General features: G+C 58.1%; 39 protein-coding genes and 2 pseudogenes. 21 read left to right on the forward strand and 20 right to left on the reverse strand.

Annotated features, from left to right (window positions below; genetic code table 11):
• Positions 1-211 precede the first annotated feature (211 nt).
• The 4 genes from benA to KGB21_RS26555 all read left to right on the forward strand — a co-directional run bounded on the left by benA (position 212) and on the right by KGB21_RS26555 (position 3,993).
• Entirely contained in the window at positions 212-1,576 is a 1,365-nt protein-coding gene (benA, locus tag KGB21_RS26540; RefSeq protein WP_223507199.1) for a benzoate 1,2-dioxygenase large subunit, read from the forward strand.
• Complete coding sequence (gene benB, locus KGB21_RS26545; RefSeq protein ID WP_034150966.1) at positions 1,573-2,061, forward strand: benzoate 1,2-dioxygenase small subunit; 489 nt, start codon at positions 1,573-1,575, stop codon at positions 2,059-2,061. The genes benA and benB overlap by 4 nt, the downstream gene beginning before the upstream one ends.
• A gap of 10 nt (positions 2,062-2,071) precedes the next feature.
• Entirely contained in the window at positions 2,072-3,085 is a 1,014-nt protein-coding gene (gene benC, locus KGB21_RS26550) for a benzoate 1,2-dioxygenase electron transfer component BenC (RefSeq protein WP_223507200.1), read from the forward strand.
• Positions 3,086-3,219: 134 nt separating this feature from the next.
• On the forward strand, positions 3,220-3,993 hold the full coding sequence (locus KGB21_RS26555; RefSeq protein WP_223507201.1) for a 1,6-dihydroxycyclohexa-2,4-diene-1-carboxylate dehydrogenase: 774 nt from the start codon (positions 3,220-3,222) through the stop codon (positions 3,991-3,993).
• Positions 3,994-4,004: 11 nt separating this feature from the next.
• Here KGB21_RS26555 and KGB21_RS26560 read toward each other — a convergent pair whose 3' ends face one another.
• The gene (locus KGB21_RS26560) at positions 4,005-4,367 is read right to left on the reverse strand and encodes an NUDIX hydrolase (RefSeq protein ID WP_223507202.1); all 363 of its coding nucleotides are present in this window, start codon (positions 4,365-4,367) and stop codon (positions 4,005-4,007) included.
• Positions 4,368-4,585: 218 nt separating this feature from the next.
• Between KGB21_RS26560 and KGB21_RS26565 the strand changes: the two genes are divergently transcribed.
• A complete protein-coding gene (locus tag KGB21_RS26565; RefSeq protein WP_223507203.1) occupies positions 4,586-4,777 on the forward strand; it encodes an SPOR domain-containing protein in 192 nt (63 codons plus the stop codon).
• Between the two features lie 118 nt (positions 4,778-4,895).
• Here KGB21_RS26565 and osmE read toward each other — a convergent pair whose 3' ends face one another.
• Both osmE and KGB21_RS26575 read right to left on the reverse strand, forming a co-directional pair.
• The gene (gene osmE, locus KGB21_RS26570; protein ID WP_223507204.1) at positions 4,896-5,246 is read right to left on the reverse strand and encodes an osmotically-inducible lipoprotein OsmE; all 351 of its coding nucleotides are present in this window, start codon (positions 5,244-5,246) and stop codon (positions 4,896-4,898) included.
• Between the two features lie 11 nt (positions 5,247-5,257).
• Positions 5,258-5,497 (reverse strand): hypothetical protein, encoded by a 240-nt coding sequence (locus KGB21_RS26575; RefSeq protein ID WP_223507205.1) that lies wholly within the window; start codon positions 5,495-5,497, stop codon positions 5,258-5,260.
• 166 nt (positions 5,498-5,663) lie between these two features.
• Between KGB21_RS26575 and KGB21_RS26580 the strand changes: the two genes are divergently transcribed.
• Both KGB21_RS26580 and KGB21_RS26585 read left to right on the forward strand, forming a co-directional pair.
• A complete protein-coding gene (locus tag KGB21_RS26580) occupies positions 5,664-5,882 on the forward strand; it encodes a hypothetical protein (RefSeq protein WP_223507206.1) in 219 nt (72 codons plus the stop codon).
• Between the two features lie 65 nt (positions 5,883-5,947).
• Positions 5,948-6,292 carry a hypothetical protein gene (locus KGB21_RS26585; protein ID WP_223507207.1) on the forward strand — a complete coding sequence of 115 codons (345 nt, stop codon included), beginning with the start codon at positions 5,948-5,950 and terminating at the stop codon, positions 6,290-6,292.
• A gap of 3 nt (positions 6,293-6,295) precedes the next feature.
• Here the strand turns inward: KGB21_RS26585 and KGB21_RS26590 are convergent, their stop codons facing one another.
• Entirely contained in the window at positions 6,296-6,865 is a 570-nt protein-coding gene (locus tag KGB21_RS26590) for an RrF2 family transcriptional regulator (RefSeq protein ID WP_034150973.1), read from the reverse strand.
• A 277-nt stretch (positions 6,866-7,142) separates the two neighbouring features.
• Here KGB21_RS26590 and KGB21_RS26595 point away from each other — a divergent pair, with 277 nt between their 5' ends.
• From KGB21_RS26595 to KGB21_RS26610, 4 genes are all read left to right on the forward strand, one after another.
• Positions 7,143-8,345, forward strand: a complete 1,203-nt coding sequence (locus KGB21_RS26595) for an NAD(P)/FAD-dependent oxidoreductase (protein ID WP_223507208.1) — start codon at positions 7,143-7,145, stop codon at positions 8,343-8,345.
• 272 nt (positions 8,346-8,617) lie between these two features.
• On the forward strand, positions 8,618-9,907 hold the full coding sequence (locus tag KGB21_RS26600; protein WP_223507209.1) for an NAD(P)/FAD-dependent oxidoreductase: 1,290 nt from the start codon (positions 8,618-8,620) through the stop codon (positions 9,905-9,907).
• Positions 9,908-9,933: 26 nt separating this feature from the next.
• The gene (locus KGB21_RS26605) at positions 9,934-10,488 is read left to right on the forward strand and encodes a helix-turn-helix domain-containing protein (RefSeq protein WP_034150976.1); all 555 of its coding nucleotides are present in this window, start codon (positions 9,934-9,936) and stop codon (positions 10,486-10,488) included.
• A gap of 23 nt (positions 10,489-10,511) precedes the next feature.
• Complete coding sequence (locus tag KGB21_RS26610; protein ID WP_223507210.1) at positions 10,512-11,858, forward strand: glutamine synthetase family protein; 1,347 nt, start codon at positions 10,512-10,514, stop codon at positions 11,856-11,858.
• A 229-nt stretch (positions 11,859-12,087) separates the two neighbouring features.
• Here the strand turns inward: KGB21_RS26610 and tssA are convergent, their stop codons facing one another.
• The 16 genes from tssA to KGB21_RS26690 all read right to left on the reverse strand — a co-directional run bounded on the left by tssA (position 12,088) and on the right by KGB21_RS26690 (position 33,810).
• Entirely contained in the window at positions 12,088-13,185 is a 1,098-nt protein-coding gene (tssA, locus tag KGB21_RS26615) for a type VI secretion system protein TssA (protein WP_034150978.1), read from the reverse strand.
• A gap of 94 nt (positions 13,186-13,279) precedes the next feature.
• Positions 13,280-13,798 (reverse strand): Hcp family type VI secretion system effector, encoded by a 519-nt coding sequence (locus KGB21_RS26620; protein WP_034150979.1) that lies wholly within the window; start codon positions 13,796-13,798, stop codon positions 13,280-13,282.
• A gap of 164 nt (positions 13,799-13,962) precedes the next feature.
• Positions 13,963-16,443, reverse strand: coding sequence for a type VI secretion system membrane subunit TssM (gene tssM / locus KGB21_RS26625; protein WP_223507211.1), 2,481 nt, complete (start codon positions 16,441-16,443; stop codon positions 13,963-13,965).
• The gene (tagF, locus tag KGB21_RS26630; RefSeq protein ID WP_223507212.1) at positions 16,440-17,366 is read right to left on the reverse strand and encodes a type VI secretion system-associated protein TagF; all 927 of its coding nucleotides are present in this window, start codon (positions 17,364-17,366) and stop codon (positions 16,440-16,442) included. The genes tssM and tagF overlap by 4 nt, the downstream gene beginning before the upstream one ends.
• Before the next feature lie 31 nt (positions 17,367-17,397).
• A complete protein-coding gene (locus KGB21_RS26635) occupies positions 17,398-21,276 on the reverse strand; it encodes a type VI secretion protein IcmF/TssM N-terminal domain-containing protein (RefSeq protein ID WP_223507213.1) in 3,879 nt (1,292 codons plus the stop codon).
• A 30-nt stretch (positions 21,277-21,306) separates the two neighbouring features.
• Entirely contained in the window at positions 21,307-22,020 is a 714-nt protein-coding gene (gene icmH / locus KGB21_RS26640; protein WP_034150983.1) for a type IVB secretion system protein IcmH/DotU, read from the reverse strand.
• Positions 22,017-23,360, reverse strand: a complete 1,344-nt coding sequence (gene tssK, locus KGB21_RS26645) for a type VI secretion system baseplate subunit TssK (RefSeq protein ID WP_223507214.1) — start codon at positions 23,358-23,360, stop codon at positions 22,017-22,019. Before tssK ends, icmH begins: the two co-directional genes overlap by 4 nt.
• Entirely contained in the window at positions 23,357-24,112 is a 756-nt protein-coding gene (gene tssJ, locus KGB21_RS26650) for a type VI secretion system lipoprotein TssJ (protein WP_223507215.1), read from the reverse strand. The genes tssK and tssJ overlap by 4 nt, the downstream gene beginning before the upstream one ends.
• A 23-nt stretch (positions 24,113-24,135) precedes the next feature.
• Positions 24,136-26,739 carry a type VI secretion system ATPase TssH gene (gene tssH / locus KGB21_RS26655; RefSeq protein WP_223507216.1) on the reverse strand — a complete coding sequence of 868 codons (2,604 nt, stop codon included), beginning with the start codon at positions 26,737-26,739 and terminating at the stop codon, positions 24,136-24,138.
• A complete protein-coding gene (gene tssG, locus KGB21_RS26660) occupies positions 26,736-27,806 on the reverse strand; it encodes a type VI secretion system baseplate subunit TssG (RefSeq protein WP_034150986.1) in 1,071 nt (356 codons plus the stop codon). The genes tssH and tssG overlap by 4 nt, the downstream gene beginning before the upstream one ends.
• Complete coding sequence (gene tssF / locus KGB21_RS26665; protein ID WP_034150987.1) at positions 27,770-29,602, reverse strand: type VI secretion system baseplate subunit TssF; 1,833 nt, start codon at positions 29,600-29,602, stop codon at positions 27,770-27,772. The genes tssG and tssF overlap by 37 nt, the downstream gene beginning before the upstream one ends.
• Positions 29,602-30,084 (reverse strand): type VI secretion system baseplate subunit TssE, encoded by a 483-nt coding sequence (gene tssE, locus KGB21_RS26670; protein WP_034150988.1) that lies wholly within the window; start codon positions 30,082-30,084, stop codon positions 29,602-29,604. Before tssE ends, tssF begins: the two co-directional genes overlap by 1 nt.
• Before the next feature lie 25 nt (positions 30,085-30,109).
• Positions 30,110-31,612, reverse strand: coding sequence for a type VI secretion system contractile sheath large subunit (gene tssC / locus KGB21_RS26675; protein WP_223507217.1), 1,503 nt, complete (start codon positions 31,610-31,612; stop codon positions 30,110-30,112).
• Between the two features lie 10 nt (positions 31,613-31,622).
• Positions 31,623-32,156, reverse strand: a complete 534-nt coding sequence (gene tssB / locus KGB21_RS26680) for a type VI secretion system contractile sheath small subunit (RefSeq protein ID WP_034150990.1) — start codon at positions 32,154-32,156, stop codon at positions 31,623-31,625.
• Positions 32,157-32,224: 68 nt separating this feature from the next.
• Positions 32,225-32,977: a hypothetical protein gene (locus KGB21_RS26685; protein ID WP_223507218.1), complete on the reverse strand. Its 753-nt coding sequence runs from the start codon at positions 32,975-32,977 to the stop codon at positions 32,225-32,227.
• A 515-nt stretch (positions 32,978-33,492) separates the two neighbouring features.
• Positions 33,493-33,810: a hypothetical protein gene (locus KGB21_RS26690; protein WP_223507219.1), complete on the reverse strand. Its 318-nt coding sequence runs from the start codon at positions 33,808-33,810 to the stop codon at positions 33,493-33,495.
• Positions 33,811-34,260: 450 nt separating this feature from the next.
• Here KGB21_RS26690 and KGB21_RS26695 point away from each other — a divergent pair, with 450 nt between their 5' ends.
• The 10 genes and pseudogenes from KGB21_RS26695 (at position 34,261) to KGB21_RS26735 (ending at position 46,830) form a co-directional block, all read left to right on the forward strand.
• Positions 34,261-35,271 carry a hypothetical protein gene (locus tag KGB21_RS26695; protein WP_223507220.1) on the forward strand — a complete coding sequence of 337 codons (1,011 nt, stop codon included), beginning with the start codon at positions 34,261-34,263 and terminating at the stop codon, positions 35,269-35,271.
• Between the two features lie 9 nt (positions 35,272-35,280).
• On the forward strand, positions 35,281-36,009 hold the full coding sequence (locus KGB21_RS26700) for a hypothetical protein (RefSeq protein WP_223507221.1): 729 nt from the start codon (positions 35,281-35,283) through the stop codon (positions 36,007-36,009).
• Between the two features lie 55 nt (positions 36,010-36,064).
• A complete protein-coding gene (gene tssI / locus KGB21_RS26705; RefSeq protein WP_223507222.1) occupies positions 36,065-37,918 on the forward strand; it encodes a type VI secretion system tip protein TssI/VgrG in 1,854 nt (617 codons plus the stop codon).
• Between the two features lie 12 nt (positions 37,919-37,930).
• Positions 37,931-38,512, forward strand: coding sequence for a hypothetical protein (locus tag KGB21_RS26710; RefSeq protein WP_034150994.1), 582 nt, complete (start codon positions 37,931-37,933; stop codon positions 38,510-38,512).
• Between the two features lie 35 nt (positions 38,513-38,547).
• Positions 38,548-39,015, forward strand: coding sequence for a DcrB-related protein (locus KGB21_RS26715; RefSeq protein ID WP_034150995.1), 468 nt, complete (start codon positions 38,548-38,550; stop codon positions 39,013-39,015).
• 5 nt (positions 39,016-39,020) lie between these two features.
• Positions 39,021-43,247 (forward strand): RHS repeat-associated core domain-containing protein, encoded by a 4,227-nt coding sequence (locus KGB21_RS26720; RefSeq protein WP_223507223.1) that lies wholly within the window; start codon positions 39,021-39,023, stop codon positions 43,245-43,247.
• Positions 43,248-43,254: 7 nt separating this feature from the next.
• Positions 43,255-43,866, forward strand: a complete 612-nt coding sequence (locus KGB21_RS26725) for a DUF1963 domain-containing protein (RefSeq protein WP_223507224.1) — start codon at positions 43,255-43,257, stop codon at positions 43,864-43,866.
• 375 nt (positions 43,867-44,241) lie between these two features.
• A pseudogene (locus KGB21_RS26730) lies at positions 44,242-45,975 on the forward strand (RHS repeat-associated core domain-containing protein); the annotation flags it as partial.
• Between the two features lie 96 nt (positions 45,976-46,071).
• Positions 46,072-46,356 (forward strand): annotated as a pseudogene (locus KGB21_RS29705) (HNH/ENDO VII family nuclease); the annotation flags it as partial.
• Between the two features lie 3 nt (positions 46,357-46,359).
• Positions 46,360-46,830, forward strand: coding sequence for an SMI1/KNR4 family protein (locus tag KGB21_RS26735; protein WP_223507225.1), 471 nt, complete (start codon positions 46,360-46,362; stop codon positions 46,828-46,830).
• The last annotated feature ends 65 nt before the right edge of the window (positions 46,831-46,895 follow it).

The following is a 46,895-nucleotide window of genomic DNA, read 5'->3' on the forward strand; positions in this document are numbered from 1 at the left end:
CTGCCGAAGGCTGCGATCGTTTGATCTTGATCTTAAAAAACAAGATCAAAAGATCGCAGCCTTCGGCAGCTCCTACAGGGGTGCGTATTTCATCACGCAGTCGCGTGACCCCTGCACAAAACGGATACAGGTCTGCACCCCGCGGATAGTCCACCCCATTGCCCCGTCCTAGCATGACCCTGCCTGAACAATAACAATGGAGGCGGCGGCCATGACCCTGCGACCCGAATATTTGCATTCCCTGCTTGAAGACGATCCCGAACAAGGCGTCTATCGCTGCAAGCGCGAGATGTTCACCGACCCCCGGTTGTTCGATCTGGAGATGGAACACATCTTCGAAGGCAACTGGTTGTACCTGGCGCACGAAAGCCAGATCCCCAACATCAACGATTTCTACACCACGACCATGGGGCGCCAGTCGATTTTCATCGCGCGCAACAAGGACGGTGTGCTCAACGCCTTCATCAACGCCTGCAGTCATCGCGGCGCGACCCTGTGCCGGCACAAGTCCGGCAACAAAAGCTCCTACACCTGCCCGTTCCACGGCTGGACCTTCAACAACTCCGGCAAGCTGCTCAAAGTCAAAGACCCGGCCAATGCCGGCTACCCGGCGAGCTTCAATTGCGAAGGCTCCCACGACCTGACCAAGGTGGCGCGTTTCGAGTCTTATCGCGGTTTCCTGTTTGGCAGCCTCAAGGCCGATGTACTGCCACTGGTGGAGCACCTGGGCGAGTCGGCGAAGATCATCGACATGATCGTCGACCAGTCCGCCGATGGCCTGGAAGTGCTGCGCGGTTCCTCCAGCTACATCTACGAAGGCAACTGGAAACTCACCGCCGAAAACGGCGCGGACGGCTATCACGTCAGCTCCGTGCACTGGAACTACGCGGCCACCCAGAATCAGCGCAAACAGCGCGAAGCCGGTGAAGAAAACCCGACCATGAGCGCCGGCAGTTGGGCCAAGCAGGGCGGTGGTTTCTATTCCTTCGACAAGGGCCACATGCTGCTCTGGACCCGTTGGGCCAATCCCGAGGACCGTCCGCTGTACGAGCGTCGCGATGAGCTCGCGCAAGACTTCGGCAAGGCGCGCGCTGACTGGATGATCGAGAATTCGCGCAACCTGTGCCTGTACCCGAACGTGTACCTGATGGACCAGTTCAGCTCGCAGATTCGTATCGCCCGGCCGATCTCGGTCAACCGTACGGAAATCACCATTTACTGCATCGCGCCGAAGGGCGAGAGCGACCACGCCCGGTCGAGCCGGATTCGTCAGTACGAAGACTTCTTCAACGTCAGCGGCATGGCCACGCCGGACGATCTGGAAGAGTTCCGCTCATGCCAGACCAGCTACCAGGGCAGCGTCACCACGTGGAACGACATGTCCCGTGGCGCCGAGCACTGGATCGAAGGTGCCGATGACGCGGCGAAGGAAATCGATCTGCATCCGCTGCTCAGCGGCGTGCGTACCGAAGATGAAGGTTTGTTCGTGCTGCAACACAAGTATTGGCAGCAGACCATGCTCAAAGCCCTGGCGGCCGAGCAGTCGAAACTGATCGCCGTGGAGGACGTGCAATGACCATTTCCTATGAAGCGGTGCGCGATTTCCTCTATCGCGAAGCACGCTACCTCGACGACCGCCAGTGGGACGACTGGCTGGAAATGTATGCCGCCGACGCGACGTACTGGATGCCGTCCTGGGACGACAACGATGAACTGACCGAAGACCCGCAGCGGGAAATCTCGCTGATCTGGTACGGCAACCGCACCGGGCTTGAGGACCGCGTCTTCCGCATCAAGACCGAGCGCTCCAGCGCCAGCGTGCCGGACACCCGCACGTCCCACAACATCAGCAACATCGAGTTGCTCGAGCAGGCCGACGGTTTGTGCAAGGTGCGCTTTAACTGGCACACCCTGAGCTTTCGCTACAAGACCGTCGACAGCTATTTCGGCAGCAGTTTCTACACCCTCGATGTGCGCGGTGAAAACCCGCTGATCAAGGCCAAGAAAGTGATCCTGAAGAACGACTACGTTCGCCAGGTCATCGATGTTTACCATTTGTGAGGCGGCCGTCATGACCCATTCCATTGCGTTCAATTTTGAAGACGGCGTCACCCGGTTCATCGACGCCAATGTCGGCGAAACCGTGGCCGATGCCGCGTATCGCCAAGGCATCAACATTCCGCTGGACTGCCGCGACGGCGCCTGCGGCACCTGCAAGTGTTTCGCCGAAGCCGGTCGTTATGACTTGGGCGAGGAGTACATCGAAGACGCCCTCAGCGCCGAAGAAGCCGAACAGGGTTTTGTCCTGACGTGCCAGATGCGCGCGCAGAGCGATTGCGTGGTGCGGGTGCCGACTTCTTCCGAGGTGTGTCGCACGCGTCAGGCCAGCTACGACGCGACCATCAGCGCCGTGCGGCAGTTGTCCGACAGCACTATCGCGCTGTCGATCAAAGGCGAGGCGCTGAGCAAACTGGCTTTTCTGCCGGGGCAGTACGTGAACCTGGGGATTCCCGGCAGCGAGCAGACTCGCGCCTATTCGTTCAGCTCTTTACAGCGTGACGGCGAAGTCAGTTTTCTGATTCGCAACGTGCCCGGCGGCTTGATGAGCAGCTTCCTCACCGGCATGGCCAAGGCCGGCGACCGCATGAGCCTGGCCGGGCCTTTGGGCAGTTTCTACCTGCGTGATATCCGTCGACCGTTGTTGCTGCTGGCCGGTGGCACGGGACTGGCGCCATTCACGGCAATGCTGGAGAAAATCGCCGAGCAGGGCAGCGAACATCCGCTGCATTTGATCTACGGCGTGACCCACGATTTCGATCTGGTTGAACTCGATCGTCTGGAGGCCTTGGCCGCGCGCATTCCGAACTTCAGCTACAGCGCTTGCGTGGCCAGTCCTGACAGTCAGCACCCGCTCAAGGGCTACGTGACCCAGCACATCGAGCCGAAGCATTTGAACGATGGCGACGTCGACGTCTACCTGTGTGGCCCGCCGCCGATGGTCGAGGCGGTCAGCCAGTTCATCCGCGAGCAAGGCATTGCCCCGGCGAATTTCTACTACGAAAAATTTGCCGCCAGCGCGGCCTGACCCTTATACGCGGTCCTCTGTAGGAGCTGCCGAAGGCTGCGATCTTTTGATCTTGTTTTTTGAAAATCAAAGTCAAAAGATCGCAGCCTTCGGCAGCTCCTACAGGTGGCCGCGGTGTGAGTACGAGGATGACCATGAACAGATTTCACGAAAAAGTCGCGCTGATTACCGGAGCAGCCCAAGGCATCGGGCGGCGCGTTGCCGAGCGCATGGCGGCGGAAGGGGCGAAGCTGATCCTGGTTGATCGCTCCGAACTGGTATTCGAGGTCCAGCAGCAATTGGGGCAGGGCAGTCAGGTCCTGGCGCTGACCGCCGACCTTGAGCAATACGAAGAATGCAGCCGGGTGATGCAAACCGCGGTCGAGCGCTTTGGTCGTCTTGATGTGCTGATCAACAACGTCGGCGGCACGATCTGGACCAAACCGTTTGAGCATTACGAAGCGTCGCAGATCGAGGCCGAAGTCCGCCGTTCGCTGTTCCCGACCTTGTGGTGTTGCCATGCCGCGTTGCCGTTCATGCTGGAGCAGGGCAGCGGTGCGATCGTCAACGTCTCCTCTATCGCCACCCGCAGCATCAACCGCGTGCCGTACGGCGCGGCGAAGGGCGGGGTCAACGCGTTGACGGCGTGCCTGGCGTTTGAAACCGCCGGGCGCGGCGTGCGAGTCAATGCCACGGCGCCCGGTGGTACCGAAGCGCCGCCGCGGGTGATTCCACGCAACAGCGCCGAGCAGAGCGCGCAGGATAAAGTCTGGTATCAGCAGATCGTCGACCAGACCCTCGACAGCAGCTTAATGAAACGCTACGGCACGCTGGATGAGCAGGCGGGCGCGATTCTGTTTCTGGCCAGTGACGAAGCTTCGTACATCACCGGGATGGTTATGCCGGTGGGTGGTGGCGATCAGGGCTGAATATCGATGAATTACAAGCGACGCTGAAACGCTCTGGCGATCCTGAGCGTGGCGTCGCTGGTACTCAGGTTTTGCACGGCATCGAGTGGAAACCAGATGCAGTCGAAGATTTCGTTTTGTGGTCGGACTGCATCCAGATTCACGACTGACGCCTCGTAGACGTGATGGCGAGTCCCGCCCGTTTCCAGTTCCATCAGGTAGAGCATGTCGTCGGCAATGAGTCCGGTTTCTTCCTGGAGCTCGCGGATGGCAGCCTCCGCCGCCGTTTCACCGAGCTCGATCTTTCCGCCGGGCAATGCCCAGCGGCACCTTGGCTTACGCACCAGGAGAATATGGCGGTCTTGTTCGCAAATAACGGTTGCGCGTACTTTCATCGGTGACTTGATTACCGGTTGTCATTAAACAGTCATAAAAATGCAATATTTGCGCCGCACTCATTTTGCCAGTCTTCGGAAGTTGGAGGGCTGGAAGAGTGTAAAAATGCATTTAAGTGGCGAAATCACGAGACGACGTCTGGTCGGCAACTTGCTGGCAGGTGGGTGTAAGGTAGGCGCGTTGACTCTGGATATCACTGCCTAAATGGAGGGTGACTATGAGCGTTCCGATGTTGAACAGGATGCACATGAATGGTTACGACGTACTCAGCGTGAACAACGGCCCATGGCGTGTCTGCACCAAAGGTGACCGACTCGGGTCATTTGGCAGTCGAGAAGAAGCACTGGCTTTTGCAGCGTCTCTTCCCGGCTACAACTCGCGCTCGAGCGGGCAAACACGCAGCCAGTAACAATATCTGTGGCGAGGGAGCTTGCTCCCGCTGGGTCGCGAAGCGGCCCCCTCTTTAACTAATAAAGAAGGGGACTGCTGCGCAGTCCAGCGGGAGCAAGCTCCCTCGCCACAAATTTTTAGTATCCGCCGCCACCCGCGCGGGATGGCTCCCGGGCTTTATGTTGCGCGTAACTCCATTCAGCGCAGGTCATGAAGCTTTTGTGGTCGACCTTGCCCTGGTGATCGAAGCTGACGCTGTAGGGTTGCTGATGGCCGGGCTGGGTCAGCGTGTAATCGAAACAGGTGCCGGGTTCGGCGCTGCGATCCGTGATCGATAACGGTGGCCCGCCGATGTGCTGGACTTGCTCCTTGCTCATGCCAGTCTCGACCTTGGCCACCAGCGGTTGGTCCCGGAAAACTTGCGAGTCAGTGCTACAGCCTGCCACCGCTGTCATTACGATGATCAGTGTCGAGAGAGGCCGATTCATTGCAACGCCCGCTAGTGAGCCTTGTTTCGGGTGATGGTTTTGGCCTTGATTTCCTCGGCGTAGCCCGCCAGCCGCTGTTCATCACCCTGGAACAATTCGCAGAGCCTTTTGGCGGCTTCCGCATCGACGTCGTTCCCGGCCAGGCGCAATTGCTCTGCAATGCGCAAAAGTTCTACCGCGGACCATCGCAGATCCGACGCTACGCCTTGCAGATCGCGCCGAAGTTGTTGTTCCGATTCGTTAAGCCACATGACGACCTCCTGAATGTCTGCGCTAATCAATTTTAGACCCGTTCTGCGGCGGGGCGTTGAGTTCGTCTGATCGTGCACTGCGTCCTTTGGTCGGGAAGTTTCGTCAATCGACCAAATCCGCTGCCGTACTGATGAATCGATTTTTCGCCAGGGCGGGATACTTCAAATGACGGCTACCGATGACTTCAGGGCGCAGGCTCATGACTTGAACGCTGATCTGGATGCGGCTACCAGTGAAATGATGAAACTGATCTGCGCGCATCAGCTCAGCGGTCCGGATTGGGGTCGGGTCATGCAATGGCAGCATGAGGCTTATGAGCGATGGACGGCGTATCTGAATACGCGGTCCTATCCCGGCCCGGGCGATAACAACACTCACCGCTGATGCATCCATTGGAAGTCAGAGCGGCAGCCAGCTACATTTCACGTTTTCAGGATTAAGGGCGCTTCATGCAGAGTCGGATGTTGTTGGGCGGAGTAGGGCTTTTGGCGTTGCTGGCGGGTTGTTCATTGCCCGCGTCAGTGGTGCCAGGCGAGCCGAATGTCAACAAGTACAGCGAAAAGCCACCCAAGGAACTGGCTGAGTGCGTGTTTCCCGCATGGAAGCAGGAGATATCCAACACGACTCAAACGTCGATTTCCAACGGCTACAGAATTACCGCGCCGAGCATCATTACCTCTGACGAGATTCTGGATATCGTAAAGTCGAAGGACGGCAGCCGGGTATCGCTGTATCAGGGGCCGCCCTGGGCGAAATCCGCAGCATTGCGCAAGTCGGTGCGAGACTGCCTGTAGGTTTCAGTCGGAAATCTCGCTCAACGGGATGAGTTGATCATCGCTTGATTGCGCGCTCGCGGTGCCTTTCTTTTCCCTGCGATCATTCAACCAGTTGTCGACCTGAGCATTGAATTGCGCCGGTGCTTTGCGTCCGACCTTGCGGGCGATGTCCAGAATAGTCTGCTGGGCGAGGGCCTCTTCCATGCGTTTCTGCGCAGTCAGCATGGCCGCATGGATCGAGCAGTGTCCCTCCAGCGCCCAAGCAGGCGCCTCACCTTCAAACAACGCGCAACGCCCACGAATGTCCCGGCATTCGAAAATGGACTTGCGCCCGTCGATTGCGTTGACGACATCCAGCAGCGTGACTTCGTCAGCCGGTCGGGCCAGCTTGAACCCTCCGCGCACGCCCTCAGTGGCGACCACCAGTTTGGCCTTGGCCAGTTTGGTGAAGATTTTCGCCAGATAGTCCAGCGGCACGCCTTGCAGCTCAGCCAGGTCACGCACGCTCGCTTCACGCGAATCGCCGCAATTGCCCACCAGGTAAATCAGGCAGTGGAGGCCGTACTCGACGCCTGCGCTGTAAAGTGCCATTTCTATCTCCGACTAATGTTGTCGCAAATGTTATCAGCTGACTGTGAGTTAGGCAACGCATGTGGCTGTCCCGTTCATACCGGTTTACATCCAGTCGAAATGCGCTAATCAGCGGGTTGATGGAGACTATCAAAACCATCGATGGCAACCATCGCAAAATACAGGTTGCGAGTTTTAACTCGGATCAATAGAGTCGCCGTTGTCAGGTCGGCAGCAGAATTCTTCATCAGCGTTGACCCATAACAAAATTCACCACTGGTTATCCCCGGAGATAAAAATGAAACAGCACATTCTGGTTATCGGCGCAGGTTTCGGTGGCATGTGGACAGCGTTGAGTGCGACGCGCCTGTTCGACATTCACGATCACAACGGCGTTGAAGTGACTGTTCTGGCGCCTCAGGCGGAACTGCGTGTCCGTCCGCGTTTCTACGAGCCGAATGCCCACCAACTGGCCGCGCCGCTTGGGGATCTGTTCGATGCAGTGGGTGTGAAGTTCATCAAGGGCGCTGCCGAGACCATCGACGTTGAGCGCAAGACCGTCGGTTACATCGATGCTTCGGGTGCCAAACAAGTATGCAGCTACGACAAACTCGTTCTGGCCACCGGCAGCCGCGTCGCACTCCCGGCCACTCCCGGTGTGGCTGAGCATGCCTTTGACGTCGACCAGATCGAACAAGCCGTTCGCCTGGAAAACCACCTGAAGAACCTGGTCAACCAGCCAGAAAGCGCAGCCCGTAATACGGTGGTGGTCGCCGGCGGTGGTTTCACCGGTATCGAAACCGCGACTGAAATGCCAACCCGTCTGCGCGCCATCCTGGGTGATCGTGCGGACATCAATGTGATCATCGTTGATCGCGGCGACAAAATCGGCGGGTCAATGGGCCCTCAGATCGCCGAGAAGATTGTTGAAGCCAGTATCGAAACCGGCGTGAAATGGCACCTGCAGGCATCGGTTGTCGGTGTTGATGAAAACGGTGTGACCCTGTCCGACGGCCAGCGCATCGATGCAAAGACCGTGGTCTGGACCACCGGTGTGCGCGCCAGCTCGCTGACCGAGCAGATCCCCGCCGAACGCGATCACCTTGGCCGCCTGCACGTCGACGCTCATCTGAAAGTGATTGGCCAGGAAGACATCTTCGCCACTGGCGACGTTGCCTACGCCGCTTGCGATGACATCGGTAACCACGCGCTGATGACCTGCCAGCACGCCATCTCGTTGGGCCGTCATGCCGGCAACAACGTGGCCGCGCAGATTCTGGGAGTGGAACCGACGCCGTACAGCCAGCCGAAATACGTGACCTGCCTGGATCTTGGTGCCTGGGGTGCGGTTTACACCGAAGGGTGGGATCGCCAGGTCAAACTGATTGGACAGGAAGGCAAGTCGCTCAAGACCCAGATCAACACCGTCTGGATTTACCCGCCAGCGGCGGATCGTGTAGCAGCATTGGCAGCAGCGGATCCGATGATTCCGGTTGCTTGAGTGGTTGATCGCGCTGTCTGATTAATTGAGTCCCACCCAGGGTTTCCTGGGTGGGATTTTTTTTGGCTTGTACCCAGTCCTTGTAGGAGCCCGGCTTGCTGGCGATGGCGTTGGGTCAGGCGCTGCGATGTCGACTGAACGGCCGTCATCGCCAGCAAGCCGGCTCCTACAGGGAAATGCCCAATCCCAAGAACGCATCAAATCATTGCCTGCATGAAATTCATCGTGTATTTTTTCATGAAAATAAAACTATAAAATTTCATGAGTCCCGTATGTTTCAGCAATCCACTCAGCATGTCGCCAGCTATTACGCCCACACCTGCGCCGATCGCCTCGTCAAAAGGGCGGCATTGGACGGGGAGCAGGACACCGAAGTATTGATCATCGGCGCCGGTTTCAGCGGTTTGCACACGGCATTGCGCCTGGCGCTCGCCGGCAAGCGCGTGACGTTGCTGGAAGCCAGTCGGGTGGCCTGGGCCGCTTCCGGGCGCAATGGCGGTCAAGCAATTCTTGGCTGGTCCTGCGACATGCCGCCGTTGGAGGCGGCGCTGGGTTATGAACGCGCGCGGCGTCTGTGGGACGGCATGCGCTGGGCAGCGCGGGAGCTGCGAGAATTGCCGGCACGCCATGGTTTCGATTGCGACTACCGGGCCGGCCACCTCTGGACGTCGGTGATGCCGCGTCGGGTCAGCCTGTTGACGGAATGGCAACACGAGGCCAGCCACAAATGGGGGCACGATGGATTGCAATTCATCGAGCGCGAGCAACTGCCGGATTGGGTCGCCAGCGATCGCTATCAGGCCGGGTTGTTCGATCCTGAAGGCGGGCACTTGAACCCGCTGAAACTGGCGTTGGGCCTGGCCGCCGCGATTGAGCGGGCCGGCGGGGGGATTCACGAACAAAGCAAAGCGCTGGATTATCGCGAGGACGGTGACGGGTATGTGGTAACCACTGAACACGGTCGCATTCGCGCGGACGTGTTGGTGCTGGCGTGCAACGCTTATCTGGATCGTCTCGACCCTCAATTATCGAGTTGCGTGTTGCCCGTCGGCACCTATCAAGTGGCCACCGCGCCACTTTCGGCAGCGCAGGCGAAAGCGCTGCTGCCGAGCAACGCGTGCGTCACCGACAACCAGTTTGTGCTCGATTATTTCCGCCGCACCCCCGACAACCGGTTGCTGTTTGGCGGTGGCTGCACTTACCTGGGCGGCATGCCGAAAGATATCGCGGGCGCCACCCGGCCATGCCTGGAGCGAGTGTTCCCGCAACTCAAAGGGATCGAGCTGGAGTTCGCCTGGGGTGGTCATATCGACCTGACCCTCAAGCGTACGCCGGACATCGGTCGGCGCGGCGACTTGTACTGGCTGCAGGGCTACTCCGGGCACGGCGTACTGCCGACCCTGGCCGGGGCGCGGGCGGTTTCCGATGCGATAATGGGCCGGCCGGATGAGTTGGCGTTGTACCAGGGTTTGAACAACGGCAGTTTTCCCGGTGGCAAGTACATGGCAGCGCCGCTGGAAGCGATCGGCAAGGCCTGGTACCGACTGCGCGACAGCATTTGAAAGCGGTAATTTCTGGAAGCCTTTCGATGGACATGCAAGAAGAGATTTCGGCGCTGGCGATCCTGATCCAGGACCTGCGCAAACACAAAAAATACACCCTCAAGGATCTGGCGGACAAAATCGGTCGTTCCGTGGGTTTTCTGTCCCAGGTCGAGCGCGGCTTGTCCCGGCCGACGGTGGCGGACTTGACCGCCATCAGCGAAACCCTGGGCGTGCCGACCACCTATTTCTACAGCTTGCCCAAACCGATGGCCCTGCCGTGGGTGACCCGGCCGGACGAGCGTCGCACGTTGTATTACGCCGACGGCATCACCGACATTCTGGTCTCGCCAAAAATGCGCGCGTCCTTCTCGATGCTGGAAAGCCAACTCGAACCCGGTGCCAGCAGCGGCGACCGGCACATGAAAGACAGCTCGGAGCAGGGCGGCTACGTCCTGGAAGGGGAATTGACGCTGTGGCTGGATAACGACGAGCCAGTGACGTTACACGCTGGCGACAGTTTTCAGTTGGCCAGTCACGCCCATTGCCGCTACGGCAATCTCTCGGACCGACTCACCCGGGTCCTTTGGGTTTACACCTGATAAAAACAACAAGGAACAAAATGATGGATGCTGTGTGCTCTGATCTGCTGGCTGAAGTGCGTACGTTTCGTCACCGCCACCCTGATGTGCGTTACGTCGACCTGATTTCCCTGGACATCCCGGGGCATTTCTACGGCAAGCGCTACCCGGTCGAGATGCTCGAAAAAGTGGCCGCCGGCAGCGTGCTCAAACTGCCGCAAAACTGCGTATTGCTCGGCACTCAGGGCGGACTGTTCAAGATCGGCGACTACTGCTTCAACGACGGCGACCCGGATGCGCAACGGCGCCTGGTGCCCGGCACACTGAAGTTGGTCAGCTGGGAAAAACAACCGCTGGGGCAGATGCTGATCACCTCCGACGGCACGGAAAAACCGATCGTTTTCGAACCTCGCGAAGTGTTGGCGCAGGTACTGGAGCGACTCAAACGCAAAGGCATTTCCCCGGTGGTGGCGTTCGAGCTGGAGTTCTATCTGTTCGATCGTCAATTGCGCGATGGCTTGCCGCAGTTCGCTCGCGATCCGTTGACCGACGATGCTGATGATCAGCCGAACATGCACATTGAACGACTGTCACGATTTGCTCCGGTACTCGATGACATGGTCGAGACCGCGCGAGCACAAGGCATCGACGCCACGGTGATTACCGCCGAGCTGGGCCCGGGCCAGTTCGAAATCAATTTCGGTCATCTCGACGACGGTTTGCGCGCGGCCGACTGGGCGGCGCTGTTTTGCCGTAGCACTCGCGGCGTGGCGCTCAAGCACGGTTATCGCGCCAGTTTCATGTCCAAGCCGTATTTGCAGCATCCCGGCAGCGGCATGCATGTGCACGTAAGTCTGTATGACGAGGCGGGCAACAACCTGCTGGCCGCGAACGGACAACGAGCGCTACGCCATGCCGTCGCCGGGTGCCTGGACGTGTTGCCGCACTGCATGCCGATTTTTGCCCCGAATCACAACGCACTTCGGCGATTGAGCGCCACGGTGAACGTCGCGTCGCGCGCCAGTTGGGGCTTTGAGGATCGCGATGCGTGTTTGCGAGTGCCCGAGTCGGATGCAAAAAACCTGCGGATCGAACATCGCCTGGCCGGTGCCGATGCCAACCCGTATCTGGTATTGGCGGCGATTCTGGTGGGGTTGGAGCACGGACTGGAAAGCCGTCGCGAGCCGATTGCGCCGCTTAATGAGGACCGCAGCAGCGGCATCGATTTCCCGCTGGAGATGCTGGAGGCGGTGCAAACCATGCAAGGCAAGGCGCAATTGCGTGAAGGTTTGGGCGCTGAGTTTGTCGACGTGTATTGCGAAAACAAGCGTCAGGACCACTTGGCATTCATGCACGATATCAGTGCACGGGAGTATCGCTGGTTCCTGTAGTTAAAGAAGATTCGAGGTTAACCCTAAAAAATATCTGGATATTTAATGGCTTAGAAGCTTTAGTAACTGGCTGGTTAAATAAAATATCTTGTTACAGCGCGAAACATTGCGTAATATCCGCGCCGCGTTCACCACCACGGTTTATGCATTTTTAAGTCCCGGGCGTCCATCAGCTGCCCGGGATTTTTTTTGCCCGCATTTTTTGCGTCCTGCGACCTTCTGGGTCGGATCAGGACTTCGCTTCCTTGGTCCCCAGCACGTCACGGATGTTGTCCACCACATTGCTGTCCTTGATTACATCGTTGAGCCAACCTTCGAGCGGCATGTTGCCCCATTTGATCGCGCGTTCGATCAGGTAAGGGACGGGGCTCTGGGGCTCGGTCTGCTTGAAGAACTGCGCGATTCCCGCCAGCAGGGTGAACGCCTCGTCGCGGGTCTGGGGCGTGGTGCGCAACGGCGTGACGGGGATGTCCTGCTGGGTCTGGGTCATTGCAGCACCTGTGGGTTGTGCGCCAGCGCTTTCGGAGACGGTCGGGGTAGGCGCGACCGGGGTCGGATTCAGTTCGATACCGCGATCCTTGAGCAGTTTCTCGGCCAGTTGGCCGGCACGGGACAACACGTCATGGAGCCCGGCAAAACTCGGCGCGTCATGGCCGAACAGCCGGTCAGCGGTGCTCTGCAATTGCTGGCAGGCGCTCAGGCTGGCGGCAATTTCGCCGGCTTTGCGGCGCAGGTGATCCGAGTCGGTCAGCACCACCGAGCGCTGGAACACCTCGGCGTTGATCTTGCCTTCGTCGAGGGCGGCGCGCATGGCCTGAGGGCTTTGCAGGGCCAGGTTTTCGACATGCCTGGATTCGTCATAACGAAGCAAACCGTATTGCTGGCCCTGGGTGATGGGCAGACCGCCCACCACATCGGCGAGGGTGGTCTTCATCCACGCCAGACGGGCAGCGCGCTCGTCGACGCCGTCTTCGAGGGATGGAAACAGATCGGCCCAGAAGTTATCCAGAATGCGTTCGGCCAGCGTCAGGCCAAAGGTGATACCGCTGAAATGGTACTGGTGCGCCAGCCCTTCGCTGAGCCAGGCGACAAGCATCAGGTCCTTGCTCTGTCGAGCCAGGCCTTGGGCAGCCAGGGTGATGGTCAGATCCCAGTCAGAGGACTTCAGATCCGTTTGCCAGTCACCCTGGGTCAAATAATCGGGGTCTGCTCGCCGCGCTTCTTTCACCTGATCGAACAAGGCGGAAAAGCTCAAGTCTTCGCCGCTCCCCTCATTGATGGGCGCGGTCAGTTCGGCCAGCGAAAGGTCGTTGAGAAATTCAGACATAGGAAACTCTGATCAAAATAAAAGAACACCGTGCCTGCCTGGCAGGCACGGTGCTGAAAACGAGCCGCCGGGGCGGCCCGTCATTGCCACGGTCTTATGCGAAAACCTTGTTGGCAGTGCGATCCCAACCACCGGTGACGTTGCCGCCGCCCTGGCCATCGGCACGGCTCTGCTGGGTGTAGGTGGTTTTGATGCGGGCAAAGTTGAAGCTGATTTCTTCGATCGGCAGGTCGCCAACCGATTTGTCTTCACCGTTCTGGCTGCCACCGGCGACCGCTTTGACCGAAGACACCACGACTTCTTCCAGGTTGATGGTCAGGTAGGTCACCTTGTCACCACCAGCGCGGTTCACATTCAGTTGGATCTTGGCGATGTGCGTGCCTTTGCAGCAGGCTTCGAACAGCTTGGCAGAAGCCTTGTCCACGGCTTTGCGGATGCTGAAGTCGCTCAGCGCCACACGCTCCGACGAAGCACCGCCCGACGAACTGGCAGTCGCGGAAGTGGCCTGGGTTGCGCCGTACTCGTAGCCCAACACTTCGATCCAATCCTTGTGTTTGTCGTCCAGTACTTCACCTGGAATGCCGTCGATCTGGATGTATGCGTCAAATGCCATTTCTAATTTCTCCTTACCTTCATTTAAAGGGATGTCACCTGCAACCAGATCACAACCCTTCGTTTTAACCTCTTTGAAACAATCAAGAGAGGTGTGTTACGGCAGCCTCGGTCAACGTCGAGATGACCCAGGCACCGGTTTTTCTTGCAACAGGCGCGGCATCCTCAGTTGAGTGCGCGCACTTCGATTTCTACCCGCCGGTTAGGTTCCAGGCAGTGAATCAGCTGAGCCCTTGGCTGCTGCATATCGCACTTGACCAAAGGCTTGTTGCTGCCTTCGCCGACCGCTTCTACCAGCTCGCCGGGAACACCTTTGCCCACCAGATAAGTCTTGATGGTTTGTGCCCGTAGTTTGGAAACCTGCAGGTTGCCCTGTGGATCGCCGAGTTGATCGGCGTGCCCGGCGATGATGATTTTTCCAATGTTGGGCGTGCTGAGCAGCTTGCCGGCAATCGCACTCAGCTGGCCTTGACCTTCATTCTTCAGACTCTGGAAGTCGGCACGGCCAAAGGCGAACAGGGTGTCCGACTCCAGCGTGATGGTTTCGATCGAGCGCAACGACTGCGTGAGCAAACTGTTGATGTAGTTGCGCGAGCTGGAGATCAGGAACGCGTTGTCGAGGATCCGCGGCACGTCCGGCTCGTGAATCTGATCGCTGTAGAAATTGATCTGCCGGCTGGCGAACTCATAGTCCTGATGGGTTGCGGCGACGGCGGCGCTGCCGACGTGGCGGGCAATCGCCGGATACCAGTAATCCGGGATTTTCGCTTTCAGGAACGCCGGGTCGGCCTTTTCCCGTTGCGCACGCGACAACATGACGTAGGTGTCCAGCGTCGCCTTGCCGAACGCGGCAATGGATTGCGCGCGGTTGTCGTTCGGCAATGCCTTGGGCTCGACGCTGTCCACGCCTGTCACCGGCATCAACTCTTTGGCATTGCGCTGATAGACCTTGAGCGTGGTCAGCAGATACAGCGAGCGGGTCAGGTTGTCGGCCGTGGGTTTGAGCATCACGGTTTCCAGCCGATCGAAATACTGGCTGCGCACCATTGGCTCGATCTTATGGCCCTGGTAGAGCCCGAGGCGCATGCGCAGTGGCACGCCTTCGTCGTGGTGCCGGGCGTAGTAATGCGCGGTCCAGAAGCGCAGACGATCGAGGGTTTGCCAATCGGTGTATTGGCCGGAGGTCGAGCGATCGTCGGCAGCGGCCTGGGTCAGCTCTGCCGAGAGGGTTTGCAGGGTGTTGCGATTGTTGATGTACGACCAGCTCAACAGACTGCACAGCAGCACCGCGACCAGGCCTGCACCGCCGATCCATGCCGCTTTGCGCCGACGTTCGCGATGGTTGGTGGTGTACAGCGCCACCAGGTGCTGGTCGGGAATGATGACTTTGCGGAACAGACTGTTGATGAACAATGGGCGCGGTTGCGCGTGACCGTTGGCGATCTCCCGATCACCTTCCAGGGAAAAACGCTCTGTCACCTGCCGTGCGTGTCCACCCAAATCCGGCTGGTCTGCGTCCAGCGCACTGGTGAAATAGAAGCCGCGCAGCAGTTCTGCATTTTGATACGGATTGGCCCGCAGCAGCGCATCGACGAACAGTTGCAGCCGTGGTTTGAGCGCCGCCAGTTCCAGCGGGAACCGATACACCGCTGAATCCTGTCGGGTGATCTGGATGTCCTGGGTCACCAACTGCTGGCTTGCTACCTGTTGCCAGTAGCCGACCAACTCGTCCATCGCCGCACCGAAGCGCTGCCCCCAATCGGCCTGCTCGTAGCCTTTGTGGGAAAAGGTCTTGCCCATGACGTCGCCGCGCGCGGTTTCATCCAGCTGGCGATAGAAGGGGGCGAAACCCGGGACCAGGTCGCACTTGGTGAACACCAGGTAGACCGGCAGTCGCACTTCCAGCAGGGCATGGGTTTCCTGAATGCGTTCGCGCAGGCGCTTGGCGATACGCTCCTGATCTTCCAGCGAGGATTGCAGAATGTCGTGAATGCTGACGGTGACGATCAGGCCATTGAGTGGCCGGCGCTGGCGATGCTGGCGCAGCAATTGAAGGAAGGCCCGCCATTTGCCGGCCTCTTCCTGGTTGTTCATGTAGCGGCCGGCGGTGTCCAGCAGGACCGCTTCGGAGCTGAAAAACCAGTCGCAGTTTCGCGTGCCACCCAGGCCCGCGACCCGCACACCTTCGCGCTCGGCGTAGGGGAAGTTGAGACCCGACTGGTAGAGCATGGTGCTTTTACCGGCCGCGGGTTGCCCGACTACCAGGTACCAGGGCAGGGCATACAGCGCGTCCTTGGCGTTGCTGCCTCGGGGCTTGTTGCTGTGCAAGCGTTCGATGCTTTGCAGCAGGCGCTCGCGCAGCAGGCTGACCTCTTCGCGATCGGCCGGGCTCGCGTTCAACACAGCTTGATCGGCATCTTCGCGCAGCAATCCTTCGAGGTTGTGATGCCGGGACACGCCTCGATAAAGCAGCAAAACGTAGCCGGCCGACAGCACCAGGAACACGCCAATGCCGCTCAGCAGGCTGTTGAGCGAACTGAAATCAAACGCCCGCCCGATGCCCCACACCACGAAGATCGTGAGGAAAAAGCACACCCCGAGAATGTAGGGTTGATAGCGCAAGAAGTAATACTTGATCTTGTTCATACGGACTTCGAATCCAGGGCATCGACAAAACGGTCGATAACGTCACCCAGAGGGCGGTCGATTTCGGGAAAGGCGTGTGTGCGGTGGTGCTCGTCGAAGGCATCGAAAGAAGCCAGCACGTCGTAGCTTTGCGAACGCTCACTGATCCCCGTCAGCACGCGGTAGGCATCGCAGGTCTGGCGTGAGGCAAAACAGATCAGCCTCGGGCGCATGAAGTCATCGGCCAACAGGTTGACCTGTGGCACCGAGCGTTCAGGCGTCATGTGCGTCAGCCAGGTGACCCACAAATCGGCGGTCGGATTCTTCAGGCCTCTTTCTGCCGGCAAGGGCAGGGCGATGCCGATCGGCGTTGGGTGAGACAGGTGCCGTCTGAGGGCCTGGAGTCGGGTAAGCACGGCGTTGGTGACGAACTCCGGGTAGGCACCTTCGAGCGCGGTACTGATGTCGCGCAGATTGAAATTCACCAGAAACTTGTCATGCACGCGCCGGAACAACTCGAAGTCCTGGCCTTGTAATGGGCGCAGGGCCTTGATGCGTTCGAACAGCACCGAAGTGCTTTCGCCATGGACGGCCATGTGCAGCAGAGGCCTGATCTGCCCGCTGAACAGTTCGCCGAGGGTGAACGGATTGACCAGAGGCTCGGCCTCACTGGCCTTGAGCGTCTGGAAAATGAAAAACGGATAGCGTCGGCCACTCGAATCTTTCGAGCTGATCAGCCCGCCCAGCAGCCAGTTGCCGCTGCGCGCGCGGTAGCTGAAAAAGCACACCGGCAATGCGTCGAACAGTTCGCGCCAGTCTTCACGGTGCTGCAAGGCGGCGAGCGCGCCTTGCAGCCAGCCGTCGAATTCGCAGACGTCGTCGCCTGCACCTTGCAGGCTGACGAAGTCCGGGCTCGCGGGCACTTTTCCGAAGCAGCCGATCATTGGCCGGATCCCTGATTCAAGAGGCGGCGGATCACAGCGGACGACCTTCTTTGGCGTTGAGCGCGCTCAAGGCCTTGACGTTGGCCAGGTCCGTCAGCTTGACGCCGCCGTAGTTGCGCACGGCGAGGCTGACCGGACCGCTGCTGGTGTTCCAGCTGAAACGTTGCTGAATACCGTCCAGATCGCTGACCCGCGCGCTGTCGTTCATGCGCAGCAGGCCCCAACGGCCCGGGTAGTCGAACACCGTGACACGCTCGCCGGTCAGGGTGACCACATCCAGGCGTGCGCCCGGCGTGGTGGTCGTGCCCGGCCACGAGAAGCGGCTCCAGCTGGTCTTGCCGTTACGGTAGTGCTGCACCTGGCCATCGAGGGTGAAGATGATGTCGGTCAGGCTGGCGGAAGGTTCGAGCATGATCTCGAAGCCGTTGTCGCGGTCCGACAGGCTGGCAATCACCTGGCCCAACGAGCTGGCCTTGTCGATGCTGTTGACCATGTTCGGGTTGACCAGCGGCGTGGCCTTGCTGTCGCTGCTCATGCCCAGGCCTTCGCCACCGGACAGGTTGCCGATTTCGTTACGCTTGAAGTTCGGCAGCAGCCCGGATTCCGGGTCGACGAAACGCTGCAAGTCCTTGACCGACGCTTCGTTGCGGCTGCCTGGCGCGATCGGATAACGGTGCGCCATGACCTGTTCCCACGGCTTGGCAATCTGCTGTGCCCAGGCCTTGGCAATCTGTTGGCCGGCAGGGTCACGCAAGGTTTCCCAGGCAAACTGGATCGGCAGGCTGAACAGGCCCTGCAACGCAGTAGACAGGCCACCCTGGCTGGTGTCGACGGTGGTCTCGACATAGTTGCGCACGCTGGTCACTTCGCTCGGCAGCCCTTCAAGGGTTTCGCTGATCAGCTGCTTACTGCTTTTACCGACGTCCTGTGAGCGCTGAATGTTGTTCATCCGCACCTTGAGTTTGCGCAAGGCCGCCAGGTAGCGGTCCATGATCGTACTGTCGGCGCCTTCGGCGTTTTGCACGGCGAACACCCGCGATACCGGCTCGAAGCGCTTCGCCAGGCTGCCGTCGTCAACCGCCGGCAATGGTGAAATCAGCGAGCTTGGCGATGCATTCTTGCCATCAAAAATACCGGTGACGCTGCTCCAGAATCCGTCATCGGGCTTGATGCCCGCTTGCAGGGTTTCGCGGGGGGCAGGGACATCCCACTGGGTGTTGTCATTGACCGCCGCCAGGAGGATTTTCACCGGCGAGTTCTGCACGTCGCTAAGCAGCGACAGTTGTTGGGTCGCATTGGCCATGTCAGTGAAATGGCGAACGCCGACGCTGTCGATCAGGGTGTACCAGGCCTGTGTGTAGTCGCGCTTGTAGCGCGTCATGAACTCACGGATGAAATTGGCCTTCTGCACAATGCTGTCGGCGCCTTCGCCGTCGAGTACCCAGTCCGATTCATTTTGCAGGTTGCCCGACACCAGTTTGATCAGCTCCGGCTTGACGAATTGCTCCCAGCCCTGACGAGTGAAAATCGCTGGAACCGCTTCTGTGCCGTACAGCAACTGACGGCCCGGCAAGGGCACCAGATCGCTCAAGCCAACCGCCGGAAACTGGCGACTCGACTCCAGTTGCAGGCGCAGGTATTCGCGGTCCACCAGCGAGCTGGAAATCATGAACGACTTCAGGCTGTTGCGGGTTTCACTGATCAGCTGTTCGTTGCGCGACAAGGTCGGCGCCTGACCACTCTTGAGCAATTGCACATACACCGGCGCATTGTCCTGGATCACTGCGCTGCTGACTGCGTTGTCGGTGCTGGCGATATTGGCCCAGGCCACCGGCAACGCAGCGCTCACGAACTCTGGATCCGGATGGGTCGAAGGTTGGGTCAGCATCAGATAGAGCTTGAGTGCGTTGTACGACTCAATAATTGAAGCGACCTGGCGCTCATCGAGTCGGCCCAACATTTCTTCGGACAGCGAAAGCCCGCCGGTGGTCGCCGACAGTTCAGCGGCATCGCTCGCGGTGGCCGGGTTGCGCAGCGCTGTCAGTGCTTCGCCACGAACCTTGTTTACCGCGCCCCTGGCAGCCCCGTTCAGGCGACCGGCAACATCACCGGTGCTGCGCGGCAGGTTATTCAGGCGGGTCGGCAGTTTCTGCCCCTGCAAACGGGCTTTGGCGGAGCCGGCCTTGGCCGTCGCAGGCGCAAAGTTGTTCTGCGGGTCCATGGTTTTGGCGAACTCATTGAACGCGCGCATCTGCAATTGCAGTTGCAGGGTGATCGGCTCCAGCGCCTGAGTGCGCAGTTGCTGCAAGTAGGCGGTCTGTGCGACGCGATAAACATCGTCACCCCGGTACAAGCCGGCGCCGAGTTGCAGCGGCACGCCTTTGGCGCGGTGCTTCTCGATGGCAGTGAGTTGCTCGCGCAGCAGTTCCAGGCCGTGACCCGAGGCGAGTAACCGCGCACTGTCCGGCGATTGTTGCAGTTCGGTCAGCTGCTCGCGCAGTGTCGCCAGCCACTGGCGGTTGTTCTGGAACGACAGGGCTTGCCAACCAATGAACGCCACACCCGCCAGCAGAGCCAGACCCAGCAGGGCAGGGCTGGCGGACTTGTTCTTGCCGAAACGCGACTGGTAGAGGGTCAAGTCGCGATCGGGGAAAATCACCCGACGGAACGTGTCGGTGATGAAGTAGCTGCGGTCGCTGATTTTCTTGCCGCTGCCTTGTGCCTGATTGTCGTGCTCGGGAGCGGGCTGCAAGGCGAACGATTCGGCCAGGTCATCTTCATACACCTGGCTCAGTTGCTGATCGGTCTGCAAGGCGCTGGTGAAATACAGTCCGCGCAATAGAAGTGGCGCGCCGCTGCGACGGGTCTCGGCGAAGTGTTGGAGAAACTGTTCCAGCACGCCCGACAACTCGGCGAAATAGTTCGGGAAGTTCAGCAATGCACTGTTGGCATCGGCACCCAATGCAATCATCTGCGCGTCGACGTGACGACGGATGTGGCCGTGCAGGTTGGCCAGCTTGGCGTCCAGCACGGGACGCAGGCCCTGATTACGGATCTCGGACAAACCGAAGGTCATGCCCAGCGGTTGCTGGCGCTCGTTCAGGTCCAGGCCTTCGAACGCCTGGCTGAAGCCCGGCAGTTGGTCGGTCTTGCTCAGCATCAGGTAAATCGGCGGGTTGGCCTCCAGGCAATCGTTGTATTCCTCTATGCGCGAGACCAGTTGCGCGGCGAGTTCATTACGCTCGGCAGCGCTGCAGGCCAGCAGTTCCGGCAGGCTGACCACCAACACCAGGCCATTGACCGCGGCCTTGCTGCGCTGCTTTTTCAGCATGCGCAGGAAGGCGGCGAATTCGCTGGCCGACGGGTCGTCGCGCAGGTAACGGCCGGCCGTGTCGATCATCACGGCCTCGGGGCTGAAATACCAATCGCAATGCTGGGTACCGCTTTCGGTGTCGTTGGCGCTGCTGGCAATGTTTGCGGACAGCCCTGAGCGGGTCAGCAACGAGGTCTTGCCCGCGGCCGACATGCCGATGACTAGATACCACGGCAAATCGTAAAGTGCCGACGAACCGCCGCCACCGGCCGAGCGATCGGCGCGCAGCATGGCGATGGCGTGCTTGAGCCGCTCACGCAGCACTTGCTGGTCGCGGAACTCACCGGCGCCATTGAGCGAGCGATCAACTTCGATCTGTACCAGGTTTTCAAGGTTGTGTTCAGCCCGGATACGCTTGTACTGACGCAGCACAATGATCAGCAGGTAGAAGGCGCTGACGATCGCCATCGTCTCCAGTGCATAACCGCGCAGCCAACTCACGCGCGGGGCCGCGAACCAACTGACCGCCAGGCTTGCCAGCCACAGGACGGGGATGAGGAACCAAAAGCTTTTCAACAAACGCAATAATGTTTTCATGTCTTCCTGACTCGGTTACCTGACCTGTATTCAGGCACTGAACAGCTGGCTGATTTGTTCGGACAACGCGGCTACGTCCTTGCCCAGCAACCAGTCCAGCGTCAGGTAAACACCCACGCAGACCAGCGCAATCAGCGCGAGATAGAGCCAGAGGGGGACTTCATGGCGCAGCATCTGCGAGACCTGGTCTGGCAGTGCCCAGTCGGGCGAGAGTGCCTTGGGTGTCTTGCGAAAACGCGCGATGTCCTGGCCCAGGGTATTGGCCAGGTAACGCAGCTGGTCTTTTTGCCCAAGGCTGAATTTGCCTTCGAAACCCAACGCCAGGCACAGGTGGTAAACCTCAAGTACATCGAGGTTCTGTTTCACATCGCCACGCAACGAATCGATCTTTTCGAAAAAGCCTTCGCCGGCCAGGTGCACGCCGAAATAGCGGAACTGCAAGGGCTGCAATTCAAAGTGGCGGCGCAACTCGTTGTCCCCGGAGCGCAACACGCTTTCATCGAGGAACGCACACAGGGCGTACTGGGTGTCCTTCACCTGTTCCACACTGTAATTGGCGCTGCGGGCATCGCTTTCCAGTGCCTTGAAGAAGGTGTCGACGCTTGCTTCAAAGGCGCTGACCGAGGTCACTTGGCGGCCCTTGCGCACGATCAGCGCCATGCTGATGAAATCCTGCACCAGGTCTTTGAGCGTCGGTTTTTCACGGGCAGCCGCAACGGCGCCTTGCAGTACGGCTTCGGTCATTTGAGTACCGCCATCAGTTCAAGCTTGAGGTTGGTGAACGCGCTGGGCGCATAGAAAGAAATGGCCTGGGCACTCATCATTCGTTCGTAGACCCGGCCGTGGGGCTCGATGGAGAAGTAGTGATTGTCCAGTCGCACCGGAATCGCATTGGGCAGGCGGGTCGAGTGATTGAGCGTGACGCCCGGCATGGCGCTGTTGACCACCACTTCGATGTCCTCCGGCGAGCCGACCTTGAACGCCCGCGGCACCAGCTCCAGCAGGCTTGCGCCCGGCATGTCGGCGTGCACGGAGATGTAGAAATCCGCCTCTGCCAGCCGTGGATCGTGCAGCTGTCCTTGCCAGTACGAAGGTTTGGTTTGCGTCAGGTTGATCACCACGCACTGGTTCGGCACCACGTTGTCGAGCAGCACGCGAATCATTTCGTCGAGCTTGACCAGCGAGGCCGCCGGGTCGTGGTGGTCGTACTCGGGAATATCGTTGAGTTGGGTGTCCAGCGAAAACGTCAGCAGCCCGCTGGCAAGTTCTGCCAGGAACAGATACAAACGCTCGGGGTGCAAACGCGGGTGCGCGAGCAGGTGCGCCAGGCTCGGATGGGCACGGTTCACCGTGTTCAACAGCCAGAACAGGGTCACGTCGCTCGAACCGAACTCGGCGATCTGATCCGCACGCTCGCGACGACGGCCGGACAGCGCCTTGCTTTTCGATTGCAAGGCACCGAGCAAACGCTTGCCCAGCCCGATCAGGGTGTCATGGGTGCCCAGGTGCAGCGTTGGGTGCACGAAATGCCCGTCGAGGTTGAAACCGCCGATGTTGTTGCGCGACAGCCGCGCAATCGGGCACCAGGTGTAGCCATCCAGATTGTCGCCGTCGATCAGCATCACCACGTTCAGACGCAGGCTGGTGATTTCGTTTTCCAGGTCGCCTTCGTTGAGGTCCGGCAAGGTGTCGAACTGCTTGCGAAAACGTCGCCCGGTCTTTTGCTCCTGGCCGTCTTCGACGTAATTCAGGCCGAAGGGCTCAGGCAATTTCAGCGCGGCGTAGACCTTCAGGTCGTTGCCTTTGAGCAGGTCCTTCAAGTCACGGGCTGCCGGAAGCGGATCGTGCTGCGGCGCGTCGAACAGGCTACCGTCGGGAAACACCAGTTTCAGTCGCTTGAGTTGCAGGGAACCGGTGGCGAGGGCTTCCTCGTCCACTTCCAGCAACTGCACGCCCCAGTGAAAGGGTGTGTTGCGCAGCGTCGCCTGCGCCAGCTGATGCTGGTGGAACTCATCCTGATACTGGAAATGTTGTGGCAAAAGGAACATGCCTTCGGACCACATCACCCGGCTTTGTTTACTCATTGAGCGCCTTCCAAAAATGAATTCAATTTCGAGTCCAGCGCTTTTTGCGCGGAGCCGGCGGCTTGGTCCTGAGCCTTTTCAATCACGACGTCCTGAACCCGTAGGATCAGCGTTGGCTGGGCCGGTTGCTCGGGCAGGGCGGAGGCTTTGGCGAGCTGCTCTTCGGTCTTGGGTTTGTTCAGCACGTCGACGCCGCTGACGGCGGACACCGTGTTGTTGTCCACCAGCACCCGCAGGCCATCGGATGAGAACCAGATGCCGTCCTTGCGCAGGGAGTTGGCGTCAAACGCGACCTTCCAGCGGCTGTTCTCGTCAGTGCGGAAAAAAGCCGCGACGCCGACATAACCTGCGGCCTTGTTCAGCGGCCATTTGTCGACCTGGCCCATGCCCGGCAACAAGGTGATTTCGCGGTTTTCGATCAAGGTATTGCCGAGGGCCTTTTGCGGGTCGTCCCACAGCGAGTCGGCATCCACCGATGCAAAGCGCTCCAGTGATGTCAGCTGGTACACGCGAAGCACCACGGAAAGCGGTTTGCCGGACGCGTCGGGATTGAGCTGGTTGCCGCCGTCGGACGTCAGGATGACCTTCTCGTTATCCTCGAACAGCATGTCGCCGGCCCAGGTATTGTCGACCCGCTTGCCGACTCGGTCGGTGACGCCACAGGCGCTCAGTACCGCCATCATCGCCACCGCCGTCAGGCATTTGGCCAACGCCGTTTTTTCGGGACGCTTCCCTGAATATCTCTTGTCCATGACCACTACCTGTAAATGCCCGCTCAGATCAGGCGATAGGCGAAATCGCCATCGCTGCCCAACTCGATGCTCAAACTCTGGATCGGTTTGTCCTGCGCCATGCGCTCCAGCACCCGTTGCGCCAGTTCCGGCATCAGGGTCTTGGACAAAATGTTGTCGATGTTGCGGGCGCCGCTGTCGACCTCGGTGCAGCGCGAGGCGATGGCTTTGACCAGCGCCTCGTCATAGCTGAGGACGGCCTGATGGTTGCGCTCGAAACGCTGGCGAATGCGCTCCAGCTTGAGCGCGACGATGCGCTCCAGGATCGCGTCCTTGACCGGGTAGTACGGGACGATGGTCAGGCGGCCGAGGAAGGCTGGCTTGAACACCTGATTCAGCTCGTCACGCAGGCCTTCGACGATGTCTTCCGGTGTCGGTTGCGGCTGTGCATTCAGGCACCACTGCATGATGCGGTCGGTACCGGTGTTGGACGTGAGGATGATCACGGTATTGCGGAAGTTGATCTCGCGACCTTCGCCGTCATCGAGCACGCCTTTGTCGAACACCTGGAAAAACAGTTCGAGCACGTCCGGGTGGGCCTTTTCCACCTCATCGAGCAGCACCACGCTGTACGGCTTGCGTCGCACGGCTTCGGTCAACACGCCGCCCTCGCCATAACCGACGTAACCCGGTGGCGAGCCCTTGAGGCTGGAGACCGTGTGGGCTTCCTGGTACTCGGACATGTTGATGGTGATGACGTTGCGTTCGCCGCCGTACAGGGTGTCGGCCAGCGCCAGTGCGGTTTCGGTCTTGCCGACGCCACTTGGGCCAAGCAACAGGAACACGCCGATCGGTTTGTTCGGGTCTTCCATGCGCGCGCGGGAAATCTTGATGCGCTTGCCGATTTCGTGCAGCGCGTGGTCCTGGCCGAGCACGCGTTCACCCAGCAGTGCAGGCAGGCGCTGCACGGTTTCGATTTCGTCACGCAGCATCTTGCCTAGGGGAATGCCGGTCCATCCGGAGATCACTTCACCGATGGTGCCGCCATCGACCAGGGCATGCACCAGCGGTTGCTCGCCCTGGACGCTGGCCAGTTCGGCGCGTACGGCGGCAATCTCGATCGCATCGGGTGATTGATTTTCCGGGTGGCTGAGGGCACCCAGTTGCTCCACCAGTTGCAACTCGCGTTGCCATTGTTGCTCGAGGGCGTCGCGGGTTTGCTGTTCGCTCAGCAACTCGGCGTTGAGGGTGGTCAGGCGTCGGGCATGGTCGCTGCCTTTGGCGGCTTCCTGCTGCAGTACCGAGATTTCCGCCTGCAAGTTGTCGATCTGACGCTTGCAATCTTCCAGCGGCCCCGGCTGCGCCGATTGCCCCAAGGCAACCCGGGCGCAAGCGGTGTCCAGCACGCTGACGGCTTTGTCCGGCAACTGGCGCCCAGTGATGTAGCGATTGGACAGGCGCACGGCCTGCACCAGCGCTTCGTCCATCACCGTGACTTTGTGGTGTTCCTGCATCTTGGCCAGCAGGCCACGCAGCATGTGGATCGCCTTGTCTTCGTCCGGCTCTTCGACCTTCACCACCTGGAAACGGCGGGCCAGGGCGGCATCCTTCTCGAAGTACTTCTTGTACTCGGCCCAGGTGGTCGCCGCGATGGTGCGCAGTTCGCCGCGAGCCAAGGCTGGCTTGAGCAGGTTGGCGGCATCGTTCTGCCCGGCCTGGCCGCCCGAACCGATCAGGGTGTGCGCTTCGTCGATAAACAGGATGATCGGGTGCAGGCTGCGTTTGGTTTCTTCGATGACTGACTTGAGGCGGTTTTCGAACTCGCCTTTCACCCCGGCACCGGCCTGCAACAAGCCCAGGTCCAGGGTGTGGATGGCCACGCCTTTGAGCACTGACGGCACGTCACCTTGAATGATGCGCAGCGCCAGGCCTTCGACCACGGCGGTTTTGCCGACGCCGGCTTCACCGGTGAGGATCGGGTTGTTCTGGCGGCGGCGGGTGAGGATGTCGACCATCTGCCGCACCTCGAACTCGCGACCGAGCACCGGGTCGATCCGGCCTTCGCGCGCGCTTTGCGTGAGGTTGATGGTGTATTGATCGAGGGCCGGGGTTTTGCCGTTGCCTTTCACCGGGTTGGCGCTGGCGCCGCCGGAAGTGTCCAGCGGCTTGGCCTGTTTCGACTCGGCACTGCCTTCTACCAACGCGTTGAGGTTAACGCGCAAATCGTCAGCGTTGATCTTCTCCAGCTCGGCCGCACCCGCGATCACCACCCGACGCAGTTCGTCGTCATCGAGCAAGGCCTGCAGCAGATGACCGGTACGGATCTGCGCCTGGCCGAACTCGATGGAGGCCAGCACCCACGCCTGCTCGATCATGCGGGTCAGGTGCGGGGACAGCGCCGGGGTGCGGGTATTGCCTTTCTTGAAGGTCCCCAGTGCCGTCACCAATTGCGCCTGCAAGCGATCAGGCACCACGTCGTAATGGCGCAGGATGGCCGGCAGGTCGTTGTCGTTGCTGTCGAGCAACTGCAACAACAGGTGCTCGACTTCGACATCGTAGTGGTGTTCCGACAGACAAAGCGCCGCGGCGCTTTCGGTGGCGGTGCGGCTGGTGTCGTTCAGCTTGGCGAACAGGGACTTCAGGTTCACAGGGAGACCCCATCAAAAGGAATGTGGAAGAGCGCGCAACGGGTGGGTTCCACGTCGACGCCTGGTCGTTTGAGCCAACCGAGCCGGCCCAGCGAAACGTTGCCCTGGCGACCGAGGCGGGCGACGGGTACGGCTTGGGGTTTGAGCTTGGGCGCCAGCTGGAAGTCGAGCTCGGCACCGACATAGAAACGCACCAGTTCCAGCAGTTTCTGGTAGTCGTCGGCGCCCGGTTGCAGGCGTTGATAGTCGGCCAGCTCCAGTGGGCCCGTTTCGATGCGCACGCAGGATTGGTAATCCCAGACCCGGTTGCCGGCGACGGCGCTTTGCCCGAGCACGGCGTTCTTGCGACCCAGTTGCGTGCATTGGCTGGCATCGAGTTTCAGCCAGCGCCCGGCAAACGGCTTGACCTTGAACGGCAGCGAAAAATAGAAGCTGAGCATCACTTCCAGGTTCAACGCGTTGCGTGGCTTCTGGGCGAACAGGCCGGAGAAATAGCTGAACAATTCGCGGCGCAGGGGCGAGCCTTGTTTGTCGAATTTCTGCTTTTGCGCCTCGGGGCCGAAACCCACCAGGTTGAGCAGGTAACGGTCGAAATCCGAGCTGCCGTTGCGCTCGTACTCGATGTAAAACTTGTACTTTTGCCAGGCCTCGTAGAACAGCGTGGTCATGCGGTGCGAAAAGATGTCGAGGAAGGCGTGCGCCGCGTCATCCCGGTACTGGATGTGTCGCTCGATCAACAGCTCGGTGTACGGGCGCGGCAAGACACCTGACGGCCCCACCAGACCCATGAACGTGACTTGCACCTCGGACAGCGGCAGGCCGGCCACGGACACCTTGCCTTCGCGCTCGAACTGCAAGTCGCTGACTTCACTGGCCGGGAAGTTGAGCGACAGCTGCGAGCGAAAACGCAGAGGGTCTTCGTGCGGTCGGGTTTCCAGGTCCATGCGCCCGGTTCTGCTGTAATGCAGGCGAAGCAAGCGCACCAATTGGAAAAACTCGAATCGGTGCGGCTCAGCCCGTGCCTGGTCAATCAGACCAGAGGTTGATCGCCGGTTCGCGGTGGCCATTGGACGACTCTCTTTTCGCGCTGCAAGGTGCGAAGGGTTAATTGGGTAAAGCTGTTCATGGAGCAGTACTGACCAAAGAAGTGATCGAGCACCATGCCGAACAAAAACACACCGCTGCCGGTGTATTGGCTTTCATCGAAATTGAGGGTGATGCCGACGCCGCGCACGAAGTTCGGCCGCGGGTGACCGATGCGTGCAACCACCGGTTCGCTGCTCACCGAGACGATGCCGTTGATCTGTTTGCGGATGGCCGACACATTGCGGTAGTTGTAGAGCGACAACAGCTCCAGCAGCACTTCGCGACCACGGGAGACCAGCGACATGTGGTTCAGCGACAGGTGCGAAATCAGCCGCCAGATCACCCCGTTGCCCAACGGCACGCGGGCGGTGGCGGTGGGTTTGCGCAGGCAGCGGATATCCTTGATCACCGAGTTGCCGGGAATATTGAAATCGCCGCGCTCGCCCCCGAACGGCAGCATCAGCGGCAAGTCACGGTTGCTGCAGGTCAGGCGGATGCTCAACGTATCGTTGTTGGCCTCCAGCAAACCCAGTTCGCGATCCACCACCCGGATAAACACGTTCGAGCCATCGCGCTGGCCGGTTTGCACCGCACGGCGCCGGGCAATCCAGAAACTTTGGCCGGGGCCTTGATCGCCCCGGGGTTCGAAAAACGGATGGCAAGTGCCGACCTGATCGATACCACCGACCTTGCGCACGCGCCGCACGCGATCAATCGACACCACTTCCGCCGAACTTTGCAGGCGCACATCCGGCGTCACTGCGTATTCGTGCTGGGCGTGAGTCAACTTGACCGGCTCGGCCTGCTGGCGGAACAGGTTGATGATCGGCGTGCAATTTAGTTTGAAGTTATTGCGCCCGATATTCTGTGTCAGGCGCGCCAGGCGATCGCTGAGGTCGTAGTCGGAAAAGTAGAAATTGACCTCGACTTTCTCGATCTCCTTGCCCGCCAGAATGCGCGCGAAACCGGACAGGTCAAAGAACATGAACTTGTCGGGGAAGGTGAAGTATTCGTGCAGCAAGCGGTAACCGAGGAAAGAACGTTCCGAGTAGTCCACCAGGCCTTCGTCCAGGCTGTAACCGACGGCTTTCAATGCGCCGGCGGGCAAGGCGACCTCGCGGGTGCGTCCCTGATCTTCGAAGGTCAACGTGGCCTTGGCCAGGTTGTTGAACAGCAGTTCGTACAGTTGCAGCATCAACGTGCTTTCGCCGTCGAGGAAAAACCGCAGGCTGTCGAGCTCCATCTTGCCGAACATCACATCGGACGTCGCCGCCAGGCCGATGCGCAAGCGCGCGACCAGGTCAGCGCTGTGGCCGTTGAATGCCGAGCGTTCCATCTCGATGAACGACGCCTGTTGCACCGCCACCGGCCACAGTTCGACCGGGTAGCAGGTGCGGAATTTACACACCACGCCATCAATCGGATTGGCACTGAGCTCGGTATGCCGGGGGACGCGGAAGGCTTCGGTGACTTTTTCCTGCTTGCCCAGGTTGAACTCGACGATCGACATCGACGGGGTAGGGCGCAGGTAATGCGGGTACAGCACTTCGAGAAACGACTCGACGATTTCCGGCAACTCGTCGTCGAGTTTTTTGTGCACCCGCGCAGAGAGGAACGAGAACGCTTCGATCAAGCGCTCGGTATGCGGGTCTTCGCAGTTATCGCCCTCGATGAGCAACCGCGAAGCAATTTTCGGATACTGGCTCGCAAACTCCTGGCCCAAAAAGCGCAGGTGCGACAGTTCCTTTTCGTAATAGGGCAGCAGATCGTCGAGCATCAGTTGAGGTTCTGCACTTTGTATTCCTGGGTGTTGACCTGCAGCACGGCGTCGAAGGACACCTGCCGGGTGACGTCTTGCAGACGCAAGACCGCATCCACGCGAAAGGTCAGCATGCGTTGGCCGGTCTGTTGCGCGAGCAGTTGGACTTTGACGCTGCGAAAGCGTCGGTCGCCGACCGTAATTGCCTTCTCCAGTTGCCGCTGGATCAACAGGCGATCCTTCGGATCAAGCACGCTGCGGCTGGTGAAATCCGGCATGCCGTAGTCGAGGATGCTACCGCTCAGGTTGACGAAACCGTCCAGCTCGTTGGCGACCAGGGACTGGCGAGTGTTGACCAGGATTTCCAGGTCGCGAACGATGCTGGCCTTGTAATCGGCCAGCGAACACAAGCGTTGCGATGACGCTTCGATGGATTGATGCGGACGATCGTCCAGCAATCGGTCCAGCAGCGATGGCAACAGCTTGTGTTGACTGGTCATGGTGCCTTCCTGGCAAAGTGTTCGATCAGCCGCGGGTCGATTGCGGCAATTCAGCGACCAGGCGCAACGACGCGGTCAGTTCGTCCAATTGATAGTGCGGGCGCAAGTACGTCACGGCCTTGTAGACGCCTGGCTTGCCCGGCACTTCGAACACCTCGGCACGCGCCTCGCGCAACGGGAACTTGGCCTTGGCTTCCTGGCTCGCGGTGTCGTCCAGCAGCACGTAGCTCGACAGCCACTTGTTGAGGAACAGCTCGACGTCTTTGCGCGAGGCGAAGCTGCCGATCTTGTCGCGCATGATCGCCTTCATGTAGTGCGCGATGCGCGATGTGGCGAAGATGTACTGCAACTGCGCGGAAAGGCGGGCGTTGGCGTTGGCAATGCCGGTGTTGTACTGCTTCTGTTTCTGCGTCGACTGGGTGCCGAAGAACGCGGCGTAGTCGGTGCCTTTGCAGTGCACCAGCGGAATGAAACCGAGGTCCGACAGCTCTTTCTCACGGCGGTCGGTGATGGCGATTTCAGTCGGGCACTTGAGGGCGATTTCGCCGTCGTCGGTCTTGAATGTGTGGGTCGGCAAGCCTTCAACCAGGCCACCACCTTCGACACCCCGGATTGCCACGCACCAGCCGTAACGGGAAAACGCATCGGTGACCCGGGTGCCCAGCGCGTAGGCGGCGTTCATCCACAGGTATTTGTTGTGGTCGCGGCCATCGACGCTTTCGACAAAGTTGAATTCCTCGACCGGCGTGGTATCCGGGCCATACGGCAGGCGACCCAGCACGTGGGGTAGGGTCAGGCCGACATAGCGCGAGTCTTCGGAGGCGCGGAACGACTTCCACTTGGCGTATTCAACGGTGTCGAAAATCTTCGCCAGATCCCGTGGGCCGGACATGTCGGTAAACGAATCCCAGCCAAACAGCTCAGGCGAGGCCGCCGAGATGAACGGTGCATGGGCGGCCGCCGCGACGTGGGAAATCTCTTCGAGCAGGTACATGTCTTCCGGGCTGCGGTTGAACTCGTAGTCCCCCAGCAGCATGCCGAACGGTGCTCCACCGAAAGTGCCGTACTCTTCTTCGTAGATCTTCTTGAACAGCGCGCTCTGGTCGAATTCGGAAGCGGCCTTGAGGTCGCGCACCAGGTCTTTCTTCGAGGCATTGAGCAGGTGAATCTTCAGCGTGGTGCTGGTTTCAGTCTGGTCGACCTGATACTTCAGGCCGCGCCAGGACGCTTCCAGCTGTTGGAATTCACTGGCGTGCATGATCTCGTTCATCTGCTCGGAGAGCATCGCGTCGATCTCGGCGATGCGTGCATCGAGCACGGCGATCAGGTCCTTGCTCGGCGTCATTTCGCCTTCAAGGATCTGGTTGACCAACTCGCCGATCAGGTCGCGGGTGCGGGTGCGCTCGGTTTCGGAGCGGGCCACGCGGCTTTGCGAAATGATGCTGTCGAGCAGCGAGGATTGCGCGGTGAAGTTTTCCACTTCAACCAGTTCGCTGTCCTGTTGAGTCACGGTTTGCTTGTCGTTCATCGTCAGGCTCCTACGCTTTGCCGTCGGTGGCTGGAATGGCGGCTTCGCGACCGAATTCCTTGCCCAGGGTTTTCAACTTCTCGGTGTTCTGCAACACGTCCATCAGCAGCTCTTCGAGCTTGTCGTTGCCGCCCATCTTGTTGCGCAGGTCCGCCAGCTTGTTGCGCACTTCCAGCAGCTTGCGCAGCGGCTCGACCTGCTTGACCACGTTCTGCGGTTCGAAGTCTTCGAGGGCGTTGAAGTTGAGCTCGACACCCAACTGGGTGCCGTTTTTTGCCAGGGTGTTGTCGACGCGGTAGGTCAGGCGCGGCTTGATGCCCTTGAGCACGCCGTTGAAGTTGTCGCGGTCGATGAAAATGAACTTGCGGTCCTTGAGCTTCGGCAGCGGCTCCAGCGGGTTGCCGGAGAAATCGCCCAGCACACCGACGACAAAGGGCAGCTCTTTCTTTTCCTGAGCGTCACCGATATCCACGTCGTAGGTGATATGGACCCGAGGCGCGCGAACGCGGTCGAGTTTGTGCTGGGTACTTTCCTTCTTCGCCATCGTGATCTCCTGTGCGAACAATTCGCTGCAAGTCGTTTGCGTGTCGGTTCAATGGGTGGCCGAGCGCGTTACGTTCCTTCGATCGTCAGCAGCAGGCGCTGACGGATTTCATCGTTCATGTCCATGATGTTTTCAAAGCCCACCAACTCTTCGAAGCTGGTGTTGCCGGCGATCTGGGTGCTGCTGCGGATCACCGCCTCGTCGGGCAATTGCGAACGAACCGGCGAGCTGATGACGCAAAAGGGCAGGTCGCCGAAGTCCTTCAAACGTTCGAAACTGACGGGAAAACGCAGGCCTTCGAGCAGGCGGCTGATGCCGGGCGACTTGCTCAGGCAGTAGAACAGCACCAGGTAATGCACCACGAAACGGTACAACTCGGCGCTGCTGCGATTGGGGTCTTTGATGACGGTACGGAAGCGCGCCAGGTCGAACGAACTGAACCCGACCACCCAGCGCACGGGGCTGGTGATGCGGATGGTTTGACCGCTTTGGGACAGCACCTTGTCGTACTCCAGCGCATACAGCTGAGGAGTGGTGCTAAGCAGGTTGAGCGGCACTTCGAGTTCATTGACCAGTTGGAACGGAGCGCCCGAACCGATGCGGTCGTAGAGCTCCTTGAGCTCCTTGAAATGGTGTTGGGTCTCGCGCCCGCTGCTGCGTTGCGCACCCTGCAGGTACTCACCGAAAAACGTCTGCGGACGAATCAGCAAAGCCAGGGTCGTCAGATAATCCGAGGCCTGCGCCTTCAGCGCATCGGAAATGGCCCGGGTCTGGCTTCGCAGCTTGATCAATGCTTCAACATCAAAAAACGCTTGAGTCATCGGTACATCGTCCTTGAACACTCCACGCCTTCCTGGATCAAAACCGGAGCATGTCGAGTGACTTGATTCTCAAATGGGCATCTGCCCACGGGAGGTTAATTACTGGTAATCGTCATCAGAAAAACACACTGCCAGGAATAACCGGGAGTGTGATGCTGGCAAATGAATATCGAGTTGCCAGTAACGCCGTGTATGGCAACACGTCGTATCGAAAAGTTCATTCGAGAACGGATTTTTTCTCGTTTTTGTTACACGCCGCAATAATGTCGGCTTGCCATTACTTGTGGGATGTGTCTGTCGGATAGTTCCGAAACCCAGTTAATTCAATGGTTTCAGGCACGCCGAGGATCCAATTTTTAAATGAAAATAATTTGAAAAAGGTGAACCGGTTCACCCACATCCGGATTGACTGGTGTTTACGGATTTATTGCAGTGCAAGTGTAATATTAATCGGGAGGGGATGATGGCATTGGCGCGTGGCGGGAATACCGTAGGCGTTCTTTTCGCGGATTTTGTCAGTCTGTTCCGGACGACCGAGCCATCTGGGCTTTCAGTCGGAGTAGCGTCGGGGATTCTCCGCCTGTCAGTTCGATTTTAAACTCGGCAAAAGCCAACTCAAGTTCTGCGTATTGCTGCAAGCCGTCTTCGGTGAACAGAAAGCGACCAGGAATATCTCGCCACTCCAGAGGCGTGCGGATTTGATCACGTTCAGCCCGGTCCATCAGGGGCGCCAACTCTTGATCCAGTTTGGCTATAGCAGGGTCCACTGCCTTCAATGCATCGATGGCCGACCGTAGCTTCAGGGCTGTTTCTTTCAGTTTTTCGATATCCATGGGGACGGATTTTTGTGGGTTTTATTACTTGCCACAATGATGTCTGCTTGCCACTACTTGTGGGATGTATCTCTCAGATAGTTCTGAAGCTCAACCAGTTCAATGGTTTCGGCAGGTGATGGATTCCTGAATATAAAATAGCGGCTTGACACTGTGTGTTGCATAGGTGTCTCCTTTCGCACATGCCCGGATGACGAATTAAGAAAATGTGACGTAGTTCTGTTTTTTTGAATTTCTTCGGCACCTTTTCGGCAAAAGGATTGTCGCAGCCACGGGTCATTGTCCGTCGTTGGTGATTCGGGAAGACAACTCGCAACAGCGGTTTTTTGTGGTGGTTGATGAGGTTATGCCCTTTGAATGGCGCATGGCTCATGGAAGGTGGGTCGGTTGTTGCGCGGAGCCGGTTTTGCCGAAGATCTATCCGGTAAGGCGGTATCAGGAGAAAGGAACATGGATGAAAGATTTTTACCCTGCACAGTGGCTAACCCTAATGGATCGCGCCAACAAGCCGGATTGATGGGTAGTGGTAATCTTCCCTTTCCCAGCGAAATTGCCTCGCGGGCATTTCCCGCGCCGCCAAATTTTGCCGGTTACTACGCGACCAATGATTACAATGCGGCGATGTTTTTGGCCCATGAACTGGCCTCGCCAGACTCCGATATGTCGCCGAGTGAAGCGCAAGGATCCTTGCAGTTACTGCGTTCGCTAATCAGCAATTTGTCTTCGGCGCCGGATGTTTCAATCGAAGCATTGAAAGATTTGCAGAATGCCGCCAGGGCTATCCCGGAAGTTGGGTCCCTGATGTTTTCTTCGGCCAACTTGCCTGGCACGTTGGTCGGTGTCGGTACAACCGTCGCTGCGTTATCAAAATCCAAATCGGTTGTAGACCTGCTGGATCTCTCTCCAGCCGATAAGAAAAAATTGATCAAGTGGGCCAGTAATCGTGGAAAAGCGAACTCAACCTCGGCTAAAAAAACTTTCAGAGGCAAGATAAAACTGATTCGGGTTGCAGGTCAGCTGCACTTCGAGGTGCCCATTACTGCCCAGGCGCAAAGTTACAAGGTGCTCGGTCAGGTAGGGGCACAAGTCGCTCATCTTCCGGCTTATGGAACCAGAGGGGCACTTAATCAGCGGGCAATGCTTCACGCGGAAGGGGCGACCCGAGGCCTGAAGTTTATGTCGGGTAATACGGTAGGGTTTGCGTTGGCGATTGGGCCGCAGGCTTATATGGACTACACCAGTTCGACATCGATGGACGAGTTTTATACGAAATCTTATGAAAACCAACCTACTAACATCGCCGCGTTTGCGGGGAGTTTGATTTTTTCAGCTATTGCGGGTTCGTTGGGCGCGCCGTTGGTGATAGTTTTTGTAGTCGGTATGGTGGCCGGTACTGCCGTTCAATCGTTTATGGGTCATAGTGGTTTAGATAAAGAAATTGCGGATCGCCTGAAAAATTGAGAGTGCCAAATGTTTGATCCCGATGCATACATGATTAAGAAACTTCCGTGGCTCGTGTTTTCTGCGGTGGCATTTACCGGAATTTTTAAAATTTCTGGGTTGCCGTACTACTGGTATATGTATTTTTCGCTTGTTTTTTTGATGCTGGGTGCAACTTTGTATTTGGCCTATCGATGTGAGCGTTATACAAGTTTTGTGTTGGTAACGCTTTGTGCAGGGCTGTATTCGCTTATGTATCTTCTGTCTAGCTTAAGTTACTTGCTTTTAAAGAAGGATTCAGAGGTTGGGGCGATGGGTGCAGTCATTGCCGGGGCAGGTCCTATGCTGATAGTGGTGGCCGCGTTTTTGCTGATTTATTTTACGAAATCTCCATTTTTACCTTTCAGAATTGAGGATGGAAAAGTCGCTGCAGAAGAGTTCAAAGCGAAGGATTTTGGTTTTCTTGGTGGTGTGCTAATAGGCGGCGCCACTCTGCTCGGTAGTCTTTTTATTAAATCTGTTGGCTCGTTTAGTGGTGGGACGGTTTCCATATTAATAGGCACGTGTGTGTGCGTGTATTTGCTGGTAAGGCTACGTCACGTCATCCGCGGTATCCGCACACTTCGTCTGCGAGAGCGTGGCATGCCTGTTCCGTATACCTTCATGAGAATCGACGAAATTCGCGAAGCCCGCGGTCGCTGGTGGCTGGGTCGATTGTTCAAATGGATGGGTTCCCGGCGTCAGTCGACAGGTTCCTGACAGCGCCAGATGGTATTGCGGCAGTAGCCCGAATATAGATTTCCAGGAGTTGCACATGACAATGGATCTTTCATCCCTGTTTACCGCGCAGAACCGGCGCCTGTTTAAACTGACCATGCCGCTCAAAAGTGGCCAGGAACTCCTGCTTGAATCGTTCGTCGGGCACGAAGGTTTGTCGATGGAATTCGGCTTCCAGCTTGACCTGCTGTCCGATGATGCCGGCGTAAAACTCAAGACCGCCATGGGGCAGTCGGCGACCATCGAGATCGAACTGGCTACCGGCGCAAGTCGCTACATCAACGGGCATGTTTTACGTTTCGGCAGTAATGGCAGCGACGGCGGGATGTGTCGTTATTCGGCACTGATTGGCTCCTGGCTCAGTTTGCTTGAGCAACGGTACGACTCGCAGATATTCCAGGACCAAACAGTCGAGCAAGTGATAACCAAGGTCTTCAGTCGTTATGAAGGGCTGGCCAAGTTCGAGTTCCGCATCAACCGCACGCTCAAACCTCACAGTTACATCACTCAGTATCGAGAAAGTGACCGGCATTTCGTGATGCGTTTGCTGGAACACGAAGGGCTGTTCTTTTACTTCGAGCACACCGCCGATAGTCACACGTTGATCATCATGGATGATTCAACGCAGTTGCCCGCTCTACCAGAGCAGCCCCAAGTGCGTTTTCATACGGCGTCCATTACCGAAACAGCGGATTCGATCACCCACTGGAATGCGGTGCGGGAGTTGCAGTCGAGCAAAATTGCAGTTCAGACCTTTGATTACCGCCAGCCGCAAAACCGTCTTCCAGTCAGTATGAACAGCCTCAATCAGCAGGGCGATGTTCCGGCATACGAGATTTACGATTTCATGGGGCAATACACCCACGGAACGTACGACGACGGCGAAGTGCTGGTGCGCAATCGCATTGAAGCGTTGGAACTCAGGGGTAAGGCGTTTTCCGGTTCGAGTAATTGTCGAGCGATGCGTCCTGGCTACACGTTCGAACTCGTACAACATTACGAGCACGACAATGGCTCTGTCGAAGATCGACAGTTTCTGCTGATGAACATCACCCATCGGGGCAGCAATAATTACCTGTCGGGTGGCCAGGCCGGTTACGCCAACAGCATTGTTTGCGTGCGCAAGAAAATCAAATTCCGCCCTCAACTGGAAACGCTGACCCCCACCATATCCGGGCCGCAAACCGCGATCGTCGTCGGCCCACCGGGTGAAGAAATCTACACCGACGAACTCGGCCGGATAAAAGTGCAGTTTCACTGGGACCGCTATGGCGAGTTCAACGACAAGAGTTCCTGCTGGGTCCGAGTCGCGCAATCCGGTGCCAGCGGCGGTTTCGGCAGCGTGTTGATCCCTCGTGTTGGCGACGAAGTGGTCGTGGCTTTCCTTGATGGTGATCCCGACCGCCCACTGGTCATGGGCAGCCTCTACAACAGTCAGAACACGCCGCCATGGTCGTTGCCGGCCAACAAGACCCAAAGCGGTTTCCTGACCCGGTCGATGAAGGGCGATGGCGGCACAGCGAACTTCTTCCGCTTCGAAGACAAGGCCGGCGCCGAGCAGATCATCATGCATGCCGAGCGCAACATGGACACCGAGATCGAGGTCGACGAGACCCACAGTGTCGGCAGCAACCGCACGATCACAGTCGGTGGCACGCACACCGAAACGATCAAGAAAGACACGGTGATGAATGTCCAGGAAGGCTCGCTGACTATTCAGGTCGACAACCAGTTCATTCAGGTCAACGCCAAGCAACACATCATTCTTCAGGTAGGGGATAGCAGCATCACCCTCACGCCGGACGGCATCGAGATCAAAGGCAAGGCGATCACCACTACGAGTACCGGCACAACCCAGATCACCGGCTCCGAGGTCAGGGTCAATGACTGAGGTAGCGGCGCCATGATCAGAACCAGCCTCTACGATCGCATTTCCGAAAAGCGTATTGCCCAGGAAGAAGCTGCGCGCGCCGAACAACACAACGCGCCGGTCATCGAGCCCGAGCCGGAACCCGAGCCCGAGCCGGTGGTGGCGCTGCAAGACACGCCCAGCAGTTTCAACTTCGCGGGTTTCAATCTGGCATTCCCGACGGGTTTCCATTTCCGTGAGATCCAGACCACCGTCGAGCATGAAGGCGAGCCGGTCAGCCTGACGATCAAGCGTCGTGATGTGCTGCAGGGGCAGACGCTGGAGCAACTTTTCGAGGCTGCGGTGCAGGCGTTTCGCAAGGATCATCCGGACGTTCGCATCATCCGTCTGCGCGATGTCAGCGTGGCCGGCAGTGCGGCGAAGTCGGCGGATCTGCATTTCAAGAGCGGCCATGCCGATCGCCATGCACGTCTGGTGGGAGCGCTTGTGCCGGTCGTCGGGCGTGATGAGGTGCAATGGCTGAGTATCGCTTGCGAGATTGATCCGGCCCGGCCCGCGCTCAGTCTCTGGCTGGTTGATTTTGACGGCATGCTCGATGGCCTCGCGGCCCGCTGAAATGCCCATTTTTTGAATTCAGGAATTTACATCACATGGATTATGAGTTGCAGGAAGGCAGCATCGCGTTGCCACAGGGTTTCCAGGATCGAACCGTTAACATGTTTGTGCTGGGGGCAAGTATTCCCGCGCCGTTGAGCATCACCATTTCCCGGGACACATTGCTGCCCGGCGAAGCGCTCAAAGCCTACGTCGATCGTCAGATCAAAATGCTGGCGTCCAAGCTTCGCGGCTACACGTTACTGGGCAAAAAAGCCGTAGTGCTGTCGACCACTGCGCCGATCGACGGTGTTCAAATCGATGCGTATTACATGACTGATGGCCGACCTTTCTACCAGCGTCAGGCAGCGTTTCTGATTGCCCCTGAACGCGCGATCATTTTTTCCACCACCGCCCAGGCTGACTTCAGCAGCGAGCAGAACCAGAACTGGATGGACCTGCTGGCGAGCTTTCAGCCGCGCCAGCCCGGGGACTCCAAGACCGACTCCAGCGCTCAGGAGTAACGGTCATGTTTGAAGCCGCAAGGTTTGGCGATGAACTGTCGCACACCAGTGCGTTGGGCGGGTTTCTTATTGGCGCAGCGCTTGGCATAGCACTGGTTGCCACGGTGGCGATCGCGACGTTCACCTGTGGGTTTGGCGTGGGCTTGTTGGCGGGTTTACTTGCAGGCGTCGGAGGTAGCCTGCTCACCGTAGCCGGGGAAAAGATCGGCAGTATGTTCTCCTCGCCCGCGGGGACCATCGTCACAGCGTCGCCCAACGTGTTCATCAACAGTCGCAAGGCAGCCCACGTCGAAAAGAGCACGGGCGCCTGTGACAAGCATCCCGGCCCGGTAAAGGTGGCGGAGGGTTCGACCAACGTCTTCATCAATGGCACAGCGGCTGCCCGCAAGGGCGACAAAATGACCTGTGGCGCGACACTCTCAAGCGGGTCGGACAATGTCTTCATTGGTGGCGGAACCTATCGCTACCTGCCAGTGGACGATGAGATTCCAGGTTGGCTGCGAACGACAGTGGACATCCTCATGGCGGTCGCCGGTGCAGCGGGCGGTATCGCCCATGTGCTCAAGATGGGGACTCAGGCCGGTATGAAAGCCGCAATGCCCTGCGCCTTAAGGTTCACCGCCGGCTTCGTCACCGGTGAGGTTGCTGCGCGATACGTCGCGGTACCGGTCATTGAACGAGCGATGGGTGGCCTGATCGGCAACCCTGTCGACGCCACCACCGGGCGCAAGGTCATCACCGACGAAACCGACTTCAGCCTCCCGGGCCTGATGCCCATTCAATGGTCGCGTTTCTATGCCAGCGACCTTGGCGTCGACAGCGTGCTTGGCAAGGGTTGGGTCTTGCCCTGGGAACAGAGCCTGCGTCGCAGTGGTGCTTTCGTTTATCTCACCGACAATCAGGGCCGCAGTGTTCCGTTCGTGGACGTGCAGCCCGGGGAGCGCATCTACAACCCCCATGAGCAGGTGCATCTGGTCTGCACCGAAGGTGGCCATTACCTGCTGCAAACCCTCGACAACACCTTCTTCTATTTCGGCGAAGTCGCGGACGACAACATCCCCGTGCCGCTGCAACGCATCGAAAATGCCCTGGGTCACTTCCTGCATTTCACCCGCACCGCCGAGGGCACGCTCACCGACATCAGCGCTACCGGTGGTGTGCGGGTGCACCTGCATTACGACCACCCGCTGGGTCGCCTGACCGATGTCAGGCGCGTGGTCGACAACGAGGCCGTCGAAACGCTGGTGCAGTACCGCTACGACGACCACGGCCAACTCAATGAAGTAATCAACCGCAACGGCGATTCAATACGCCGTTTCAGCTACGTCGACGGCGTGATGGCCAGCCACAGCAATGCCTTGGGCCTGACCTGCAACTACCGCTGGGAACACCTCGACGGCCAACAGCGTGTAGTGGAGCACTGGACCAGCGATGGCGAACGTTACCAGTTCCGCTACGACATAAAGGCCCGTACCACGTGGATCACCGATGTGCTCGGGCGTGAAGCCGAGATTCATTACAACGCCGATCATCGCGTCACTTCCAGCCGTGACTTCGGGGGCGAGCACTACGTTATCGACATCGATGACAGCGGCAACATGACGGGCCTGACATTGCCTGATGGCAACCGGCTCACGCTCAAGTACGACGAATACTCACGCCTGCTCGAAGAGACCGATCCGCTCGGGCGCGCGATCAAGTACCGCTATCACCACTTGACTACGCTGGTCACGCAGGTGGACTACCCGGACGGCAGCACCTGGCAAGCCCGCTACGACGACAAGGGCAACCTCATCGCCGAAATCGATGCCCTCGGTCACACCACTGAATACCTGAACGGCGATGATGGCCTGCCGCACACCATCATCGATGCGACCCGCAAATCCAAGTACCTGTGGTGGAACACTCTGGCCCAGGTCGAGCGCTTTCAGGATTGCTCGGGTAAAACCACCACGTATCGCTTCGACGAACGTCAGCACCTGGTCGCTGTCACCGACGCGTTGGGGCAGACCACCACGCTAGAGCGCAAACCCGACGGCGAAGTGCTGCGCATCCAGCACCCGGACGGCAGCGCCGAGTCCTTTACCTACAACACCCTCGGCCAGGTGCTGACGCACACCGACGGCAAGGGCCAGACCACGCGCCTGCTGCGCACCGCCCGTGGCTTGCCGAGCAGCCGCCAGGACGCCAAGGGCCAGCGCATTCGCTACGAATACGACCCGGCGATTCGCCTGACTGCATTGGTCAACGAAAACAACGCGGCGTACCAGTTTGCCTACGATGCGTCTGACCGGTTGATCGAAGAAAAACGCATCGACAACCTGACACGGCGCTTCAGCTACAACCTGGGCGGGCATCTGACCCAGGTCGACGAAACCGGCTACGGCGAACGCGGCGAGCGACCACAGCGTCGTACCGAATTTGAGCGCGACAGCATTGGCCGGCTGCTGGCCAAACTCAATGCCGATGCCCGTCAGGATTACGTGTACGACGATGGTGATCGGCTGCTGTCGATCCAGCGTCTGCCAACCGCGCAGGGCAAGCAAATCGGCGTCAGCGAAGAAACGCTCGAGTTTTCCTACGACCTGCTCGGCCGCCTGATCCAGGAGACCACGGCGCAAGGCGCCTTGTCCTACGAATACGACCCACTGAGCAACCTCACCACCCTGACGTTGCCCACCGGTCAACACCTCAATCACCTGTATTACGGCAGCGGCCACCTGCACCAACTCAACCTCGACGGCCAGCTCATCAGCGACATCGAGCGCGATGACCTGCACCGCGAAGTCCTGCGTACCCAGGGCGAACTCACCAGCTGCTTCGGCTACGACGCCATGGGCCGCAAGAGCTGGCAGTTCGCCTCGCGCCTGCCAGCGGAAAAACTCTCGCGCATCCACAACCCCGGCATCCAGCCCGACCTGCTGGTGGAGCATGCCTACAACCCGATCCACCGCCGCCACCAGTACGACCCGGCTGGCGAGTTGACCCGCACCCTCGACAAACTGCGCGGCGAGATCAAGTACGAATACGAAGCCAACGGCCAGCTGCACAGCCGCGACACCGGAAAGCTTGTCGACAGCGAAGAATTCCGCTACGACGCCGCAGCGAACCGGCTGAACTTCAACACCAGCCAGTTCGACCACGTCAAAGATAACCGCCTCAAACGTTGGCGGGATCAGGAATATGCCTACGATGCGTGGGGCAACCTGATTGAAAAACGCAGCGGCATGGGCAAGCTGCAGACGTTTGTTTATGACTGTGAGAATCGGTTGGTGCGGGCCGAGACGCTGGTCAATGGCAAGTTGCAAAGTACCGGTGCGTATCGATACGACAGTCTCGGGCGGCGAGTTGCTAAGGTTTCCGAGGTCAACGGCAAGACCGAGCATAAGCACTTCTTGTGGCAAGGCCTGCGGATGCTGCGCGAAGAGCGTCCGGGGCAGAGCAGTCTGTACGTTTACGAACCGGGCAGCTATGCGCCGCTGGCGCGTGTTGACCAGGCGGAAGGTGAAGAGCAAAAGCTTTATTACTTCCATACCGACCAGATTGGTACGCCGCTGGAGCTGACTGACCGTGAAGGGCAGATTGTCTGGCAGGCGACGTACAAGGCGTGGGGCTCGGTTGAGAAGCTGACGGTTAATGCCGTCGAGCAGAACCTGAGGTTTCAGGGGCAGTATTTTGACGACGAGACGGGGCTGCACTACAACACGTTTCGGTATTACGATCCGGAGGTGGGGCGGTTTGTAACGCAGGATCCGATAGGGATATTCGGAGGTATCAATCTGTACCAGTATGCACCCAGCGCTATAGGCTGGATAGATCCTCAGGGGCTAGCCACGCTTTTTGAGTTAGGAACATATGGGGGACTAAACGGGACAGCACATGTCGGAGATGGTTTGCAGGCACACGAACTTCTCCGTCACGAGTATCTGGTGCAACAGAATCTTGCAGAAAAGGGCGTTAGGCTTTCAGGTAATCCATCTATTGCTCTTGATTTGGACCATCACACTAGAGGGCCATTAAAAGACACTAGGGGGATTGGTGGTACTCACTGGCATGAAACGCAAATTCGTGAAAGTCAAGGTCTCGGCAGAAATGAGTTTGCGACTTCACTTAAACGAGAACTAGATATAACGTCTGGCGCTCTTAGAAAAAGTGGGGTACCTAGCTCGCGGGTTAAGCAGCTAAAAAGAATGGCGAAAAAATTTCATAGCAGTCTAAGTACATGTGGATGAGGTCATTATGATAACAGTAAAACAAATTATTCCTTCTGATGGTGGTACTGTTACTTCGGGTATCACGTTTGGGGGGCAGGCAGCGGAGGTCGTAGCATGGCCGGTTAACCCTGATGGAGATCCTCTTACCCTAGTTGCTTCGATAGATTGCTCTAAAATTAAAGGCGATATAAAAAATAACAGCTTGCCAGGTGCAGGTGTGTTGTACGTCTTTTCGACTTATAGTAAGTCTGACTATTTTCTTGAAAGTATAACGTACAGTGGAGATCCTTCAGAGTTAGAATCTATTTTGAGTGGATATACTCTAGTTGTGCGCAGTGAAGGCGGTGTGTTTCAAACAAGCCCTGTAGATAGTATTCCAGAGGTGGGGGCAGAGTTAAAAGATAGGCAAATAGAAGAGGAGGAATTTCCCGTTTTCTCTATGTTTTCAGATTCGGCCCCTCATGGAATGATCGTTCCTGAGACTTTAACTGTAGAATATGATTTTATCTGTCAGCTGTATTCATCAGATTTTTCAGAGCCTTTTAAAGATATTTTTTATCTCACCGATGCAGTTGGGTATTTGTTTTTGAAAAAAAATGGGAGCGGGGAAGGGGTGTTTTTTGTTCAAACAGGTTGAGAAGCAAATCGAGCTCGATGCGTGAGGTCTAGGATGGCTATAGTCCGTGAAATCACTCTGAGTGCTTTTGCGCAAGGTTTAAATGTAGTAGGTTTGCGTTGAAAGTTGCGTCTGAAAAAATTCTATTCTGAGCAGTGCGGCGTAGTAAAACTTTCAAAGTTACATGTAATGAGGGTGATGTTAAGTCGTATGGCATCAGAGAAATTTTGGAAGGCATGCACACAAAGCCAAGCGTTTAAATTTTACTACGAAAATAGCGCATTTAAGATTTTTAAAGTTGGCTAGTTTGTCCGCTCTTTAAGAATCTAGATTAATCCGGACAGCACATTTCCTAGTGGCGGGGGCACAGAATACAGGCTAAGACCCTGCAGCCCCCAGCCAGTCCCTGACACCGACGGCAAGGGCCAGACCACGCGCCTGCTGCGCACCGCCCGCGGGCTGCCGAGCAGCCGCCAGGACGCCAAGGGCCAGCGCATTCGCTACGAATACGACCCGGCGATTCGCCTGACTGCATTGGTCAACGAAAACAACGCGGCGTACCAGTTTGCCTACGATGCGTCCGACCGGTTGATCGAAGAAAAACGCATCGACAACCTGACACGGCGCTTCAGTTACAACCTGGGCGGGCATCTGACGCAAGTGGACGAAACCGGCTACGGCGAACGCGGCGAGCGACCACAACGGCGCACCGAATTCGAGCGCGATAGCATTGGCCGGCTGCTGGCCAAGCTCAATGCCGACGCCCGTCAGGATTACGTGTATGACGATGGTGATCGGCTGCTGTCGATCCAGCGTCTGCCGACCGCGCAGGGCAAGCAAATCGGCGTCAGTGAAGAAACGCTCGAGTTTTCCTACGATCTGCTCGGCCGTCTGATTCAGGAGACCACGGCGCAAGGCGCCTTGTCCTACGACTACGATCCACTGAGCAACCTCACCACCCTGACGTTGCCCACCGGTCAACACCTCAATCACCTGTATTACGGCAGCGGCCACCTGCACCAACTCAACCTCGACGGTCAGCTGATCAGCGACATCGAGCGCGACGACCTGCACCGCGAAGTCCTGCGTACCCAGGGCGAACTCACCAGCTGCTTCGGCTACGACGCCATGGGCCGCAAGAGCTGGCAGTTCGCCTCGCGCCTGCCAGCGGAAAAACTCTCGCGCATCCACAATCCCGACATCCAGCCCGACCTGCTGGTGGAACACGCCTACAACCCGATCCACCGCCGTCACCAGTACGACCCGGCCGGCGAGTTGACCCGCACCCTCGACAAACTGCGCGGCGAGATCAAGTACGAATACGAAGCCAACGGCCAACTGCACAGCCGCGACACCGGAAAGCTTGTCGACAGCGAAGAGTTCCGCTACGACGCCGCAGCGAACCGGCTGAACTTCAACACCAGCCAGTTCGACCACGTCAAAGACAACCGCCTCAAACGCTGGCGGGATCAGGAATATGCCTACGATGCGTGGGGCAACCTGATTGAGAAACGCAGCGGCATGGGCAAACTGCAGACGTTTGTTTATGACTGTGAAAATCGGTTGGTGCGGGCCGAGACGCTGGTCAATGGCAAGTTGCAAAGTACCGGTGCGTATCGATACGACAGTCTCGGGCGGCGAGTTGCTAAGGTTTCCGAGGTCAACGGCAAGACCGAGCATAAGCACTTCTTGTGGCAAGGCCTGCGGATGCTGCGCGAAGAGCGTCCGGGGCAGAGCAGTCTGTACGTGTACGAACCGGGCAGCTATGCGCCTTTAGCGCGCGTCGATCAGGCAGAAGGGGAAGAGCAGAAGCTTTACTACTTCCATACCGACCAGATTGGTACGCCGCTGGAGCTGACGGACGCGGACGGGAGCATTGTCTGGCAGGCGACGTACAAGGCGTGGGGCTCGGTTGAGAAGCTGACGGTCAATGACGTCGAGCAGAACCTGAGGTTTCAGGGGCAGTATTTTGACGACGAGACGGGGCTGCACTACAACACGTTTCGGTATTACGATCCGGAGGTGGGGCGGTTTGTTACGCAGGATCCGATTGGGTTATCTGGCGGGTTTAACCTGTATCGCTATGCTCCGAACACAGGTAGTTGGACCGATCCATTGGGGTGGAGCTGCTGGGCTGCTAAAAACGTAGCCGGTCGAAAGGTGTACCAAAGAAATGATATTTTTGATCCGAACTACGTTGATGATTTGGGAAGGACAAACGTTCAAAGGATGAGCAAAGGGGATGCGCCAATAGGAAAAGACGGAAGCGAAGTGAATCTCCACCACCTTACCCAGGACGAGCCTGGCTCAATGGCAGAAATTCTCAGCAGTTTTCACTCAAAAAATGATCGAGTGCTGCATATGTACTCTAATCAGTGGGATAAAAGTTGGGTTGGGTCGGATGGTGTTAGGCGGCTTTATAATAGCGCCCCCAAGAGTATGAATCGTGGGCCGTTTAATACATGGAAAAAAAGTTACTGGAAGGAAAGATCATTGGATTTCGGAGTCTGAAGTATGAGCTATATTGATATGATTGAGGCTGAGATTAATGCGTCTGGTGAAGATCCTGCATATGCAGGTGGCGCTAGTGACTCCATGATATCTGAGTTCGAAAAAGAACTGGGAGTTGGTTTTCCGAATTCGTACAAGCTGTTTCTTAAGAAGTTTGGTGCTTTGTCATTTGCCGGTGAGACGTACTATGGGGTTACTAAGAGCGGGTTGGCCGCAACCGCAATTCCTAGCGTTTTATTTGCTACAAAAAACGCACGATCTCTTGGTGATGCCGATAATGGAATGATCGTTATTAAGTCTTCAGGGTATGGTCCTATATATTCAATTGATACTTCTATAATTGGAGAGGCAGGAGAGCCTGTAGTGGTGGAGACGGAGCTTTCATTTAAAAGAGATGGTGATAAAAATGTCATTTGCAAAAGTTTTGAAGATTTTTTTTGTGCCTCTGTCAGGCAGGCTATTAAAGATCTTTAATGCTGCGGACGAGTGACGTGTAGGTTATCTGGTATGACGGTAGGGGGGCTTTTGGGGGTGGGTAG

Origin of the sequence: Pseudomonas sp. GL-RE-29 (genome assembly GCF_019947275.1) — a bacterium.
Lineage (GTDB): Bacteria > Pseudomonadota > Gammaproteobacteria > Pseudomonadales > Pseudomonadaceae > Aquipseudomonas > Aquipseudomonas fluorescens_A.

Coding starts and splice junctions, on each gene's coding strand:
- benA (WP_223507199.1), top strand. CDS start 212: ATGACCCTGCGACCCGAATATTTGCATTCCCTGCTTGAAGACGATCCC.
- benB (WP_034150966.1), top strand. CDS start 1,573: ATGACCATTTCCTATGAAGCGGTGCGCGATTTCCTCTATCGCGAAGCA.
- benC (WP_223507200.1), top strand. CDS start 2,072: ATGACCCATTCCATTGCGTTCAATTTTGAAGACGGCGTCACCCGGTTC.
- KGB21_RS26555 (WP_223507201.1), top strand. CDS start 3,220: ATGAACAGATTTCACGAAAAAGTCGCGCTGATTACCGGAGCAGCCCAA.
- KGB21_RS26560 (WP_223507202.1), bottom strand. CDS start 4,367: ATGAAAGTACGCGCAACCGTTATTTGCGAACAAGACCGCCATATTCTC.
- KGB21_RS26565 (WP_223507203.1), top strand. CDS start 4,586: ATGAGCGTTCCGATGTTGAACAGGATGCACATGAATGGTTACGACGTA.
- osmE (WP_223507204.1), bottom strand. CDS start 5,246: ATGAATCGGCCTCTCTCGACACTGATCATCGTAATGACAGCGGTGGCA.
- KGB21_RS26575 (WP_223507205.1), bottom strand. CDS start 5,497: ATGTGGCTTAACGAATCGGAACAACAACTTCGGCGCGATCTGCAAGGC.
- KGB21_RS26580 (WP_223507206.1), top strand. CDS start 5,664: ATGACGGCTACCGATGACTTCAGGGCGCAGGCTCATGACTTGAACGCT.
- KGB21_RS26585 (WP_223507207.1), top strand. CDS start 5,948: ATGCAGAGTCGGATGTTGTTGGGCGGAGTAGGGCTTTTGGCGTTGCTG.
- KGB21_RS26590 (WP_034150973.1), bottom strand. CDS start 6,865: ATGGCACTTTACAGCGCAGGCGTCGAGTACGGCCTCCACTGCCTGATT.
- KGB21_RS26595 (WP_223507208.1), top strand. CDS start 7,143: ATGAAACAGCACATTCTGGTTATCGGCGCAGGTTTCGGTGGCATGTGG.
- KGB21_RS26600 (WP_223507209.1), top strand. CDS start 8,618: ATGTTTCAGCAATCCACTCAGCATGTCGCCAGCTATTACGCCCACACC.
- KGB21_RS26605 (WP_034150976.1), top strand. CDS start 9,934: ATGGACATGCAAGAAGAGATTTCGGCGCTGGCGATCCTGATCCAGGAC.
- KGB21_RS26610 (WP_223507210.1), top strand. CDS start 10,512: ATGGATGCTGTGTGCTCTGATCTGCTGGCTGAAGTGCGTACGTTTCGT.
- tssA (WP_034150978.1), bottom strand. CDS start 13,185: ATGTCTGAATTTCTCAACGACCTTTCGCTGGCCGAACTGACCGCGCCC.
- KGB21_RS26620 (WP_034150979.1), bottom strand. CDS start 13,798: ATGGCATTTGACGCATACATCCAGATCGACGGCATTCCAGGTGAAGTA.
- tssM (WP_223507211.1), bottom strand. CDS start 16,443: ATGAACAAGATCAAGTATTACTTCTTGCGCTATCAACCCTACATTCTC.
- tagF (WP_223507212.1), bottom strand. CDS start 17,366: ATGATCGGCTGCTTCGGAAAAGTGCCCGCGAGCCCGGACTTCGTCAGC.
- KGB21_RS26635 (WP_223507213.1), bottom strand. CDS start 21,276: ATGAAAACATTATTGCGTTTGTTGAAAAGCTTTTGGTTCCTCATCCCC.
- icmH (WP_034150983.1), bottom strand. CDS start 22,020: ATGACCGAAGCCGTACTGCAAGGCGCCGTTGCGGCTGCCCGTGAAAAA.
- tssK (WP_223507214.1), bottom strand. CDS start 23,360: ATGAGTAAACAAAGCCGGGTGATGTGGTCCGAAGGCATGTTCCTTTTG.
- tssJ (WP_223507215.1), bottom strand. CDS start 24,112: ATGGACAAGAGATATTCAGGGAAGCGTCCCGAAAAAACGGCGTTGGCC.
- tssG (WP_034150986.1), bottom strand. CDS start 27,806: ATGGCCACCGCGAACCGGCGATCAACCTCTGGTCTGATTGACCAGGCA.
- tssF (WP_034150987.1), bottom strand. CDS start 29,602: ATGCTCGACGATCTGCTGCCCTATTACGAAAAGGAACTGTCGCACCTG.
- tssE (WP_034150988.1), bottom strand. CDS start 30,084: ATGACCAGTCAACACAAGCTGTTGCCATCGCTGCTGGACCGATTGCTG.
- tssC (WP_223507217.1), bottom strand. CDS start 31,612: ATGAACGACAAGCAAACCGTGACTCAACAGGACAGCGAACTGGTTGAA.
- tssB (WP_034150990.1), bottom strand. CDS start 32,156: ATGGCGAAGAAGGAAAGTACCCAGCACAAACTCGACCGCGTTCGCGCG.
- KGB21_RS26685 (WP_223507218.1), bottom strand. CDS start 32,977: ATGACTCAAGCGTTTTTTGATGTTGAAGCATTGATCAAGCTGCGAAGC.
- KGB21_RS26690 (WP_223507219.1), bottom strand. CDS start 33,810: ATGGATATCGAAAAACTGAAAGAAACAGCCCTGAAGCTACGGTCGGCC.
- KGB21_RS26695 (WP_223507220.1), top strand. CDS start 34,261: ATGGATGAAAGATTTTTACCCTGCACAGTGGCTAACCCTAATGGATCG.
- KGB21_RS26700 (WP_223507221.1), top strand. CDS start 35,281: ATGTTTGATCCCGATGCATACATGATTAAGAAACTTCCGTGGCTCGTG.
- tssI (WP_223507222.1), top strand. CDS start 36,065: ATGACAATGGATCTTTCATCCCTGTTTACCGCGCAGAACCGGCGCCTG.
- KGB21_RS26710 (WP_034150994.1), top strand. CDS start 37,931: ATGATCAGAACCAGCCTCTACGATCGCATTTCCGAAAAGCGTATTGCC.
- KGB21_RS26715 (WP_034150995.1), top strand. CDS start 38,548: ATGGATTATGAGTTGCAGGAAGGCAGCATCGCGTTGCCACAGGGTTTC.
- KGB21_RS26720 (WP_223507223.1), top strand. CDS start 39,021: ATGTTTGAAGCCGCAAGGTTTGGCGATGAACTGTCGCACACCAGTGCG.
- KGB21_RS26725 (WP_223507224.1), top strand. CDS start 43,255: ATGATAACAGTAAAACAAATTATTCCTTCTGATGGTGGTACTGTTACT.
- KGB21_RS26735 (WP_223507225.1), top strand. CDS start 46,360: ATGAGCTATATTGATATGATTGAGGCTGAGATTAATGCGTCTGGTGAA.